The following is a 57,259-nucleotide window of genomic DNA, read 5'->3' as shown; positions in this document are numbered from 1 at the left end:
GCAGGCCACACAAAGCGCCAGTCCCGCAGCCTGGCCACGGCTTCGAGCAGCGCGAGCAGGCTGGCGGCGCTGGCGCCGACCGGCAGCAGCATCGCGCCGAACAAGGCAAGCAAGGTGTAAGCCCTGAGCGCCAGGCATGTAAGCACGAAGCCGGCGGCCAGTACCGCGCTGAGCGCCCTCTGCCGCCCGGTGCTCGACGCCACCTGCATCAATGCCTGATAGCTGTTGCCAGCGGCGGCAATCATAAGGTCGGCGACTCCGGTAGCTTGCCGCGACGCGGGGCGTCGACCGGCACGTCCTTGCTTACGATCTCCAGCGACAAATCGTCAATCCAGACTTGCCCGGTACCGGCGTTATTCACGCCAAAACTGATGGACATCGCCTCCTCCGGCACGTCCAGCGTAACGCTGCGGATTTGCCAGTCTGTGGTGCCGGCTATCGCCTGGTCGTAGCTGTTGTAGAAGGCCAGGCTGGCCGGCGTCTTGCCGTAGACCCCCATCCACAATCCCGCCCAATTGCTCACGTCCCGCGACTTGACGCGCGCCTGGAAGCGCACGCGCTGGCCCAGGTAGCGCTGGGAGGACACCGTCTGCCCCAGCGAGGCCCAGCTCTTGCCGTCACCCTGTGCGTAGCGCAGGAACTTGGAGCCCTTGCCGCTGACGGTTTCGACGTTGTCTATCCCCACCTGGTAGGAAGTCGGCGAGCCGCCGGCCAAGACCCACGGCGCCGGCAGCTTGCTGGTGGATTCTGCGGCGACCACCCACAGCGAGGTGGCGGCGAGTGCCGCGGCGATGACGTGCATTGGTTTCATCTCATGTCCTTAATCATGTCCATGACGGGATGTCATGGACACACTTTGCCCGATGGCGCGGCGGCGCGGACGGCCATGCGACCGGCGCGGCCTGCGCCGGATAAGCGCGGCCGGGCCGCGATAAACGCCCCCAGAACAGCGCCGGTTAATGCGATACCAAGATTGAGCTTATTATAATGCCCGGTGGCTGTCCAAAATAGCCGCAGTTTGATATAGTCGGCCCGCGCAGCGCTGCGGCTGCACACCATCCACCGTTTTCCCTTTATATATCCCGGACGTCTACATGAACACTCCACGCATTTTCGGCACCCCACTGTCTCCCACCGCCACCAAAGTCATGCTGCTCGGCTCCGGTGAACTCGGCAAGGAAGTCATCATCGCGCTGCAGCGCCTGGGCGTGGAAGTGATCGCCGTGGACCGCTATCCGAACGCGCCGGGCCATCAGGTCGCGCACCGCGCCCACGTCATCAACATGGCAGACGGCGCCGCGCTGGCCGCGCTGATCGAGCAGGAGAAGCCGGACCTGATCGTGCCGGAAATCGAAGCGATCGCCACCGACACACTGGCCGCGCTGGAAAAAGCCGGCAAGATCACCTGCATCCCGACCGCCCGCGCCGCCCAGCTGACCATGAACCGCGAAGGCATCCGCTGCCTGGCCGCAGAAACCCTGGGCCTGGCGACCTCGCCCTACCGCTTCGCCAGCAGCCTGGCGGAACTGGAGCAAACCACCGCCGCCATCGGCTTCCCATGTGTAATCAAGCCTGTCATGTCCTCGTCCGGCAAAGGCCAGTCCAAGATCGACAGCGCCGCCGAAGTAAAAGCCGCCTGGGACTACGCCGCCGCCGGCAGCCGTGTGGATTCCGGCCGCGTCATCGTCGAAGGCTTCATCGACTTCGACTACGAAATCACGCTGCTGACGGTGCGCTCCATCGGCGCCGACGGCAAGGTCGAGACGCAGTTCTGCGATCCTATCGGCCACGTGCAGGTACAGGGCGACTACGTCGAATCCTGGCAGCCTTGCCGCATGAACCCTCTGGCGCTGGCACGCGCCCGCGATATCGCCGAAAAAGTCACCGGCGACCTGGGTGGCCTGGGCCTGTTCGGCGTCGAGCTGTTCGTCAAGGAAGACATGGTCTGGTTCTCGGAAGTGAGTCCGCGCCCGCACGACACCGGCATGGTGACGATGGCGACGCAGGTACAGAGCGAATTCGAACTGCACGCCAAGGCCATCCTCGGCCTGCCGGTCAATGTCGCGCTGAAGGCGCCGGGCGCCTCGGCAGTCATCTACGGCCAGCACGAAGCGGCAGGTATCGCCTTCGAAGGCGTGGCCGAAGCGCTGCGCGTGCCGGGCACCGACATCCGCCTGTTCGGCAAGCCGGAATCGTTCGCGCGCCGCCGCATGGGCGTGGCGCTGGCCACCGCCGACGACGTGGAAACCGCGCGCAGCCGCGCCAAGGAAGCGGCGGCCAAAGTCAAACCTGTGCTGGGTAAGTAAAATTCTGCGCGTTCACCTGCTGATCGCAGCGGCGCTTGCGGCGTCGCTGGCGGGGCCTTCGCATGCCGAAACGGCTGCGGAGCGCCCGCTGGTGCTCGCCTTTAACAAGATACTGCCGTGGACCACCGAGAACGACGGTGTCTACGGCGGCGCTTACATGGAAGTCATGCGCGAGCTGGCGCGCCGCAGCGGCATGGCGCTGCAGATCAAGCCATGCCCGCTGCGGCGCTGCCTGTTCATGCTCGAACAGGGCGACGCCGATGTCATGATCGGCGTGCGCGATACGCCGCGCCGCAGCGCCTACCTGCAATTCCTGCAGACGCCCTACCGCGAGCATAGCGCCGACCGCGTGTTCTATGTGCGCAAAGGCAGCAATATCGTCATCAACGAGTATGCCGACCTGGCGCCGCTGCGCATCGGCGTCAAATTCGGCGCCGAGTACGTGCGCCGCTTCGAGCACGATTGCAACCTGAGGAAGGATGCGGTCAAGGACATGGAAGCCAACTTCCGCAAGCTCGCGTTTGGCCGCATCGATGCGGTACTGATCCCCGAGGACCAGGGCGAGGCCGTGGTGGCCGACCTGCACATGGAAGACCAGGTGGAAAAAGCCGCCTATCGCATGGTCGACGACGGCCCGCCGCGCGCGGTCGCGGTGTCGCGCAAAGCGGTGTCGCCGGAGCGCCTGGCCGCACTGGAATCGGCCATGCGCGACATGCAGAAAAGCGGTGCCCTCGCGGCGATCTACAAGCGCTATTACTACGACGCCTATCACATCGCCCCCGGCAGCATGCTGGTCAGGTAACGGCGCGCGCGGCGACGACCTCCACCTCCACCAGGAAATCCGGCCGGGGCAAGGCCGCCACCACCATCAGCATCGATGCCGGACGCAGTTCTCCGAGCACGCGGCTGCGCACCGCGACGCACGCCGCCAGGTCGGCCGGATTGACCAGGTAATGCGTCATCTTGACGATATCGGCCGCCGTCATGCCCGCCTTGTCCAGCGCCGTCATGATGTTCGACCACGCCAGTTCCGTTTGACCGCTTATATCATCGGGCAGCGTGCCATCCGCACGCATGCCGGGCGTTCCCGCCGTGTACAGCCAGCGCGAGCCGGCCGGCGCCTCCACCGCGTCGGCATAGCGCCCCACGTGTTCCGCGATGCCGGTAGTGTGCTGTTTGTTCATGCTTCCCTCCTCGTTGTGGACAATGGCTCGCATTGTGATGCAAGATGTAGCCCTGATAATTCAGCGCGGGATGAACTATGGACGACACTCCGGACATCGCATCGATCGCAGCCCTGCTGGCCGACCCGGCCCGCGCCACCATCGCCTGGACGCTGATCGACGGCACGCGGCGGCCGGCCGGCGAGCTGGCCTTCGCGGCCAATATCTCGGCGCAGTCGGCCAGCGCCCACCTGGCGAAGCTGGTCGACGGCGGGCTGCTGACGGCCGACGCCCAGGGCCGCCACCGCTACTTCCGCATCGCCAGCCGCGAGGCCGCGCACCTGATCGAAGGCCTGGCCTCGTTCAGCATGGCGACCCGGCCAAAGCAGCCGCCTCCGCCCGCGCTGGTGCGGGCCATGCCGCCCCAGTTCCTGCAGGCGCGCACCTGCTACGACCACCTGGCTGGCGAGATCGCCGTGCAGCTGCTGCAAACCATGCTCGATAAGGGATGGCTGGCCGGTTCAGGCCAGGATTACGAGTTGACGCCAACCGGCAGGCAGCAACTGGCCGCGTTGGGCGTATCGATGGAGTCGGCGCCGGGAAGCCGCCGCCCGTTCGCCCGCTGCTGCGTCGACCTGACGCAGCGCCGGCCGCACCTGTCCGGCGCGCTGGGCGCCGCACTGCTGGCGATGTATGTGAGCGAAGGATGGGTGCTGCGCGCGCCGCGTTCGCGCGTGGTGAGCATTACGCCCAAGGGCCACGCCGCATTCGCCAGGCTGCTGACGCCTACATCTGCCGGAACAGATCGACGTAATTACGGCTGACCACCAGCTGCTCCTCGCGGCCCTTGAGCTGCACCATCAGACGGCCACGAAAATCCTGGCGCGTGCCCGCCACGTGGTGGGCGGCGACGATGACGCTGCGGTGGATCTGCCAGAACTTCTGCTCGTCCAACTGCTCGCGCAGCTTGCTGATCGGCGTGCGGATCAGGCTCTCGCCGTCGGCCAGGAACACGCTGGTGTACTTGTCATTGCTCTGGAAGTAGATCACTTCGTCGATGGAGATCAAGCGCGTCTGGTCGCCCTGTGAGGCGCGTATCCATTGCAGGGTCGGCGCGGGAGCCGGTGCCGCCGCCGGTGCCACCACTGCCGCCGCGCCGCCCAGCTGCGCCAGCAAGGCTTGCAGCGTCGCCGCCGTGATGCCGGTCGCCGCTGGTTCCCTGGCCCGCAACGCCGCTTTCAGCTTGGCGACGGTCTTGTCCAGCCGCTCCAGGCTCGCCGGTTTCAGCAAGTAGTCGACTGCGGAATGCTCGAACGCTTCCACCGCATACTGGTCGAAGGCCGTGACGAACACGATGTGCGGCGGCGTGGCGTCCGCCACCAGGCGGGCCGCTACGTCCAGCCCCGTCAAGCCGGGCATGCGGATATCGAGGAACACCACGTCCGGCGCCTCCTCGCCGATCAGGCGCAGCGCGTCGATGCCGTTGGCGGCCTTGGCCACCACCTTCAGTTCCGGCCACGCCGTTTTCAGTTGAGCTTCAAGATAATCGCGCAGATGTTCTTCGTCGTCTGCGATCAGGGCGCGGAGTGGTTCGATGTCAGGCTCGCATTCAAAGGCAGCATGAGGCGCACCGTCATGCCGCAGGGTTGATTTTCCAGTAATTCTACCCGAGCGGCGGCGCCGTACAAACTGCGCAGGCGCTCACGCAGATTGCTCAGCCCCACTCCGCCGCCCGGCTTGGCCGACATCACGCTGCCCAGGCCCGCGCCGGTGTCGCTGATCTGCAGGCGCAGGTGCGCGCCGTCCAGCTGCGCGCTGACGACGATCTCGCCGCCTTCCACCTTGGGCTCCAGCCCGTGCGATATCGCGTTCTCCACCACCGGTTGCAGCAGCATGGGGGCGATCGCGAACTGGCGCAGCTCGTCCGGCACATCGATGCGATAGCGCAGCCGCTCGCCCATGCGTACCGCCAGCACGTCCAGATAGGCGGCGATCAGCTTGGCCTCCGAGCCCAGCGTCGCTTCCTCGCTGCGGCTGGCCGCGAGGCTGGCGCGCAGGTAATCGATGAAGCGCTCCAGCATGTGCTGGGCTTTGGCCGGCTGCGGGCCGATCAGGCTCACCACATTGGCCAGCGTGTTGTACAAGAAGTGCGGCTCGATCTGCGCCTGCAAGGCCCGCAGCCGCGCTTCCGCCAGCAGCCGCGCGGTGGAAGCGATCAGCTCCTGCTGATGCGCCTTCTCCAGCGCCGCAGCCAGCCGGCGCTCGGCGCCGCGCCGCACCAGGTACATCAACAGCGCGATCACCGTCGCCAGGATCACGGACTGCAGCACCGCGCTGCGATTGTTCAGCAATTCAAAGATGTTCTGACCGTTCAGCAGCGCCGTACCGGCACTCAGCCCAATCAGCACGCTGCCCAGCACCAGCCCAAGGTTGAACAGCAGCCGGGGCATGCCCTTGGCGCGGCTCGGCCAGCCCTGGGTCAGCGCGTTGACCGCCGCGAGGCCGCCGTGGACCAGGAAGCCGATCAGATTCGAGATGAACAGCATCGGCCACCAGTGCGCCTGCACCAGCGCCCACTGCCAATGCCCCAGCAGCGCCTGACGGTCGGACGACATCAGCATCTCCAGCACCGTCAGGACCGTACCCAGGCCGCAGTTCCACAGCAGCGTGTACAGCAGGTTGCGCTGCGCCGTCGGCTGCCAGCGGCGGAAGAACGGGATCAGGTCCATCGGATGCGCCAGCGAAGGCTCTGCGACATCCAATGAGGCCATGCTTGCCTCGCTGCGTTGATTCATCGTGTATCCCTGTTTAGTCATGCCGGCAGAAAGTTACCATGAAAGCAAAGCGGCGAAGTATAAGAAAGCCTCGCCATCGCCCTTGGACCGGCTTTGATGTTGTGTGCATCAAACACCGTCAGCACGGTCTGGGCGCGCCGCGAGTCCTGAGCCACGCCGACCAGATAGCCGTCGGTCTCGGAACGGGCGCCGCGCCGTGGCACCAGCACATGCTCCTCCACCTGCCAGCCGGCGCCGAAGCTGTAGCTGTCCGCCTTGCCGCTGTCGATGTCGATCAGGTTGACGGTGTTGAGGATGTAGTCCTTGCTGCCGGAGGCCACGCCCAGCACCGCCAGCTTGCGGTGGCGCGCCGACACCACCTGCGGCGCCACCCGTGGGAACTCACTGGCGCCGAACAGGCGCGCCTCGCGCGCCTTGCCGCTGGCATAGTCCAGCGTCACCTGCACCGTACTGGCGGATGCATGGAACGGCCGCAGCTCACCGTGCATGACCATGCCCAGTTCCGGCAGGGTGTCGCCGTCATGCATCACCACGTCCAGCCGGGTGCAGGCGCCGTCTTCGAACGCGTTCCCGAAGTGGAAGACGGAACGCGCCGGCAGTTCGAATATCTGGCGCAGCTCCAGCGTATCCTTGGAAATGACCACCGCGCGCAAGGCCCGCTTGTCGCCGGCCCAGTGCAGGTTCTCGCGATAGCTCGTGTCCACACCGGCCACCAGATCATACGGCGGGATCAGGAAGATCAGGTGGCGGCCGCTGACGACGAAATCGTGCACCATGTTCAGCTGCGGCACCTTGACGACGGCGCTGCGCTTCAATTCACCGGCGGCGCTCAGCTGATACAGCACCAGCAGGTTCGCGCCCGGCATGGTGCCGAAGTTCCAAACGCCGCCGTCGGGATCGACCTTGGGATGGGCGGAGAACGGCATGGACTTCAACTCCGGGCTCCAGGTCTTGATGCCGCGCGTTTCCAGCGTCTGCGGATCGACTTCGACCGCGGAGCCGCCCTCCCACAAGGCGTACACGCGCCCGCCGAGCGGCAGCAGGTTGGTATTGGCGGCGTTCATCGTGTCGTTGTTCTTGGGCTGCTTGCGGTCGATGTAGGTGCCGAAGGCCGGATACAGGAACTGGCCCGCCGCGCTCTCCTCGGCGAACTTCTGCGTGGCGACGAAGCGGCCACGATGACTGACCTTGCCGCCGCCGATCTGCCAGCGCTGCGCGAAGCCGTCGCCGTCGAACCAGTGGTGATAGCGCTCGCCGCCCAATTCGAATCGTCCGGGGCCGTTGCGGTAAAAGACGCCCTGTAGATCGGCCGGCATGCGGCCGTGGACCACCGCGTCGCCGGACAGCTCGCCGGTGGCGCCGGCGAAGGCCGTCAGCCTGGGCTCGCGCGCCAGCGCCTGATGGAAGCGGCGGTAGGTGTCGGCGTCGGCCAGCGCGCTGCCGGAGGTCAGGCCGAAGGCGGCCAGGCCGATGCTACGGGACAGGAATTGGCGGCGGTCGCTCATGGCAGGCCTCCGCTTAGTGCAGGTTGACGCTGGTGGCGGCGCCGGCGGCCGGCAGCGTGAAGCGCGCGGCCTCGTAGTTCGGCGGGCCGAACTTGCCCATGGCGTTGTTGCTGAAGGCGTAGTCCTCGGTCGGAATGCCGATCACGTTGCTGTCCAACTTGCCGTTGCCGTTAGCGTCGTGGAACAGCGAGTAGGCGTAGTCGCCGGGCGGCAGATCTTTGATCTCGATCGTGATGGCGCCGGCCACCGCCGGCGCGCTCGCCACGCGGAAGCTGCGCTTCTGATAGGTCTCGGCCGAGTTGTACAGCGCGACCAGCACCTGGCCGTCGGCGCTGGCGATGCCGGTGACGGTGATCTTCAGGTCGGCGGCTTGCGACGGCGCGGCGGCCAGCATGGTCATGGTGGACAGGAAGGCGGCAACGAGACTGGTGTAGCGCATGATGAACTCCGGTGAGTGAATGAGGCTCCACTCTAGCCAGCGCCCCGGAGGCGGTGAGTACGATGCGACGAAATGCGGCCGGCCGGCGCGAAATGCACGCCGCCGTCGCCAAATGCGGGGGGAATCAGGGCCGGCGGTCGGCCGGTATGTGGCGCGATATGATGTCCAGCATCTGCTCGACATCGACCGGCTTGGCGATGAAGTCGTTCATGCCGGCGGCGATGCAGCGCTCCTGCTCCGACTGCATCACGCCCGCCGTCATCGCCAGGATGGGCAGGTCCAGCTTGAGCTCCTGGCGTATCGCGCCGGTGGCCGCGAAGCCGTCCATCACCGGCATCTGCACGTCCATCAGCACGATGTCGTAGTCGGTCGGATGCTCGCGCAGCCGGTCGACCGCCAGCTGGCCGTTTTCCGCCACGTCCACGCTGGCGCCGGCGTATTCCAGCATGCCGCGCGCCACCACCTGGTTGAGCGGATGGTCTTCCACCAGCAGCAGGCGCAGGCCCTTGAGGCGCTGCTCCGACGCTTGCTCGTCGGCCGGCGCCGGCGGCGCGATGGCTTCGGCCTTCGGCAGCAGGAACGGCAGCGTGACGACAAACTCGCTGCCCTTGCCCGGCATGCTGCTGACGGCGATGCCGCCGCCCATCAGCTCCGCCAGCCGGCGGCAGATCGCCAGACCCAGGCCGGTGCCGCCGAAACGGCGCGTGGTCGAGGCGTCGGCCTGGTTGAAGGCTTCGAACAGGCGGCTCTGCTGCTCCAGGTCCATGCCGATGCCGGTGTCGCGCACCACGAAGCGCAGGCCGACGGCGTCGCCGGCGTATCCGGCCATGCCGTTGGCCGAGCGCTCCACCCGCAGCGCCACATGTCCATGCTCGGTGAACTTGATCGCATTGCCCAGTAAATTGATCAGGATCTGCTGCAGGCGCATGGCGTCGCCCACCACCGACTGCGGCACTGCGGCGTCGGCAGCCACCGTCAGCTGGATGCCGCGCGCGGCCGCATTCGGCGTCATCACCGTGCTCACCGCCTCCAGCACCTCGCCCAGCTTGAAGGTCGACGGCGCCAGCTCCATGCGCCCCGCCTCGATCTTGGAGAAGTCCAGCACATCGTTCAGGATCCCCAGCAGCACATTGCCGGAGGACCGTATCATGTCCACGTATTCCTGCTGCTGCGCGCTCAGCTCCGTGTTCCCCAGCAGGTAGGCCACGCCCAGCACCGCGTTCATCGGCGTGCGGATCTCATGGCTCATATTGGCCACGAACTCGCTCTTGGCGCGGCTGGCGGCGGCGGCGCGCTGCTCGCCGGCGGCCTGGATCAGCTCCGCGTTCTTGCGGTCGGTGATATCCATCGCCATCAGATATGTGCCCTGCACCTCGCCGTTGGCGGCGATGTCCGGCACCAGGTCCACCATGAAGTGCTGGATCTGGCCGGCGCTTTCGAACTCGCGCTCGTAGTGCAGGCGGCCGCCGTCCAGCGCCTGATCCAGGTCGCCCTGCCACGAATCGGCGGCCTGGCCGAAGATCTCGGCCACGCTCTTGCCCAGCATGCCCTGCGGATCGATGCCCCACAGCGTGCGATAGTGCTCGTTGGTGAACAGGTAGCGCTTGTCGCGGTCCAGGTAGGCGATCAGCAACGGCAGATTGTCGGCCAGGATGCGCGCCCGCTTCTCGCTTTCGTAGGTGCGCAGCTGGGCCGCCTCGCGTTCGGCCATCAGGCGGTAGAAGGCGCCGCTCAATTCGCCGATTTCATCCTTGCGGTCCAGCTGCAGCACCTGGATGCCGGCGCGGCTGTCCTTGACCTCGGCGATGTTGCGGCGCAGCCGCTGCAAGGGGCGCAGCAGCCGCGCGATGCCCAGCCAGGCCAGCACGCCGGCCAGGCAGGCGAACACCGTCGCTGCCGCCGCGGCCTCGTAGCGCATCTCGCGCAACGGCGCCAAGGCCTCGTCGCTGGGGAAGCGCGCCGCCACGATCCAGCGCGCATGCTGCAGGCGGCGATACGAGTAGATGCCTTTGACGCGGTCCTTGTTCTCGGCCTCGGTCCAGCCCTGGAAGCCGTTGAGCGCCATTTCCGTCGCGCGGTTCTTGCCGGGGCGTTCGTTAATACTGTGCAGCAGGCGCGCCTTGTTCGGATGGCTGAGCAGCACGCCTTCGGCCGTCATGATGAAAGTGAAGCCGGTGCTGCCCGGCTTGAGCGCGCTGAGCGACTCGAACGGCGCGTAGTGCAGCAGGTTGATGCCGCCGGCCAGCACCAGCGCCACGCGGCCCTCGCTGTCGAGCACCGGCGCCGTAATCAGCACCGTCGGCGCGCCGGCCAGCTTGCTGGCAAACGGCGCCGATACCACGCCGCGCCGCCGCGACAGCGTCGTGTCGAACCATTCCTGGCCGGCGGCGCGGTAGGGCTGGTCCGGCAAGGCTTCCTCCAGCGCGCCGGTCAGCAGGCCCTCGGCATCGTAAATCTCAAGGAAGGAGAACTGGCCGCGCGCCGTCGGCCGCGCCTTCAGATAGGCCCGCAGAACTGCGGGATCGCGCAGCGTGGACGCCGGCAGCGATTCGGCCAGCGCCGCCAGCATGGCCTTCTTGCCGGCCAGGTGTTCGTCGATGTGGGCGGCGGCGCCGGACAGCAAGGCGTACTGCTGGCTGCCGATGACTTCCTTCATATCGCGCTCGGCCAGCATCAGCGCAACCACCGTCACGGTGACGGTCGCGCCCAGCACCAGCAGCATGACCAGGCCGCTGAGACGGAATCTAAGGGTGGTCGGCAGATACTGTTTCAACGCCATGGGCTGCAGGCACTCACTAGAAAGATGAAATTTAAGTATTACATGCCGCAGGCGGATTGGCTACGTCCTGCTATCATAAACCCAACAAATATCACGCCACTGCGGCGCGCGCGACACCCAGCTCCGCCGCTTTTCGGGTTATAGTGATTGCCATCCAGACAACCTGGTTATCTGTTATGCGAGCAGGCTCCAAATCGGACAATCCGCCAGCACCCCACTCGGGCCCCGCGCCGCTGGCGCTGGTGCTGCTCACCGCCTGCTACTACCTGGTCGCCAACGCCAGCCTGATGCTGGCCTTCGCCCATACCAACGCCACGCCGGTGTGGCCGCCGTCCGGCATCGCCTTCGCCGCCGTTCTGCTGCTGGGTTACCGGACCTGGCCGGCCATCCTGCTTGGCGCGCTGGCCGCCAACCTGTCCACCTTCACCGCCAACGGCCTGCCGCTGAACACCGGCCTGGTGACGGCCTCGCTGCTGATCGCCGTCGGTAACACGCTGGAGGCGCTGGCCGGCGCATGGCTGATGCGGCGCTACACCGACAGCGCGCGGCCGCTCAGCCAACTGCAGGATGTCTACAAATTCGCGATGATCGCCCTGGCCATGTGCGTGCTGAGCGCCGGCATCGGCAGCACCACGCTGGTGATCGGCGGCGTGGTGCCGGTCGGCGCCTATGGCACCGTCGCGCTGACCTGGTGGGTCGGCGACATCGCCGGCGTGCTGATGGTGGCGCCGGCGATCCTGGCCTGGCGCCGTCCGCGCTGGGGACTGGCCGGCGCGCTGGAAGCCTTGCTGTCGCTGGCCGCGCTGGCCGCGCTGATCGCCTGGATCTTCGGCCGCCGCTACACCGCCGGCGATGGCCTGGGCTGGCTGCCCTACATCTTCATGCTGTGCGTGGGCTGGGCCTCGTACCGCCACGGCTTGCGCGGCGCCAGCCTGGCGTGCCTGGCGGTGGCGAGCGGCGCGGTGTGGTGCACCATCCGCGGCCTGGGGCCGTTCGCGGTGGGCACGCTGAACGACGCGCTGATCGCGCTCGACAGCTTCGTCGTGTTGTGCAGCCTGATTGGCATGGTGCTGTGCGCCGACGCCAGCGAGCGGCAGCGCATGAACAGCGCGGTGCGCGGCCACAGCGCCGCACAATGGGCCACGCTGCTGATCGGCGTCGGCCTGACGGTGGTGGTCTGGCACCTGGTGGCGCTGAGCACCGAGCGCCGCGCGCGCGAGCAGTTCGACACCGAATGCGGCGACATCGCCGAACGCATCGCCAGCCGCATGGACTTGTACGAGTCGGGCCTGCGCGGCGCGCGGGCGCTGTTCAACGCCGAGCCGCAGCCCACGCGCGCGCAGTGGCGCGACTTCGCCGACGCGCTGGACCTGCAGCACAGCTTCCCCGGCGTGCTGGGACTGGGCTACGGCGCGCTGGTGCCGGCCGCCGGCCGCGACGCGCTGACGGCGCTGGTGCGCAGCCAGGGCCATCCCGATTTCCGCGTCTGGTCGCGGCCGGGAGAGAACCTGGGCGATATGTCGACCGTGGTGCTGTACCTGGAACCGTTCCAGGGCCAGAACCTGCGCGCCTTCGGCTACGACATGATGTCCGAGCCTATCCGCCGCGCTGCGCTGATGGAGGCCGCGCGCACCGGCGAGCCGGTGTTGTCGGCCAAAGTGACACTGGTGCAGAACGGCAGCGGCGAGGGCCAGCCCGGCTTCCTGATGTACTTCCCGATCTACCGCAAGCCCGCCGCGCCGGGCGCCGTGCTGACATCCGAGCAGCGCATGGCCGCGCTGCAGGGCTACTCCTACAGCCCGATTCGGGCCAGCGACATGATGGCCGGCCTGCTGGGCCCCGCCGACCAGGCGATCCAGCTGGAGATCTTCGACGGCAAGGACGCAGCGCCCGACGCCCGCCTGTACGCCAGCAGCAGGCGCAGCGACGGCGACAGCCTGCTGTACCCCAATCCCTATCTGCGTACGGCGCCACTGGTGCTGCTGCACCACCGGTGGACGCTGCGCTTCACATCGCTGCCGGCGTTCGAGAACTCCATCGACCGCCAGAAGTCGCACATCGTGCTGCTGGCCGGCGCCATCATCAGCCTGTTGTTCTTCGGCGTGGTGCGGGCGCTGACGGCGCGCCAGGCCTATGCCTCCGCGCTGGCCGAGGAAAAGACCTCCGCGCTGCGCGAATCGGAAAGCTCGCTGATCGTCGCGCGCGACCTGGCGGAGGCGGCCAGCCGCGCCAAGTCCGAATTCGTCGCCAACATGAGCCATGAAATCCGCACCCCGCTCAACGCCGTATTGGGCATGACGCACCTGTTGAACAACACCTCGCTCTCGCCCGACCAGCAGAAGTATCTGAAGATGATACGGTCGTCCGGCAATTCGCTGCTCAGCATCCTCAACGACGTGCTGGACTTCTCCAAGATCGAGGCGGGCCGCATGGAGCTGGCGCCGGCGCCGTTCCAGCTGCAGGCCGTGCTGGAAGCCATCGCCACCATCATGACCGTCAACTCCGGCGAGAAAGACCTGGAGCTGGCCATCGGCGTCGAAGCCGACGTGCCGCAGTCGCTGCTGGGCGACGGCCACCGGCTGCAGCAAATCCTCATCAACCTGGTCGGCAACGCCATCAAGTTCACCGAGAGGGGATCGGTGTCCGTGCTGGTCGAGCGCGTCGGCGACGGCGGCGCGGCCAGCACCGCCACGCTGCGCTTCACGGTGCGCGACAGCGGCATCGGCATCCCGCCCGATCAGCTGGCGCAGTTGTTCGCGCCGTTCTCGCAGGCCGACGCCTCGATGACGCGCCGTTTCGGCGGCACCGGACTGGGACTGGTGATCTCGCGCCGCATCGCCGCGCTGATGGGCGGCGCCATCGAAGTCCAGAGCACCTCCGGCGCCGGCAGCGCCTTCACGCTGACCGTGCCGCTGCAACGCGCCGACGAGCCGCCGCCGCAAGGCGCGCAGCTGCCGTCCCAGCACCTGCTGGTGATCGACGACGACCCGGTCGGCGCCGATTATCTGTGCCGCACCATCGGCGCGCGCGGCTGGAGCAGCGACCGTGCCGGCAGCGGCGAACAGGCGCTGTCGCTGCTGCGCTCCGCCGCCCGCTACGACGCGGTGCTGGTCGACTGGGACATGCCCGGCATGAACGGCCTCGATACCATGCAGGCGATCCGCGCCGCCATGCCGGATAACTGCCCCGCCGTGATCCTGATGGTCAGCGCCTTCGGCCAGGGCAAGCTGCTGCACACCGAGGGCGCCGAGGCGGCCAATGCGGTGCTGCTCAAGCCCGTCACCATGGCCCGCCTGAACGAAACCTTGCAGCTGGCGCTGAACAAGGCGCCTGTCGTCGCCAGCGCCAGTCCGGGCGCCGAAGCGGGCGCCCCGGCCGGCGTGCGCATCGACGGCGTGCGCATCCTGCTGGTGGAGGACAACCCGATCAACCAGCTGGTCGCCCAGAGCATGTTGTCCCACGCCGGCGCCAGCATCGAATCGGTCGACAACGGCCGCGCCGCGCTCGACCTGCTGCGCACCGACGCCCACCGCTACGACCTGGTGCTGATGGACGTGCAGATGCCCGAGATGGACGGCTTCGAAGCCACCGCCCGGATACGCAGCGAACTTAAACTGGAGCTGCCGGTGCTGGCCATGACGGCCGGCGTCATGCTGTCCGAGCGTGAGCAGTGCATCGCCTCCGGCATGAACGATTTCATCGCCAAGCCTATCGATATCGAGCAGATGCTGCGCGCGATAGCCCGCAACCTGCCCGCCGCCCAGCGCGCGGATGCCGGCCGCTAGGAAGGACCTTCATGAAAACCATTCCCGGTACCGTCAGCCATTACAAAAGCAGTCCTGTCTTCACCGAACACACCGTGCCCGCCGCGCTGCAACGCAGCCACACCACCGCCGCCGGCGTGTGGGGCCGCATCACGATATTGGAAGGCAGTCTGCTGTACCGCATCACCGACCCGTCGCAACCGGCCGAAGAAGTGCTGCTCACGCCGGACCACCCCGGCGTGGTCGAGCCGCGCATCGAACACGAAGTACAGGTGGTCGGGCCGGTACGCTTCCAGGTCGACTTCCATCGCTAGCGCCGGCGCGCCGCAATGGACTGGCGTTTTCAGTCCGGATTGGTCTCTCTTGACCGGCGATTGGCCTCCTACAATGGCTTCATTCACCCACCACATTGAAGGAAGACCATCATGAACGCACGTACCGACTTCTACACCGCCTCCCCCGACGCCATGAAAGCCATGATCGCGCTGGAAGTCGCGGTCAATAAACTGGGCCTGGAGCCATCGCTGCTGGAGCTGGTCAAGCTGCGCAGCTCGCAGATCAACGGCTGCGCCTTCTGCATCGACATGCACACCACCGACGCCCGCAAGGCAGGCGAGTCGGACCGCCGCATGCACGGCGTGGCCGCCTGGCGCGAGACGCCGTTCTTCACCGAACGCGAACAGGCGGCGCTGGCCTGGACCGAGGCGCTGACCCAGCTGTCCCTCACCCACGCGCCGGACGCCGACTACGAAAGGCTGCAAGCCCACTTCTCGCCCAAGGAGCAAGTGGACCTGACACTGGTCATCAATACCATCAACTCATGGAACCGCCTGGGCGTCGGCTTCCGCAAAATTCCTGCCCTGTAAACGGCCCAAGGCCGGCGCAAATTGTGTCATGGCTGTCTTGGACAACACGCGCCGGCCGTCGCCAAATACCCTCTGTAGATCAAGCACATCCTTTAGGCAAGCTTGCCGTTTGCATCACATGATAGCGCTTCCATCTTGCAATTTGTTGCCTCTGCACAACGCAATTGTGACATTTCCGTACAAAAAGACCCACAAGTACTCCTCCCCGGGCCACACTAAATAAGGCGCACAAAACAACTTATAACGCCGCCATCAACTAACGGAGGGGTACACGATGAAACAACCCAAGCTTGCGATTACAGCCTTAGCAGTCCTCAGCGCCTTAGCCACCACTGCCCATGCGCAGGACGGCATGCCGATCACCGTCAGCGGTTTCGGCACCGGCGCCCTGACGATGTCCAACTCCGATCAGGCGGAATTCAACCGCGTCAACCAGGCATCCGGCGTGACCAAGCATGCCCGCCCTGGCGTCGATTCGAATCTCGGCATCCAGGCCACCGCCAAGTGGAGCGACACCGTCTCGTTCACCGCACAGGGTCTGGTCCGCAAGAACGGCAACAACGACCAGTTCGGCGCCGAGCTGGCATGGGCTTTCGCCAAGTTCAAGCTCAATGACGATTTCTCGCTGCGCGTGGGCCGCATCGGCCTGCCGGTGTACATGATCTCCGACGTGCGCAACGTCGGCTACGCCAACACCATGCTGCGCCCGCCCAATGAGGTGTATCGCCAGGTCACGGCCGACAACGCCGACGGCGGCGACGTCACCTACCAGCACAGCTTCGGCGACACCACCGTGACCGCGCAGGCGGCGGTCGGCCGCACCAAGGTGCGCTCGCCGGGCAATTACTACGTCGAATTCAAGCCGGTGATCTCCACCCAGCTGGTGGTCGAGAATGGCCCGTTCACCTATCGCCTGGGCCGCTCGCAGGCCACGTTCGGCCTGTTCGACAACGCCAGCCTGACTGGCCTGGTCGGCACGCTGAACAAGGTCGGCCTGACCTCGGTGGCGAATGAACTCAAGCTCACCGACATCAAGGGCACCTTCACGTCGGCCGGCATCACGATGGACTACAACAACATCATCGGCCAGGCCGAATACGCCAAGCGCAAGACCGAATCGCGCCTGGTGCAGGACACCAGCTCGTGGTACGTCATGATGGGCTACCGCTACGGCAAGTTCGTGCCGTACATCGTGCACGGCGACGTCAAACAGGACAGCATCCGCGACTTCGCGTCGATGCCGACCGCCGGCCCATTGGCCGCGCTGACCGCCGGTACCAATGCCGCCATCAAGGCCGGTCTGCAATCGACCACCGGCATCGGCGTGCGCTGGGACTTCTACAAATCGGCCGCGTTCAAGGTGCAGATGGACCGCATCAAAACGCGCGACGGCGCGGGCTACTTCCTCAATCCCAAACCGGGGTTTGCGGGCAGCACCGTGAACGTGTACGCCGCCGCCATCGATTTCGTCTTCTAAGGAGAACCATATGAAAACGACTATCGGAAAAATGCTGCTGGCAGCAGGCGTATGGCTGGCTGCGGCCCCTGTGTTCGCGGCGGAAATCGTCGTCATCGTCAGCCCGAAGAATCCGGCCACGCGCATGTTCAGCGAACAGGCGGCCCAGTTCTTCCTTGGTAAATCGACGCTGTTCACGCCGATCGAACACACCGACGGCCCGCTGCGCAACGAGTTCTATAAAAAAGTGCTGGACAAGGACTCCACGCAGGTCAAGGCCATCTGGTCCAAGCTGGTATTTACCGGCAAGGCCAGCGCACCGAAGGAGATGGGCTCCAGCGCCGAGGTGAAGAAGGCCGTGGCGGCAGATCCGCAGGCCATCGGCTACATCGAGAAATCGGCGGTGGACGACACCGTCAAGGTGATCCTCACGGTGCAGTAAGCCGCACCGCTGCAGGCAAAGGCGCCGGGTTTTCCCGGCGCTTTTTTTATGCTCAGATCTGCGCGACGCCGCCGTCGACGAACAGCTCGATGCCGTTCACGAAGCTGCTGTCGGCGGAGGCCAGGAACAGCACGCCCTTGGCGATTTCCGCCGGGTCGCCCAGGCGCCCCATCGGCACCAGGCTGGCCAGGTGGCCATACAGCCCGTCCACATGCTCGGCCGGCACCAGCCCGGCCAAACCCGGCGTGGCCACCGGGCCGGGGCTGATGACGTTGACGCGGATGCCGCGCGGCTTCAGGTCCAGCAGCCAGGAACGGGCGAAGTTGCGCACCGCCGCCTTGCTGGCGCTGTAGACGCTGAAGTTCTCCGTGCCCTGCACCGTCGTCGTCGAACCGGACAGGATCACCGACGCGCCGTCCTTCAACAGCGGCAGCGCCTTCTGCACGGTGAACACGGTGCCGCGCACGTTGGTGCCGAAGATGCGGTCGAAATGCTCTTCGGTGATCGCGCCCAGCGGCTGCATGTCGCCGCCGCCGGCGTTGGCGAACAGGATATCCAGCTGGCCGGAGCGGCGGCCGATTTCCACATACACCCGGTCCAGGTCCGCCAGGTTGGCGCTGTCCGCCCGCACACCGATGGCGCCATGGCCGATGGCGTCGACCGCCGCGTCGAGTTCCGGCTGGCGGCGGCCGGTGATGTAGACGGTGGCGCCCTGCCGCGCAAACTCCTGCGCCGTTGCCAGGCCGATGCCCGAGGTGCCGCCGGTGACGAGTGCTACTTTGCCTTGAAGTTTCATGATCTGCTCCATAAAGTGAGTTGAGTGCAGCCACTTTAAGGCCGGATCATTGTTCGATAAAGTAGCTAGAAACGAATGCTTTATTCCCCTGTGTGTATAATCAAAAACAGGAGGAATCATGGATCAGCTATTGGCAATGCGCACCTTCGCCCGCGTGGTGGAAGCGGGAACCTTTACCAAGGCGGCGGATTCGCTGCAGATGCCCAAGGCCACGGTGACGAAGCTGGTGCAGTCGCTGGAGGCGCACCTGGGCGTGCGCCTGCTGCAGCGGACCACGCGCCATGTCGCCGTCACGGAAGACGGCGCCCTGTACTACGACAAGGCCACGCGGTTCATCAAGGATCTCGGCGACATCGACAACAGCTTCGGCGCCGCCCACGGCACGCCGCGCGGCCATCTGCGCGTGGATACCGGCTCCTCGGTGGCCAGCCGCATCATCGTGCCGGCACTGCCGGAATTCCTCGAACGCTATCCCGGCATCCAGCTCGATCTGGGCGTCAGCGACCGCCATGTGGATCTCATCAGCGACAACGTCGATTGCGTGATACGCGGCGGCGTCATCACCGACCAGTCGCTGGTGGCGCGGCCGATCGGCAAGACGGCGTGGATCACCTGCGCCGCGCCGGACTATCTGGCGGCGCATGGCACGCCGCGCCATCCGTCGGAACTGGAGGGCGAACACCGCTTCATCAATTATCTGTCCGCCCGCAGCGGGCGGCCGGTGCCGGCCAGCTTCGCGCGCGCCGGCCAGAGGCTGGAGATACGGCCGCGCCACGCCATCGGCATCAACGAGAGCAACGCCCACTTCGCGGCGGCGCTGGCGGGACTGGGCGTGATCCAGACTTTCGACTATATCGCCCGCGACCACATCGCCAGCGGCGCGCTGGTGCCCATCCTGAAAAGCTGGCAGCCGGCGCCCTACCCGTTCCACGTGGTCTATCCGCCCAACCGCCACCTGAGCAACCGCGTGCGCGTGTTCATCGACTGGATCGCCGGGCGCTTTGCCGAACTGGCCTAGCCTTCGACCACGATCACGGGGCGCAGCCGCTTGCGCGAGGCGCGCGCGTGCGGCACCCAGGCGTGCGTTTGCCAGCGGCGCCACATAATCAGTCCGCGTATCCATTCATCGGCGGCGTAGGCGATCCACACGCCGGGCAAGCCCCAGCCCAGCACCACGCCCAGCAGCCAGCTGCCGCCGGCCAGCACCAGCAGCATCGACAAGGCGCCCGCCATGACGGGAAAGCGCGCGTCGCCGGCGGCGCGCAGCGCGTTGATTACCACCAGGTTGAAGGTGCGGCCCGGCTCCAGAATCACGGTGATCCACAACAGCGTAGCGCCGGCCGCGATGATCTCCTGGTCCTGCGTAAACCAGCCCAATAGCCAACGGCCCAGCAGCGCGGCGCACGCGGCGATCAGCACGCACACCACCAGCCCGCGCGCCAGCGAACGCCGCACCACGCCATGCGCCTCGCGCAGCCGCCCCGCGCCGATCAGATAACCGACCACGATTTCCACCGCCAGTCCGGTGGCGATGCTGAACATCATCACGCCGCCCATCAGCTGCAGCACATAGGCTTGCGTCGCCAGCGACCTCGCGCCCAGTTCCGCCGCCGTCGCCACGCTGACCATGAAGGCCAGGCGCCAGGCGATATTCTCGGCCGCGCCGGGCAGGCCGATGTGCAGCACCGCGCCCAGTTCGCGGCGCGGCAGGCGCCACCAGTCGTCGCGTGCCACGCGGATGTGCAGGTGCACGCGCCACATCAGCAGGTGCAGCGCCAGGCCGATCGCGCGGCTGACCGCCAGCGCCACCGCGTAACCGGGCAAGCCCATGGCGGGTATCGGGCCCCAGCCGTGCATCAGCGGTAGCGCCAGCGCCAGGTGGCTGACGTGCATGATGACCAGCACCACCAGCGTATCCCGCGTGCGCAAGTGGGCGCGCATCACGCTGGCCATCGAGGCGTTCCAGGCATCGAGCAGCATGGCCGGCGCCAGCGCCTGCAGGAACGGCGCCGCCAGCGGCAGCACTTCGGCCGGCGCGTTCAGCAGATGCAGCACGCCGTGCGCTCCCAGCAGCGCCATCAGGCCGGTGACGACGCCCAGCCACGTGCTGGCGCCGACCACCGCGCAGGCCACGCGGTCGGCCGCCGCCCGCTGGCCGCCACCCAGGTTCTGCGTCACCACCACGCTGACGCCGGCGCCGATGATGCGGAACAGGATGAACAGCGTGGCCGACACCTGGCTGGCGATGGCGAAGGCGCCGCCGGCCGCGTCGGAAATGCGCGACGCCAGCGCCGTGCCGATGACGCTCGAAGCAATCGCCAGCCCCAGCTCGACCAGCAAAGGCCAGGCGAGGTTGAACATGGGCGGCGTGCGGATCGGCGTTTTGGAGGCGGGCATGGATCAATGTTAAATATGTGTTGCAAGAATCTTAGTTTATATCAACTGGAAGCGCTTTCATGCCCTACATTGAAATTATCTATGGAGGTAGAATCGTTAGCAAAGGATACACTTCCGCTGTTCTTACATAGCCGCGACTATCATTGTGCGATTCACCATTTGCGTCGTTGCCCGTCTGCTGGTCTTGCTGCTGAGCTTACTCGGCGGGACGGCCTGCGCCCAGTCGCTGACGGTGTTGTATCCCGACATCGGCGATCCCTATCGCACGGTGTTCGCCGAAATCCTCCAGGGCATCGAGGAACAATCCAAGGCACGGCCGCGCGCGATCGCGCTGACGCCCGCCAGCGACCTGAGCGAACTGCGCAACATGCTCAAGAACGGCAAGGTGGTGATCGCCCTCGGCCGCCAGGGCTTGAAGGCGGCCGGTGCGCTGGATCCGGCGCAGGCCGTGGTGGTCGGCGGCGTCGGCCCGTCGCCGGACGCCGAGCGCCTCAGCGGCATCAGCCTGACGCCCGATCCCGCCCTGCTGTTCACCATGCTGAAAAACCTGCTGCCCGGCATACGCCGCGTGATCGTGGTCTACAACCCGGCCGTCAACGAAGCGCAGATCCGCCTGGCCCGTGAGGCCGCCCGTGGCCTCGGGCTGGAGCTGGCCGCGCTGGAAGCGTCCGACCTGGCCGGCGCCGCCCGCGCCTACGAAACCCAGCTGGCCGCCGCCGACGGCCACCGCGACGCGCTGTGGCTGCCGCAGGACAGCACCACCGTCGAGGAAACCACCATCCTGCCGCTGGTGCTGAAGGAGTCGTGGAGCCGCAATGTGCCGGTGTTCTCCAGCAGCGTGCTGCACGTCAAGAAAGGTGTGCTGTTCGGCATGTATCCCAACAATGTGCAGCTGGGCCGCGACCTCGCCGCGCTGGCGCTGGCGATGCAGAACGGCGAGCAGCCCAAGCGCGGCGTCTCGCCATTGCGGGCGGTGCGCAGCGCGCTCAATTCCCGCACCGCCAGCCACATCGGACTCAATCTTGTCTCCAGCCAACAACGGAGCTTCGACGCCGTCTTCCCCGAACCCTAGGGACCAGCCCGCCATCAGCCGATATTCTTTCCGAATTGCAAATTCTCAGCTTATACTATGAAAGCATCTTAACAACGCCATTCCTGGCGCCGCTGTAGAAGTGCAGTAAAGATAGTCTGATGAAAAACACAACAATCAATCCACGGCGTTTGAGACGCGCCGGCGCCCTGCTGCTGGCGAGCGTTGCCAGCGCGGCCCAGGCTGGCGGCGGCGTGATCCCGTCCAGCATCGCGCTGGTCAGCGCCGGCGTCGCCCATGGCGGCATGCTGGTCGAGCCCGCCTCGCCGCTGGTCTCGGCGCCGCAGTCGCCGCTTCAGTTGCCTCCTCAGTTGCCAACCCCATTGCCGGCGCCATCGCCGCTGCGCGCCGACGTGCGCCCCGTCACCCTGGCCCAGCTGGAAGACCAGTTGCGCCGCCCCGAATTGCAAGCCTCCATCGGCAAGGGCACCATCGCCGTGGTCTACCCCAACGTCGAAGAACCGTTCCGCTCCGCCTTCATCGCCATGATCCAGGGCATCGAGGAGCGCACCAAGCTCAAGGTGCGCAGCTACCCGGTCGATCCCAGGGTCGATACCGCCGAGCTGAACGCCACGCTCAAGCGCAACGGCACCAAGGTGGTGATCGCGCTGGGCCGCCAGGGCTTGAACGCCACCGCCGGGCTGGACCGCGAGATCGCCGTGCTGGCCGGCGGCGTGCTGCTGCTGTCCGATGCCGAGAACGTGATGGGCATCAGCATGACGCCCGATCCGGCCATGCTGTTCTCGCGCCTGCGCGCGCTGCTGCCGGAACTCAAGCGCGTGATCGTGGTCTACAACCCGCAGAAGTCCGAATGGCTGGTCAAACTGGCGCGCGAAGCGGCCAAGGCGCAGGGACTGGAGCTGCAAGCCCACGTGGCCGGTGACCTGGCCCGCGCCGCCCAGCTGTATCCGCAGCTGATCGCCGCCGCCGACAACCGCCACGACGCCGTCTGGCTGCCGCACGACAGCACCACCGTCGAGGAAAGCACCATCCTGCCGCTGGTGCTGCGCGAATCGTGGAACAGCGGCGTGCCGCTATTCTCCAGCAACGTGCTGCACGTGAAGAAAGGCGCGCTGTTCGCCATGGTGCCGGACAACGTCGAGCTGGGCCGCACGCTGGCAGCGTCGGCGCTGGGCGTGATCGCCGGCGACGTGCGCCGCCGCGCGCTGGTGCCGCTGCGCGAACTACAGACGGCCATCAACCTCCGCACGGCCAGCCACATCGGTCTCAACCTGGGCGCATTGCAACAGCGCAGTTTCGATTTCGTCTACCCGCAGCCCTGATGATTAACATAGTCCGCAACTTCTTACGCCGCACCGGTTTCCAGCGCCAGCTCACCGTCATCGTCTCCGGCGCGATTCTCGGGCTGGCCGTGTTTTCCGCGCTGATGAATTCGTGGGAAGCCAATGCGCGCATGCGCGACTATTTCATCGAACAGGGCCAGCGCATCGCCGACAACCTGGCGCGGCAGAGCACGCTTGCGCTGCTGTTCCACTCGTCCGAGAATGCGCGTGAAGTGGTCAACTCCACGCTGTCCTTCCCCGACGTGGCGGCGCTGCAAATCATGGACGCCAAGCGCAAGGTGCTGCTGTCCAAGGTGGTCGATGGCGCCAGGCTGGACGAAGCCAATCTGTCCAGGGCGGTGCCCGCCCACGCCGGCCTGGTCGGCGAAACCGCCGACGGCTGGCTGTTCGCCGCGCCGGTCTACGGCGGCCAGAGCGAAGCGTCGCCGTTCGAACTGCAGGAACACCAGCAACAGTTGCTGGGCTACGTCCACGTGCAGATCGCCAAGAACACGCTCAAGCAGCTGACCTGGTCGCTCTTGCTGGGCAACCTGGCGCTGACCTTGTCTTTCGCCGTGGTGCTGCTGGTGCTGGGCCGCCTGCTGACGCGCCACATGATTAATCCGCTCAACGCACTGTCGACGCTGATGCGCCGCGCCGAATCGGGCGAGTCGGGCATGCGCGCCGCGCCGGCCGGCCCACGCGACCTGATCGAGATGGCGCACGCTTTCAACCAGATGATGAACGTGCTGGAGCAGCGCGAGGCCGAACTGAAGGACTCGCGCGACGCCGCCGTCAACATGGCGCAGATGAAGGCGCAGTTCGCCGCCACCGTCAGCCACGAGGTGCGCACGCCGCTCAACGGCGTGGTCGGCATGCTCGACATGCTGAAGGAAACCCGCCTCACCCAGCGCCAGCAGGAGTTCGTCGACGTCGCCTGGAATTCCTCGCGCACGCTGATCGCGCTGATTAACAACATCCTAGATTTCTCCAAGATGGAAGCGGGCAAGCTCAAGCTGGAGGAAACCGAATTCTGCCTCGGCACCCTGCTGTCCGAAGTGACCGAACTGGTGGCCCGTCCGGCCCAGCAGAAAGGCGTGGCCCTGAACTGGACCATCGCGCCCGACGTGCCGTCCCGCATCGCCGGCGATTCGCTGCGCCTGCGCCAGATCCTCATCAACCTGATCGGCAACGCCATCAAGTTCACCGACCGTGGCGAAGTGGCGGTCGCCGTCACGCTGCTGCCGGGCGCCGATTTCGGCCTCGGCTTCGAAGTGCGCGACACCGGCATCGGCATGAGCGAAGAAGTGCGCCGCCACCTATTCGAAGCCTATGTGCAGCCCGACCCGAGCACCACGCGCCGCTACGGCGGCACCGGCCTGGGCCTGGCCATCTGCAAGCAGCTGGTCGAGCTGCTGGGCGGCCGCATCGGCGTCGACAGCGAAGCCGGCCGTGGCACCACCTTCACCTTCTCCATCCTGTGCCGTCCGGCGCAGCAACAGGTGGCGGGCCCGCCGCTGCCGATGCGCCCGCCAACCGCCGCGCCATCGGCCGCGCCGCTGCCGGTGCCGTCGCTGACCCCGGCCCTGAGCCCGGCCGCCGCCGAGCCGGAGCGCCAGTTCCGCGTGCTGGTGGCCGAAGACAACCGCACCAACCAGATGGTCGCCGCCGGCATGCTGGCGATGAACGGCTGCGTCTGCGAATTCGCGGCCGACGGCGTCGAAGCCGTGCGCGCCGCCCAGCGCGAGCGCTTCGACCTGATCCTGATGGATTGCAGCATGCCGGAGATGGACGGCTACGAAGCCACGGCCCACATCCGCCTGGCCGAGCTGGCCATGGGCCGGCGCACGCCGCTGGTGGCGATGACCGCCAACACCCAGGTCGGCGACGCCGAGAAATGCCTGGCCGCCGGCATGGACGATTACCTGGCCAAGCCGATCACGCTGGTCGAGCTGCGCCACAAGCTGGAGAAATGGCTGCCGCTCGGCACGCCCGCCCCGCAGGCCGCGCCGGCCCAGTCCTACGCCGCCGCGCCGCGCGGCGCCGGCATCCCCTGCCCGGTCGACCCGGCCGTGTTCGACAAGCTGCGCGAAGTACTGGGCGACACGCTGCCGCACGCCGTCACGCCCTACCTGGAAGACACCCCGGCCTGCCTGGACGAACTGGAACAAGCGGTGCAAGCCCGCGACATGCACACGGCCCGCGCCCGCGCCCACGCGCTCAAGGGCTCGTCCGGCAACTTCGGCGCCGAAACGCTGGCCCAGCTGGCGCAGCAGGCCGAGCACTTCGCCGCCGAAAATCAACCCGAGCAGATCGAACCGCTGCTGGCGCCGCTGCGCGCCCACTACGAAGCGCTGGCCGCCTTCCTGCACGCCGAGATCAGCGACGCCGCCCCGGTCATTCCGCAGACCGGCGACGACCGCCCGCAAGTGCTGGTGGTCGACGACGACCGCAGCACCCGCAGCACGCTGCGCCACACCTTGCAGCGCGACGGCTTCCGCGTCGAAGAAGCGGCCGACGGCGCGCAGGCGCTGGCCATGCTGGCCCGCTTCCAGCCCGACGTGATCCTGATGGACGCGATGATGCCGGTGATGGACGGCTTCACCGCCTGCGCCCGCATGCAGGAACTGCCCAACGCCGGCGCCGTGCCGGTGCTGATGATTACCGCGCTGCAGGATAATTCCTCGGTCGAGCGCGCGTTCGCCGCCGGCGCCAGCGACTACATTCCGAAACCGATCCACTACGCCGTGCTGTCGCAGCGGGTGCGCCGCATCATCGAGGCCAACCGCGCCGAGAAGCGCATCCGCCACCTGGCTTACAACGATGTGCTGACCAACCTGCCCAACCGCACGCTGTTCTTCGAGCTGCTGGCCGCCAGCATCGAGCAGGCCCGTCACGCCGGCAACGGCCAGCAGGTCGCCGTGCTGTTCATGGACCTGGACCGCTTCAAATACGTCAACGACAACCTCGGCCACGACGTCGGCGACCGCCTGCTGCAAGCCGTGGCCCAGCGCGTGCGCCACACCGTGCGCGCCGACGACGCCGTGGCCCGCCTGGGCGGCGACGAATTCACCGTCGTCCTCAACGAACTCGACAGCCCGGCCGCGGCCGCCACCGCCGCCCACAACATCGTGCGCGTGCTGTCGGCGCCCTTCCCTATCGACGGCCACGACATCTTCGTCACCGCCAGCGTCGGCATCGCCATGTACCCGCACGACGGCGGCGACGTCGCCACGCTGGTCAAGCACGCCGACAGCGCCATGTACCGCGCCAAGCGCACCAACTCCGGCTTCCAGTTCTACGAAGCGTCGATGGAGCATTCGATTTCCGAGCACGTGCGGCTGGAGAGCGACCTGCGCCGCGCCATGGAACAGCAGCACCAGCTGGAAGTCTATTACCAGCCGCAAGCCTGCCTGGCCAGCGGCAAGATCATCGGCATGGAGGCGCTGGTGCGCTGGCGCCATCCGACGCGCGGCATGATCGCGCCGGTGGACTTCATCCCGCTGGCCGAGGAAACCGGCCTGATCAACCCGCTGGGCGACTGGGTGCTGCGCACCGCCTGCGCCCAGTTGCAGCAGTTCATCTGCGCCGGCCTGCCGCCGATGCGGGTGGCGGTCAACCTGTCGGTGCGCCAGCTGCTGCAAAAGGATTTCACCGCCTCGGTCGAAGCCGTGCTGGCCGACACCGGCTTGCCGCCGGACCTGCTGGAGCTCGAGATCACCGAAAGCACGCTGATGGAAAACGCCCAGGACACGCTGGCCGCGCTGCACCGCCTGCACTCGCTGGGCGTGCGCCTGTCGATCGACGACTTCGGCACCGGCTACTCCTCGCTGTCTTACCTGAAGCGCTTCCCGGTCGACATCATCAAGATCGACCGCTCCTTCGTGCGCGACGTGCCGCAGGATGCCGACGATGCCGCCATCATCAGCGCCATCATCGCGCTGGCGCACAGCCTGCGCCTGGAGGTGGTGGCCGAGGGCGTGGAGACCGAGGCCCAGCTGCAATTTCTCAAGGCCCGCGAATGCGATCTGCTGCAAGGCTTCTACCTGAGTCCGGCCGTGCCGGCAGACCAATTCGCCGAACTGGTCCGTCGCCATATCGACACGCCTACAACAGTCGCCGCGCGAATCTGCTGATTTTTAGACATAAGCAACAACTGGCAGGCTAGAATCAAAAAAACGTAACAGGAGATAGCATTTTGAAAGCGTTGAGCGCCCACCGGCTGTACCTGACCGCGGCACTCACCCTACCGCTGGTTGCAGTCCACGGCATGGCCCATGCCGATCCCGTGACTGAGGAAGACGAACTGGCGCTGGTCTACGGCACCAGCGACAGCGTCAGCATCGCCACCGGCAATTTGCAAGCATTGCGGCGCGCACCGGCCGTGGCCTCGGTCATCACTGCGGCCGACATCGCCGCCATGGGCGCCACCGACCTCGATCAAGTGCTGGAGAGCGTGCCCGGCGTGCACGTCAACCGCACGCCGAACAGCAACTCGCCGCTGTACGTGGTGCGCGGCATCGTCAGCGCCTACACGCCGCAGATCCTGATGCTGCAAAACGGCGTGCCCATCACCACCGCCTACGTCGGCAACAAGGGCAATATCTGGGGCGGTTATCCGGTCGAGCACATCGCCCGCATCGAGATCATCCGTGGTCCCGGCTCCGCGCTGTACGGTTCCGACGCGTTCTCCGGCGTCATCAACATCATCACCAAGGGTCCGGGCGAAGCCCAGGGCACCGAGTTCGGCGCCCGCGCCGGTTCCTTCGGCAGCTACGACGGCTGGGTGCAGCACGGCGGCAAGATCGGCCCGGTCGAAGTGGCGGCCTACCTCCGGCTCGGCAAGACCGACGGCACCGACGCCATCGTCGACGCCGACGCGCAGACGCGCAACGACAAGCTGTTCAAGACCCACGCCAGCCTGGCGCCCGGCTCGCTCAACAACCAGCTCAAGGCGATCGACGCCAACCTCGACCTGATCTACGGCCAATGGCGCGGCCGCTTCGGCTACAAGAAGCGCTACGACATGGGCACCGGCGCCGGCATCGCCTCGGCGCTGGACCCGGTGGGCCGCCAGAAAGGCGAGCGCATCACCGGCAGCCTGGCCTGGGCCGACCCGCAGTTCACTCACGACTGGGGTCTGGGCGCCAGCTTCAGCGGCCAGCAGTATTCGCAGGAAGTCAGCACCATCTACCAGCTGCTGCCGCCCGGCCTGACCTTCCCGACCGGCACCTTCCCGAACGGCATGCTGGGCGCGCCTGAGACTTTCGAGCGCATCTACCGCTTGTCCGGCTTTGCCGACTACAGCGGCTTCAACAATCACCACGTACGCATCGGCGCCGGCCACGACGACATCGAGCTGTACCGCACGACCGAGCACCGCAACTTCAACTACGCGCCCAACGGCACGCCTATCCCGCTGCCATCGGTGATCGACACTATCGGCACCACGCCGTTCATGCTGCCGCAGCGGCGCAAGGTCGATTACCTGTACTTGCAGGACGAGTGGAATTTCGCCAAGGACTGGAACCTGACGGCCGGCGTGCGCCACGACCATTACTCGGACTTCGGCGGCACCACCAATCCGCGCCTGGCGCTGGTGTGGGACGCCAGCTTCGACCTGACCGCCAAGCTGCTGTACGGCCGCGCCTTCCGCGCGCCGGCCTTCCTGGAAAGCTACGGCATCAGCAACCCGGTCGCGCTCGGCAATCCGAACCTGAAGCCGGAACGCAACGCCACCACCGAACTGTCGTTCGCCTGGCAAGCCCGCACCGACGCCACCGTCAACCTGACCTTCTATCGCTACGATATGAAGAACATCATCCGCACCGTGGCCAACGTCATCCCCGGCACCGGCGCCACCTACGCCAACACCGGCGACCAGAAGGGGCGCGGCGTCGAACTCGAATCGAACTGGACGGTGACACGCGACCTGCGCCTGTCCGGCAACTACGCCTGGCAGCGCTCGACCGACCAGACCACGCATACGGATGCAGGTTACGCGCCGCGCCATCATGCATTCGGCCGCGCCGACTGGGCTTTCGCCAGCGGCTACCAGGCAGGTTCGCAGTTGAACTGGGTGGCCGGCCGCCAGCGCGCTTTCGGCGATGCGCGTCCGGTGACAGCCGACTACACCACGGTCGACTTCACGCTGGCGACCCGCAACGGCCGCAACCAGTGGAACTTCGCCCTGGCGCTGCGCAACGCGTTCAATGCCGACGTGCGCGAGCCGAGTCCGGCACCGGGCCTGACCTTGCCGCACGACCTGCCGATGGCGCCGCGCGCGATCTCGCTGCAGGCTTCGTACAAGATGTAAGCGGCCGTCGCTACGCTGCCAGCATGGCGGCGTAGCGACGCGCAAAAGTGTGTACATCGCCGGGCCAGCGCGCCGACAGGTAATTCCCATCTTGCACCACCCAGGCTGCGCGGTCGTCGCCGGCGCGGTCGCGCACCAGGCCGCCGGTCTTGCGGAAATAGTCCGGCGTGCCGGCCGGCACATCGATAAAGTCATCAGGCGAGGCCAGCGCCCGCTTGACCTCCTGCTCCACGCTCCAATAGCCTGCGGGTTCGCCTTTGCTTTCGCCGTAGGTGCGGTAGTAGCCAGGATCCCAGAAGCGGGCCAGGAAGCGCGTCAAATCCCAGGCGCTGCGTTCCAGCTTCCACGTCAGCGCCGTGGTCTTGCGGCCGTACAGCACCGAGCGCTGCGTGCGCGGCGAGATCGAACGGGCCGCCAGCAGCACGCCGTGGCACACCGCCGCCACCGGCTTGCCGCTGTCGAAAAACTCCGCCACCACGGCTTGCAGCACTGAGTCTTCCAGATAGGGGCGCATGCCCTTGGCGTGGCCGCCCGGCAGCAGCAAGGCATCGTACTGCGCGGCGCGCAGGTCTTCAAAGCGGCGCGGTTGCAGGAAGGCTGGATCCTGCTCCAGCGCGGCGTAGGCCTGGCGGCCGTGATGGTCGGCGCGCAGCATCAGGCCGAACAGGCGCAGCTTGCGCAAGCCGGGCAGCCAGCCCCACGGGTCCAGGCCTTCGCCGCTGAGCATCAAGGGGTCGGCATGGCCGCGCGTGCCGTCGACGGTGGCGAACTCGATGTGGTGGCCGGCATCGCGCAGGATGCGCCAGCTCAGCGCCACCTCGGTCGGATCGAAGTCGTGCAGCGGTATCGGGATCAGGATGCGGCGGCTGTGGCTCATGGCGTGGACGCGGAATGGTCGGGCGTTCATTCTACATGCCGCGCACCCCGATCATCATGCTGCGCGGCGCAAGCTGCCTGCGTTCGATGCCAGCGCGGGCAACGACGTGCGCGCTGCGGCAACCGGGAACTGGTGCACGCTGTGCTTGTCGCCTTCGATCTTGAACGAGCCCACCAGTTGCGCCAGTTCGCGCGCCTGGTCCTGCATCGCATCGGCCGCCGCAGCGGCTTCCTCCACCAGCGCGGCGTTCTGCTGCGTGACGTCGTCCATATCGCCGATGGCGGCGTTGACTTGCTCGATGCCATGCTCCTGCTCCGCGCTGGCGGCGCTGATGGCCGACATGATGCCCGTCACCTTCTCCACGCTCAGCACGATCTCTTCCATCGTCGCACCGGCCGCCTGCGCCAGCTCGCTACCGCTGGCGATGCGCTCGGCCGATTCATTAATCAACTGCTTGATCTCCTTGGCCGCGCTGGCCGAGCGCTGCGCCAGGTTGCGCACCTCGGACGCCACCACCGCAAACCCGCGCCCCTGCTCGCCGGCCCGCGCCGCTTCCACGGCGGCATTCAACGCCAGGATATTGGTCTGGAAAGCGATGCTGTCGATCACGCTGGTGATGTCGACGATCTTGTGCGCATAGTCGTTGATGCTGGCCATGGTCTGCACCACCTCCGACACCACCTTGCCGCCCTTGCCCGCCACCGCCGACGCCGACTCGGCCAAACGATTCGCCTGCCGCGCATTGCCGCTGTTCTGCTTGACGGCCGAAGTCAGCTCCACCATCGCCGACGCCGTCTCTTCCAGCGCGCCGGCCTGATGCTCGGTGCGGCGCGACAAATCCATATTGCCGTTGGCGATCTCACGCGACGCGGCATCGATGGCCACCGCGCCATCGCGCACGCGGCCCACGGTATCGGCCAGACGTGCCGTCATGTGGCTGAGCGCATCGAACAGCTGGCCGATCTCATCGCTGCGGCCATGACGGATCGCCCCATGCAGCTCGCCCGCCGCCACCTGCTCAGCCAGCGCCACCGCCCGCGTCAGCGGACGCACGATGCTGCGGGTCAGCGCCAGCGCCAGTGCGGCACCCAGCACCAGCGTCACCACGCCGAAGCCGACCAGCAGCGCGCGGCTGCCCTGGAACTGGCTGGCGGACTGCTCGGCCAGTTGCCGCGCCTGCTGCGTCTGGTAGGCCAGCAGCTTGCCCAACGCGCCCGTGTAGGCCTGGAACACCGCCACCATCTTGGTGTCCAGCAGATCGCTGACTTCCTGCGTGCGGCCGCTGTCCTTCAGCTTGAACAGCTCGGCGCGCAAGCCCAGATAAGCGCCCTTCTTTGCGGCCACCGCGCGCAGCAGTTCCGCTTCCGCGCCCTGCGCCGGCATCGCCGCCAGCTTGGTTTCCATCGCCGTGGCCAGCTTGTCGCCGGCGGTCAGCTGGGCCTGGAAGATGTCGCCCACTTCCAGGCTGTCGCTGCGGGCGATCGAGGTGGCGCGCAGGCCGTTCAGCTCCGTCATGCCCAGCAACTCCGAGGTCAGCTGCTGCTTGGCCAGCTTCTCGCTGACCAGGTTGGAGGCCGTATCGTTGGCCGTTTGCAGGCGCCACAGCGCCACCGCCGACATACATGCCATTAAAAACAACAGTGCGGCGAACGATGCCATCACGCGGACACCGGTATTCAATTGAGGAATTTTCATAACGTTTCTATAAGAGAAGTGCGGTTCGTACAAGATAAACCCGACTATACGCAGCAAATATGACCGCCTTATTACCGTACGGCAACTTCTACTTATATGTTTATTACGAAACAATAGATATTTTTCAAGAGAAACTTTATGAGGGATTCGTATATACTGCTTTGACACACTCGCTTCCTCTGAAAATCGTGAGCCAACTCCTCTCCGCCGACGCCGATCTGCTGCAATCCGAACAAGACGCCCTGCTCGCGCTGAGCAAGCTGTTGCACATCTGGTACAGCGAAGCGGGCTTGCACGGCATGCTGCGCTCGCTCGACGCCACTCTCGCGCAATGCCACGCCATCCGCGACGAGTTCGCCGCAGAGAGCGCCGAGACGCGCCTGGAAGCCGAACGCGGCGCCATCAGCCAGCACCTGCGCTTCATGCTGTCCTTATGCGCAGACTGATAACATTCTTTTCTTTTGGTTAAGATGTAATAGGCCGGTAACAATTTCCCACTAGCATTACCGGCACTGTAGTCAACCAAAGGTAACTGGCCGTGGAGTTCAATGCCTCTCGTTTGCACCTGCCCCGTTTTCGTCTGTCCGTCGCCGCCGACCTGTGCGTAGAGACGGTCTCGGTGGTATCCGACACCAGCAACTTCAGCGTACTGGAACTGTTCACCGAACGCCGCGACCTGATGAGCTTGCCGGTGATCGAAAGCGAACGCCCTATTGGCCTCATCAGCCGCAACATCTTCATGTCGCAGATGTCCAAGCCCTTCTACCATGAGCTGTACGGCAAGAAGAGCTGCATCGCCTTCATGGACAAGGAACCGCTGATCGTCGATGCCGCCATGAGCATCGAAGAGCTGACCTTCCGCGCCGTCGAATCGGGCGAGAAGGCGCTGGCCGACGGCTTCATCGTCACCCGCGACGGCGGCCTGGCCGGCGTCGGCTTCGGCCTGCAGCTGATGAACGTGGTGGCCAATATGCAGGCCGAGAAAAACCGCCAGATCATGCACAGCATCGACTACGCCAGCGTGATCCAGCGCTCGCTGCTGCGCCCCTCCGACCTGGCGCTGGCCGAGACGCTGCGCGACGCCCACCTCGAATGGCAGCCGCGCGACGTGGTCGGCGGCGACTTCTATCACTTCGCGCGCTACCCCGACGGCTGGTTCGCCGCCATCGCCGACTGCACCGGCCACGGCGTGCCGGGCGCCTTCATGACGCTGATCTCCTCATCGACGCTGGCGCAGGCCTTGCAGCAACTGGGTCCGCGCGATCCGGCCGCGCTGATCGCCGAAGTCAATCGCGGCGTCAAGAGCATGCTGGGCCAGGTCGACGAGCGCCACAGCCAGCACGGCGCGGCCGCCTCCAACGACGGCATGGACGCCGCCTTCCTGTGGTTCGACAACGCCAGCCGCCAGCTGCACTTCGCCGGCGCCAAGCTGCCGCTGTTCCAGCTCGACCCGGACCAGCAGGCGGTGCAGACGGTGGACGGCGACCGCATGGGCGTGGGCTATGTCGACACGCCGCTGGACTACGCCTGGACCAACAAGACCATCACCATCCCCGAACGCAGCCTGCTGTTCCTGACCACCGACGGCTTGATCGACCAGATCGGCGGCGCCAGGGAAATCGCCTACGGCAAGCGCCGCATGCGCGACGTGATGCTGGCCCAGCGCGGCGCCGGCGCGCGCGACGTCAGCGACGCCATGCTGGCCGACTACCAGGCCTGGCAAGGCGAACAGCCGCGCCGCGACGACCTGACCTTTTTCTGTTTCCGCCCATAGGAGCGCCGATTTTGCTGTACGAAGAATTCAACGATTTCTGGGACGTGGCCCGCAAGCGCCACATCATCTTTTTCTACGTGGGCTATTTCTCGCAGCACGTGGTGGCCGCCATTTCCGAGACCATCAAGGCGCGGCTGGACACCGCCGGCGCCGCCGGGCCGACGCGCCGCCGCATCTTCTCGTCCTTCGTCGAAATGTCGCAGAACATCATGCACTACTCGTCGGACACGCTGACCCCGCACGAACAAAGCGACAACCAGATGCGCCGCGGCTCCTTCTGCATCGGCATGAAGGACGACAGCTTCTTCCTGCTGTGCGCCAACCCGGTCGACAGCACCAACGTGGAGCGCATCCGCAGCCGCCTGGAGCCGCTGCACACGATGACCATGGAAGAGATCAAGTCCGCCTACAAGAAAGCGCTGCGCGACGAAACGCCGGCCGACAGCAAGGGCGCGGGCCTGGGCTTCCTGACCATGGCGCGCGACGCCAGCGAGCCGCTGGAGTTCGAGTTCGTGCAGGAAGCGCACGATCCGGACACCACGGTGTTCTGCATCAAAGCGATCATTTAAAAAAATCAGTACTGGAACAGTTATGGAACCACTCTTTATCAGCGCCTCGCCCACCTCGCCGGAAATCGACTTCCGCTTCGACCAGGACACCCTGTCGATCAAGGGCGAGTCCTATCCCGAAAACGCGGCCGCCTTCTACGGCCCGCTGATCGCCCGCGTGCAGGCCTACCTGGACGGCTGCAATGACGCCAGCATCACCGTCAACGTCTCGCTGGCCTACTTCAACAGCTCCAGCACCAAGATGCTGTTCTCCTTCTTCGACGCGCTGAACAAGGCCGCCGTGGCCGGCAACCAGGTGCGCCTGAACTGGTACCACGACGAGGACGACGACACCATCCTCGAATTCGGCCAGGAGCTGCAGGACGATTTCGACGCGCTGGACTTCCACGACCACCCAGTGAGCAACTGATGATGACCATCCCGGGCCGCGAAGAGGCCGACCTGTTTGCGCTGGAAAGCGCGGCGCTGGCCAACGCCAGGGCGGCCCACGCCGACCCGCGCGCCGACGCCCGCGCGGCGCTGGCCGAGATGATCGTCCACTACGAGCGCCTGATGCGCGAAAGCCGCCGCCTGATACGCCGCAGCGACCGCGCCGAACTCGATATGAACCAGATGAACCGCCAGCTGCACGAACTGGCGCTGCAGCTAGAGTACCGCGCCACCCACGATCCGCTGACCGGCGCGCTCAATCGCGCCGCCGTCATCGAGCATGCCTCCGGTTGCCTGGAGCGCGGCGACATGGCGCTGATCGTGCTCGATATCGACCACTTCAAATGGGTCAACGACGACTTCGGCCACCCGGCCGGCGACGCCGTCATCAAGACCGTGGTGCTGTGCCTCCAGGCCCTGCTGGGCCCCGAGGTGGCGATAGGCCGCGTCGGCGGCGAGGAGTTCTCGGTGGTGTGGCCGACCAGCTCCGTGGAGGAAGCGCAGCGCGTGGCGGCCAGCATCTGCGACGCCATCGCCGACCAGGTGTTCGCCGCGCCGATCGACCGCCAGATCACGGCCAGCGTGGGCATCAGCTGGAACCGCGCCGGCACCAGCTTCGAAACCGCCTACAGCCACGCCGACGAGGCGCTGTACGCCGCCAAGCGCGCCGGCCGCAATTGCGTCAAGCTGCATTCGACGCTGCCGCCGCTGCCCACAGCCGCTACGCCGCCAGCCGCCGAAGACGTATCGGCTCCCTGCCACTGACGCTACGGCCGCTCAGGCCACTGGCGTCAGCAGCGGCCTGCCGCCGAAATGGGCGAGCAGGTTGTCCACGACAAGTTGCCCCATCGCTTGGCGGGTTTCCACCGTCAGGCTGCCGACGTGCGGCGTCAGCACCACGTTGTCCAGCTCACGCAGCGCCGCCGGCACATGCGGCTCGTGGTCGAACACGTCCAGCGCCGCCTTGCCCAGCACACCGTCGCGCAAGGCCGCGATCAACGCATCCTGATCCACCAGCGAACCGCGCGCCACGTTGACCAGCGTCCCCTGAGGCCCCAGCGCCGCCATCACCTCCGCATTCACCGCGTGGCGCGTGGCCTCGCCACCCGGGGCGCACAGCACCAGATAGTCGCTGGCCTGCGCCAGTTCCAGCAGCGAGGCGCAGCGCCCGGCCGCCACGCCATCCACCGCGCGCGGCTGGTAGTACAGCATAGCCATGCCGAAGGCCGCCGCCCGCGCCGCCACCGCCTGGCCGATGCGGCCGAAACCGAATATCCCGCACACCTTGCCGCGCAAGGCCCGCGTCGGCGCCAGCGGCAGGCCGTGTTCCCATGCGCCGCTGCGCACCAGGCGGTCCAGCGACGGCAGCCCGCGCGCAGACGACAACAACAGCGTCAGCGCCAGATCCGCCACATCCCCGGTCAGCACACCGGGAGTGTTGGTAACAAAAATGCCACGCGCACGCGTCGTTTCCAGCGCCACCGCGTCGGTGCCGATGCCGTTGACGGCGACGATTTCCAGCTTCGGCAACTGCTCCAGCAGCGCCGGGCCGATGCCGATCGACCCCGTCGTCAAAACTCCTTTTATGCCCGGCGCCACAGCGGCCAGCCAGTCCGGCTGGGCCTCGCAGGGCTGTCGCCAAAGGTGGTGGCAGTGAAACGCCTGTTCCAGCTGCGCCATCACATCCGCCGACGGGCTGGCCGCCAGCACCAGTATTTCCGTTTTCATATCGCTATCCTTATGCATGTGGCGATTGTACAAGCAGACCCAGATTCCCGTTGCTTTGCATGGACTTTCTGTCGGCATTTCCGTATGCTGGACCTACCATCCTGGAGCGCGCCCCGATTTGAACGTCCCCGCCCCCACTCCGCAAACTTGCTTCGCCTTCCGCCGCTGGTTATCCGCGGCGTTGGCGGCATGCGCGATGCTGTGCGGCGCGGCGGCCGCAGGGCCGGAGCGCTGGGACAAGCTGGCCACGCCGCTGTTCGAGCATCTCGGCCTGGAACAAGGGCTCCCGCACCCGGTCGGCATGGCGTTGGCGCAGGACGGCGACGGCTACATCTGGGTCGGCACCCAGACCGGCCTGGCGCGCTGGGACGGCTACCATATGCGCAGCTTCCACCACGACGCCACCACCCCCGCCTCGCTGCCCGGCGATTTTATCCAGGTGCTGCACGTCGATACGCGCGGACGCCTGTGGGTGGGCACGGCGGCAGCCGGCATCGCCATGTTCGACAAACGCAGCGAACAATTCACGCGCCTCAACGATGAACTGAGCAAGGGCCAGGTCAGCGCCATCGCCAGCGACGCCAAGGGCAACCTGTGGATAGGCACGCCGACCGGCCTGAAATACTACGACACCGTGCAAGGCACGCTGCGCCGCTACACCCACGAAACCCACCCCGGGCTGCCGGACAACCAGGTGCGCGCACTGCTGGTGGACCACGCTGGCACGCTGTGGATAGGTACGGGTACCGGCCTGTCGCGCCTGCGCGAAGGCGGCACCATCACGCCGTTCGCCATCTCCGACGACGGCCAGTTCGGCTGGAGCGACACCGTCATGGCGCTGGGCGAGAACAGCTTGGGCCAGATCGCCTTCGGCACGCTCAAGAGCGGCATCGGCGTGGTCGAAGCCCTGGCCGACCGTGGCCGCATCCTGCAGATCAAGGGCGTCAACGGACTCCAGGCCAATATGGTGCTGGCGGTGATCGAGTCCACGCCCGGCACCTGGTGGGCCAGCACCTACGGCGGCGGCGTGGTCGAGTACCACAGCGGCAGCAACGAGGGCCACCGCATACAGCACCAGGCGGCCGTGCCGTTCAGCCTCAGTAACGACCGCGCCGCCGCCCTGCTGCGCGACCGCAGCGGCATGATCTGGGTGACGACCGAGCGCGGCGTCGATTTCTACGATCCGCACAACGAGAGCGTCGATTCGGTGTTCGGCGCGCAAGGCGCGCAGGAAGCCTCCGTCACCGCGCTGATGACGGATCATCGGGGCCAGGTGTGGATCGCGCTGGCCGACCAGGGGATCGACATCGTGCACCCCAACGGCGACCGCTCCGCCGTGCTGCGGCCCGACCCGGCCCACCCGGACAGCGCGCTGCCCAACCGGGTGGTGCTCGCGCTGGCCGAGGCCAGTCCCGGCGAGGCCTGGGTCGGCACCCAGCTGGGCCTCTACCGCACCAGCGCCCAGGGACGCAGCGTGCGCCGCGTGCCGCTGCCGCAGGCCAGCGCCTATCCGCGCATCGGCACCATCCTGGCGCGCAAAGGTGAACTATGGCTGGGCAGTTTCGACGGCCTGCTGCGCTACGACCCGCAGGCGAACACCGTCCGCCGCTATGTGCAGGGCACGGCCGATGCCGGCGGCCTGACCGACAACCGCATCCACGCGGTCGTCCCCGACGGCGACGGCGCGCTATGGATCGCCACCCGCAATGGCTTGAACTGGCTGGATCCGGAAACCGGCAAGGTGGAACATATCCGCGCCAACCCCTCGCTGTCGACGGCGCTGTCGGAGGCGATCATCAGCTCACTGGTGATCGACACGCGCGGCCGGCTGTGGGTAGGCACCTATGGCGGCGGCATCTGCGTCATGACCGGCCGCGATGCGAAAGGCAAGCCGGAGTTCGAACGGGTCGGTTCCGTCGCCGGCCTGGCGACCGGCACCATCATGTCGCTGCAGGCCGATCCCGTCGGCCGCATCTGGGCCGCCACCGCCGACAGCATCGCCGTGATCGACGCCGCCACGCTCAAGGCGCGCGCGCTGACCCGCGCCGACGGCCTGGCCTTCCGCACCTTCTTCATCGGCTCCAGCACCGTGACGGCGGAGCACGACCTGGTGTTCGGCGCCACCTCCGGCATGGCGGTGGTGTATCCGGGCCGCTTGAACGACTGGGGCTACCGCCCGCCGCTGGTCATCAGCGCGGTGCGCCTGGACCAGCAAGCGGTCACGCCCGCCCAACTGGCCGGCGACAACGGCCAGACGCTGACGCTCAAGCCCGAGAACCAGGGCTTCGAAGTGGAGCTGGCCGCGCTGGACTTCTCGGCGCCGCAGCGCAACCGCTACGCGCATCTGCTGGAAGGCTTCGACCAGCGCTGGGTGGAGGCCGACGCCAGCCGCCGCATCGCCGCCTACAACCATCTGCCGCCCGGCAGCTACCGCCTGCGCCTGCGCGGCAGCAACCGCGACGGCCTGTGGAACGCCGACGAGCTGCAACTGCGGGTGGTGGTGCTGCCGGCCTGGCACCAGACCTGGTGGGCGTGGCTGGGCTACTTCCTGGCCGCCTGCCTGCTGACGTGGGGCCTGGTGCGCTGGCGCGTGCGGCAGCTGCACCACAAGGGCGAGACGCTGCAGGCACTGGTGTATTCGCGCACGCAGCACCTGGAAAAACTCAACGCCATCGTCAAGTCGATCAACGAGCAGCTCGATTTCGACGCGCTGCTGCACACCATCCTGCATGAATCGACGGTCATCAAGGGCATCGATTCGGCGGTGGCGCTGGTGCGCGAGGCCGGCACCGAAACGCTGTCGCTGCGCGCGGCCTGGGGCCGCATCGACACGGCGGCCGACGCCTACACCATCGACCTGCGCCAGGCCGAACTGCGCTACGCGCCGGCCGACTGCATGATCGCGCCCGACATCTTCGAAGTCCACCACCACAATGCGCTGCCCGGCGACGTTTGCGCGCTGCTGGCGGTGCGGGTGGTGATCGACGGCCAGGTCGAAGGCTATCTGATCTTCGAGAACTACCAGTACCAGGCGAGCTTCGCGCCCACCGATCTCGATCTGCTCAAGGCGCTGAAGGAACCCTTCGTCTCGGCCTACCAGAAGGCGCGCGCGCTGCGGCTGCTGGAACAGGCGCGCGCCAACGCCGAAGCGGCCACCCGCGCCAAGAGCGACTTCCTGGCCAATATCAGCCACGAAATCCGCACGCCGATGAACGCCATCCTCGGCTTCGCCGGCCTGGGCACCCACCTGGACCTGCAACCGCAGCCGCTGGACTACTTCCGCAAGATCGGCCGCGCGGGCCAGAGCCTGCTGGAGATCATCAACGACGTGCTGGACTTCTCCAAGATCGAATCGGGCAAGCTGGAACTGGAGGCGCTGCCCTTCGACCTGCCGGACACCCTGAGCCAGCTGGCCGACCTGTTCTCCTGGCGCGCCGCCGAGCGCGGGCTGGAGCTGGTGATCTGGGCCGCGCCGGACGTGCCGTCCAACCTGCTGGGCGATCCGCTGCGCCTGAGCCAGATCCTGGTCAACCTGGTCGGCAACGCGCTCAAGTTCACCGCGCGCGGCCACATCGAACTGCGCGTCGAGCGCGACCTCCATGCCGCCGTGCCTGCCGACGGCTACATCGCGCTGCGCTTCGTCGTCGAAGACAGCGGCCTGGGGATCAGCGAAGAGCAGCAGGTACGCCTGTTCCAGGCCTTCGCCCAGGCCGACGCCAGCACCACGCGCCTGTACGGCGGCACCGGCCTGGGACTGGCGATCTCGCAGCAGCTGGTGCGCAAGATGGGCGGCGTGATCCGCGTCGACAGCGAGCCTGGCGTCGGCAGCGCCTTCAGCTTCAGCATCGTCATGCAGCCGGCTGCCGACCAGACCCCGCGCGCGGCGCCGCTGCCGCCGTCGGTGCCGGGCAAGCGCGTGCTGGTGGTGGACGACAGCGAAGCGGTGCGCCACATGCTGAAGATCCAGCTGGCGAGCCTGGGCCTGAAGACGCGCGCCGTGGCCTCGGGCGCGGCGGCGGTGGCGGCGATGCAACAGGAAGACTACGACATCCTGATGATGGACGCCGACATGCCCGACCTGGACGGCATCGAAACCCTGCAACGCATCGCCAGCGACGCCGAACTGGCGTCTGTGCCGGCGGTGCTGATGACCACCGCCTATGCGCGCGAGCATAGCCGCCAGACGGGCGAGCAAAGCCGCCTGATGCCCTTCCTCGACAAGCCGGCCAATCCCTACCTGCTGCGCAGCGTGGTGCTGGCGGCGCTCGGCCTGGAAAGCAGCCAGCCTGCGGTCAGGCTGGTGGCCTCGCCGTCGGTGGCGGTGCAGCGCATACGCGGCGCCCATGTGCTGGTGGTCGACGACAACAGCATCAACCAGCAGGTCGCCAGCGAAATCCTGCAACGGGCCGGCGTGCGCGTGGACCTGGCCGGCAGCGGCGAGGAAGCGGCGCGCATGACCGCCGCCGGCCGCTACGACGCGGTGCTGATGGACATCCAGATGCCGGACATGGACGGCTACCAGGCCACGGCCCTGATACGCGCCGACCCTGACAGCGCCAGGCTGCCGATCATCGCCATGACCGCGCACGCGGTGGCCGGCTACCGCGAGCGCTGCCTGGCGATGGACATGAACGACTACGTCACCAAGCCCATCGACCCCGACACCCTTTACGCCGTGCTGGCGACGTGGGTCGAGCCGGGACCGGGACAGCCGGAAGACGCCGGCGCGCAGGCTGGCGGTGCGCCGGCGATGGGCTACGCGAGCACCAACGCCTTCTCCGCCGTGGCCCGGCGCGGCATCGACATGCCGGCGGCCATGGAGCGTCTGGGCGGCCACAGCCGCCTGCTGTCGCAGCTGCTGGCGCTGTTCGCCAAGGACTTCGATACGAGTTTGCAGCAGATTCAGCAAGCCATCGACGCCGGCGACTTCCCGCAAGCGGCCGAGCTGGTGCACAAGATACGCGGCGCCGCCGGCAACATCTCGGCAACGGAACTGTACGCATCGGCAACCGCGCTGGAGGAACACCTGCGCGAACACCCTGCCGCGCCGGGCGATGTGCTGCAGGCGTTTGTACTATCGTTCAGCGTGGTGATGGAGAGCGCCCGCCAGGATGCGGCCGAACGCGAGGCCGAGACCCTGGCCTGATTTTGATGCCGTTCAGCAACAGGTGCAAGATGCTATCTACACGGCTTACCTTGAGATAGTGGCCGCTTTAGCCTACGATGAAGTTGCGTTTCGAAACGCGAAATTTCCATCCCCCCACACTAAAGGTAAAGACATGGCCACGCATTCCCCACAAGATCTCGATCTGCTGCTGTCCAAACTGTCCGGCGACGACACGTTCCGTGCAAGCTTCCTGAACGACCCACAACTGGCGCTGGGCACCCTGGGCATCAAGCTCGCCGCCGACAAGATCCCAGCCCTGCGCTGCCTGCCAGCGAAGGAAGTATTCATCGCCAGCCGCCACGCCATCAAAGGCAAGCTGGAAAACGCCGCCGGTGCGATTCCATTCTTCCTGTCCGGCCAGCGTTAAGGCTCGTAGCGCATCTCCACCGTATCCTGCGCGCCGGAAGCCTTTCCGCAGCCGCATACGGCGATCACCATGTCTTTCAATGGGTCGAGCCCAAATACCCGCTCGATATCGATCTCGTTCACCGCCGCCGTCACAAAGGCCGGCATCCCCGCTTCAGTCGCCAGCAGATAAAAAGTCTGCGACAGGTGGCCCGCGTCGAGCAGCAAGGCGCGATAGGCCTTGGCGTGATTGCGGTACTTCCAGAAGTTGCGCTCCACCCGCGCCGCCAGCACCACCATCATCGGCGCATCGACAAACCAATCCTGATCGGCCACCATCCGCATCGCCAGTTCCGCCGTTTGCGTGGTGTCCATCGCCGCCAGCGGCTCCAGCACGTGGCGTACCGGATGATAGTGGTACAGGCCCGGCGCGACGCCTTCGACGCGCTGCGCCAGCACATAGGCTTCCACCGGATGCAGGCCGCCCGCCGAGGGGCTGAGCTTCTTCAGCACGAAGGCGCCGGGCGCCATTTCGCGTTCGCCCTGCGCGCCAAAAGCCCGCTGCAACAGGCGCGCAGCAGTGGCCAGCGGCAGCACGGCGGCGCCGTCGAAATTGCGGCCGGTGTAGCGTTGGAACAGCGTGTCGTCGAGGCGCGCGCGTTCGGGAGCCGGCAGCGCCACCGCGTCGCCGGGCGCGGCGCGTTCGATGGCCGGGCCGGGCGGCGTGCCGTAAGAGACCACCAGTTCTTCGAAGCTGGGGAACTGCATGCCCTTGTCGACCCGCATATCTCCCCAGCGGCTGAACATGTGCGCGGTGGCCGACAGCGGCCGCCAGTTCTGCGAGCGCAGCACCTCGTCGCGTACGCGGAAGTGTGCGTTGTGATCGTCGTCGTCGCCGATCAGCAGGCCGGTTTGCAGCAGGCGGGCTATAGCCGCCGCGCCGAATTTCTGTTCGCAGTCGTCGCGTTCCTGCCACAGCGTCAGGCCGATGCCGCCCAGCGCCGCCATCTCTTCCAGCGTGACTTCGACCTCCTCGCCCAGATGCGCGGCCAGCGCCATCCAGCGGATGTTCGCGCCCAGCGCGGCATCGCCGGCGAAGAGCGCGGCCCAGTCGATATCGAGGTCTTCCCGGGGTTCCAGGAACAAAACGGCACAACGTCTGATCAGCATGGTGGCCCCACTTGAAAGGTTAGCCTTGCAAACTCCAGCGACACAGCGCGGTGTATGGCAGGTTCTGGCCGATATGGCTGTGAACCAGCACCAGTTCGCGCACCGTCCATTCGACGGGGCCGGCGGCCTGCGGCGGGGCCGTCACGTCATCGTACAGCAGTGTGAGATGCGGTGTATAGTTCGGCGGATTACCGGGCAGGCCGGCCTTGAGCAAGGCCATCGCGAGACTTTTATACAGGGAGCCAAGCCCGCTCACGCCGTCGCCGCCGGTCAGCACGAACGGCCGGTTGCGCGAACGGTTGATGAAGGTCTGCGCCGTATCGAAGCTGACGGCGAAAGGCGCCGTTGCATCCGCCACCAAAGCGGCGGCCTTGCCTGCGCGCGCCACCAGGCTGTCCGGCATGCCGGGAAAATCGCCCAGGTTGCACAGCGTCGCGTGCAGGCGGGCGTCGGCGATGGCGCGGCCGCGCATGCCATGCGCGGCCTTGAGCTCAGCGGTCAGCGTGTTGATGCGGGCGATGGCGCCGGCATCCGGCAGTACCGCGAAGAAGATGCGGTCCGTCAGTTCGGGTTCGGGCTCAAAGCCCGGCAGTAAGGTCTGTTGTGTCATGCCGCCAGTTTAGCGCTTGACAGCTACGATTACAACTGTAATCATGCGCAACGATTACACATGTAAATGGAAGAACGATGAAACCCATCCCGCAGATCAGCGAAGCCGAATCGGTCGTCATGGAAGCGCTGTGGACGCACAGCCCGCGCAGCGCGGAGGAAGTGGCCGCAGCGATCGGCGACGAGCGCGCATGGCAGGAGTCCACCGTCAAGACGCTGCTCAACCGGCTGCTGCGCAAGAACGCCGTCAAGGTACTGAAGGACGGACGGCGCTATCTGTACTCGGCCGCGATCACGCGCGAGCAGTGGCTGCACAGCGAAAGCAAGGGCTTCCTGGACCGGCTGTTCGACGGCCGCGTCGCGCCGCTGGTGGCGCACTTCAGCCGCCACCGCAAACTGAGCAAGGCGGATCTGGAAGAACTCAAGCGTTTGATCGGAGAGCTCGACGATGGCAAGTGAGTTGTGGACCGCCCTGCCCGCGCTGCTGTCGCCGGTCCTGCCGCCGCTGCTGCGCGCGAGTTGTGCGCTGAGCCTCGCCGCCATCGCGGTCATGGCGCTGCGCCTGCCGCTGCGACGCTGCTTTGGCGCCGGCGTCGCCTACGCCGCGTGGCTGGCCGTGCCCTTGTGCGCGCTGGCCGCCCTGCTGCCGGCGGCGCCCACCGGCAGCCTGCTGGTGCTGCCCGCCGCCGCCATGCAGCCGCTGACGACCGGCATCGCCAGCCTGGCATCGCCGTCCGCATCGCCGGGACAGGCATACCTCATCGTGCTGGCATGGATGGCCGGCGTGCTGCTGGCCGCCGCCCTGCAGATCAGCCGGCAACGCGCCTACGTCCGCAGCATGGGCGCTGCGGCGCGGCGCGGCGGCATCGCCTATGCCGAATCGCCACATGCCGGCCCCGCGCTGGTGGGCCTGTGGCGGCCACTCATCATCGTGCCGTCCGACTTCGACCGGCGCTACACAGCAAAAGAACGGCAGCTGATCCTGGCGCACGAACGCACCCACGCCCGTCGCCACGACCCGCTGGCCAACGCAGCCTGCGCCGCATTGCGCTGTCTGAACTGGTTCAATCCCCTGCTCCACATTGCCGAGCGCCTGATGCGCGCGGACCAGGAACTGGCTTGCGACGCCGAAGTCGTGCGCCGCCATCCCAACTCGCGCCGCAGCTACGCCGACGCCATGCTGAAAACGCAGTTATCCGCGAACGATGCACCGTTCGCATGTCAATGGCAGTCCAACCATCCACTGAAGGAAAGAGTCATGAACCTGAACCGCACCACGCCACAAGCACTGCGCATCGCCGGCAGCACCCTGATCGCCGCCGCCATGACAACCGGCAGCTGGGCCGCATGGGCAGCGCAAAACAGCGCCCCCGAAGGCCAGCTGTACGATATCGCCATGCAGATGAAGGTCAACGGCGACACCATCTCGCCGCACCTGCACACCCGCAGCGGCACTCCGGCAGCGATGCGCGTCGGCGAAGGCGCCCAGCAATGGCGGGCGGAGTTCACGCTGAAACCGGTCGACGGCGGCCAGGTCTACATCGCCAGCAATGTATCGCGCGGCGGCAAGCCGGTCGGCAAACCCGGCGTGCTGGTGGCGCTTGGCCAGCCCGCCACCGTCAAGTTCAACCAGGACGACAGCGCCGGCATGGAGATGCAACTGACAGTGACGGAAATCACCAAGCAGGGTGCAAAATAAACAAATGTGGTCAAACAGCAATGTTTACGATAGGATATTATTCCCTGGCCATGGGGCCATCTGTTCAAGGAATACTATGAAATCGAAAATGATCATTGCAGGTTTGATCGCCGCAGTTTGTGCAGCCAGCGCGTTCGCCGGTCCAGCACCGTACATGTGGTACAAAAGCAAGCTGAACGGCTCGCTGACCTGCTCTAACGCCTACATTGGCGCCGGCTGGGAACCACAGCCGCAGCTGGGCACGTTCAAAAACGCGGCCTGCCGCTAAAAAAAATGGGGGCCAACCTGGCCCCCGTTCTTTTTACTTGCCGGCTTGCTTGCGGCGGCGCCGCGTTGCCGCCAGCAGGCCGATACCGCCGACCATCATCGCCCATTGCCCAGGCTCCGGCACTGCGGAAACATTCACCGTAAACGAGCCCGAGTAGTCGGCGAGGTGGTTTGGCGTGTTGTCGTAGAAGCCGACCAAGTCCGGCACCGCGTTCGGGACCGCTGGATTGGCGTAGTCAAACAAAGTGAAATTGCTCAGCGTCAGCGTGGTATTGCCCACGCTGAAGGACAGCGAATTAGCGGCCTGCACATCGCCGCCGTTGATGCCCAGGCTGTTGTTGCCATATGCCGCCACCGTTGGATGAACCGCATTGAACGGCACGTAAGCCGAAACGCCAGGCGTGTTGTTGGAGCCGTTGAAGAACAGGTTCAGGCCGGCCGACGACGTAGGCCAGTTGAAACCGCCGCCATCGGCGCGGAAATAGAAGGTGTAAGTGCCGGGGGTGGACAGATTCTGGTTCAGCGAGGTGGCCGGGCCGTTGCCGCCGTTGATGAACGAGCTGGCGTCGTTCGGCGTGGTCAGCAGGTACAGATTGGCCGCGGCGTCGCTGCCGCTGGTATCCCAGCCGTTGCCTACGTAAACGCCGGCGGAGTTGATGTCGTACACCGACGCGCCGGTCAGCGACAGGGTGTCAGCCGAAGCCGTGTTCATCAACGTTCCACATACCGCTGCCGCGGCGACCATGGGCACCAGGCGGGCAACCGCAAATACTGTCTTCAAAATGAGCTCCTGTTGAATTTGGCGGGATAGCAGGCCTGCAGGGCCTGTTGCTAAAAATAGAATACCACAAACAGTGCAAATATGACAAGTAGCCGGCCGCGCTATTTCACCCGCTGCTTCTCCAGCTTGCGCGCCAGCGTGCGGCGGTGCATGCCCAGCCGCCGCGCCGCTTCGGAGATGTTGAAGTCGGTCTCCGCCAGCACCGCGTGGATGTGCTCCCACTCCAGCGTCTTGACCGACGTGGCGCGGTTGGTCAGTTCCAGCTCCGCCGCGCCGGCCACGTGTTCGAAGGCCGCTTCGATGTCGTCGGTGTTGGACGGCTTGGCCAGGTACTGGCAGGCGCCCAGCTTGATCGCCTCCACCGCCGTGTTGATGCTGGCGAAGCCGGTCAGCACCACGATCAGCATGTCGGCATCGTGCTGGTGCAGCATCTGCACGCAGGCCAGTCCTGACGAATTGCCCTTCAATTTGAGATCCACCACCGCATAGCCGGGCGAGTGATCGACCAGCAGCGCGCTGGCCTCGTCCACGTTCTCCGCCAGCAGCACCTTGTAGCCGCGCCGTTCGAAGGAGCGCCCCAGAGTGCGGGCGAAGGCGGCGTCGTCCTCGACCAGCAACAGTACGCGTTCTTCTTCAGTAGTCATATTGATTCGATTCCGGTTTGATTTCGATCTCGGCCAGCGGCAGCGTCAGGCGCACCAGCGCCCCGCCCTGCGGCCGGTTCGAGGCCGTGACCGCGCCGCCCAGCGTGCGCGCCACGTTCACCACCAGGAACAGGCCCAGGCCTCCGCCCGGCCGCCCCTTGCTTGAGTTGTACGGCTTGCCCAGCTGCGCCAGGATGTCGGGCGCGAAGCCGGCGCCGGCGTCCATCACCTGCAGCACCAGCAGCTCCTCTTCAACGCTGGCTTCCATGCGCAGCCATTGCGGCGACGCCTCCAGCGCGTTGTCGAGCACGTTGCAGATCATTTGCTTGAGCGTGGAGTCGGACACCACCGGGTGGTCCGGCGCGATGCGGTTGTCGAATTCGAACGCCACCACCGGCCGGCCGATGCGCCATTCCGCCACCAGCTCCGCCAGGAAGGTGTTGATGGTGGTGGCCGCCGACGATTCGCCGCGCGTCTCGCCGGCCGACAGCAGGATGCCGCTGACGATGGACTTGCAGCGTTTGAGCTGGGTCTGCATCTCGCCGATCTCTTCCAGCAGCTCGGCGTTGGCCTTGAACTCGGGCATGTGCTTCCAGTCGCCCAGGATGACGGCCAGCGTGGCCAGCGGCGTGCCCAGCTCGTGCGCCGCGCCCGAGGCCAGCAGGCCCATGCGGATGATATGGTCTTCTTCGGCGGCGCGCTGGCGCAGGTCGGCCAGCTTGGTGGCCGTCACCCGCATATTGCGCATGATGCGCGTGATGAAGATGACCAGCAGCGCCGCATCCAGCACGAAGCAGATCAGCATGCCCTGCACATACAGGCTGAAGATGCCGCGTGCATGATCGAGCGGCAGCGCCAGCGGTTCGGAGAACAGCGCCAGCCCGGCGATGCAGGTGCCGGTGACGCCGACGATGGTCCAGGTCGACCACGACTCCAGCAGCACCGCGCCCAGGATCACATGCAGCAGGTACAGGAACACAAAGGGATTGGTGGCGCCGCCGCTCAGGTAGAGCTGCGCCGTCAGGCTGGCGATATCGACCGTCAGCGCCAGCAGCAGCTCGCTGTTGGACACCACCTGGTTTTCCTGCCAGCGCAGGGTGCTGGCGATGTTGAAGGCGATCAGGCAGGCCAGCACGTTCAGCATGGCCGGCATCGGCAGCTGCACGTCGAACACCATGGTGGCGGCGAAGATGGTGGTGATCTGGCCGACCACGGCGATCCAGCGCAGCTGGATCAGCTGCTGCATGTTCTTGTGTCCGGCCGCGTGGGTGATGGTGTTGGCCGACGCCTTCACCGCCGCCAGCGGTTCGATCACGGGTGCGTTGGGACGGCCCCGGTCGTATGGATTATCGTTTTTCCTGGCCATTTATGCGCTAGTTGGTGGTTTGCGTCCCTCGCGGACGACCCATGCGGCGCCGCCGGCAACCATCAGCGCCAGCGCGAACCAGGTGACAGCATAAACCAAATGGCTGTTGGCAAAGGAAACCACCGTCAGGCCGCCGATCGGTGCGCCTTCGGCAACCGGCCCGGCAGCGGCGTCGGCATCGACGAAGTACGGCGCCACGGCCGGCAAGCCGCGCATGCGGGCGATGGCCTGCACGTCGCGCGTGTACCAGTAGTTGCGGTCCGGTTCGTTCTGACGCAGACGGCCGGATGCTTCGCTCAGCCGCAGCAAGCCAGTAATGCTGACCGGCGCATTGCCCGCAGCACGGGCAGCGCCGCAGGCATCGGCCGCAGCGGCGGCCGGCGCGGGCTGCGGAGCCCAGCCGCCGGAACCGGCGCGGATGAAGCCGCGGTTGATCATGACGATGCCGCCGTCGGCCGTGCACAGCGGCGTCAGCACCCAGTAGCCTATGCCCCGGTCCAGCGAGGCCAGCACTTGCGTGTCCGAGCCCTGCAGGTAGACGCCGCTGAGCCGCACGCGGCGGTAGTCGTCGGCCTCGGCGTTCAGCTGCGGCCACTGCGCGATGGCGGGCGCCGCCACCGGCGCCGCGTGCACGCGCTGCTCGACGCGCTCGATCAGGGCCAGCTTCCATTGCAGGCGGAATATTTGCCACGTCCCCAAAGCAAAAAACCCTGCGAACATCAACCCGGCCGCAATGGCCAGGCTGACGCGCAGGGCGCGGGAACGTTGGCGCGATGCGCCCGTCGTCATTGCATGTCGCGCATATTGTGCACGTCCGTACCCATGGACGGCATCATGTTGACGTTCATGTGGTACATGACCCAGATCGAACCGGCCAGGACGATGACCAGCAGCACCAGCGTGAACATGGTCGCCAGCAGCGACCAGCCGCCTTCGATCTTGCCGTTCATGTGCAGGAAGTACACCATGTGCACCACTACCTGCACCGCCGCGAAGGCCAGGATCACCGCAGCGGTGGTGCTGGACTTGTCGAAGGCCTTGGTCATGACCAGGTAGAACGGAATCGCGGTCAGGATCACCGACAGGATGAAGCCGATCGCGTAGTCCTTCAGGCTGCCGTGGGCGCCTGCTTCATGGCCGTGGCCGTGGTCGTCATGACCGTGACCGTGGTGGTCGTGATTGTGTGCGCTCATGGCAGGACTCCCATCAGGTAGACAAAGGTAAATACGCCGATCCAGATCACGTCCAGGAAGTGCCAGAACATCGACAGGCACATCAAGCGACGGTTGTTCTCAGGCGTCAGGCCGTGTTTGGCCAGCTGGAATACCAGCGTAATCAGCCAGATCGAACCGAAGGTCACGTGCAGACCGTGGGTGCCGACCAGCGCGAAGAACGAGGTCAGGAACGCGCTGCGCTGCGGACCGGCGCCTTCGTGGATCAGGTGAACGAATTCGTCCAGTTCCAGGTACAGGAACGCCAGACCGAACAGGCCGGTGATCAGCAGCCAGACGATGGTGGCCTTCAGGTTTTTACGCTGCGAGGCGATCATCGCGAAGCCGTAGGTGATCGACGACATCAGCAGGAAGCCGGTGTTGATCGCCACGGTCGGCAGGTCGAACAGCTCGGCGCCGGTCGGGCCGCCCGCGTAGTTGCGGCCCAGCACGGCGTACGCCGCGAACAGGCCGGCGAACAACAGGCAGTCGCTCATCAGGTAGAGCCAGAAGCCCAGCAGCGTGCCGTTCTCCGGGTGGTGGTCGCGCACGTAGTAGCGTGCGCTTGGGTCGGCGCTCACGGCGCCGTTAGCGATAGTTTCAGACATGGCTTTCCAGCAAACGAGTATGCGCTTCTTCGGTGCGGATGACTTCTTCCGCAGGGATGTAGTAATCGCGCTTGTAGTTAAAGGTGTGCGTGATGATGGCGGCCATCATGGCGACGAACGCCAGTGCTGCCGGGATCCACATCTGCCAGACCATGGCGAAGCCCAGGCCGAACGCCAGTGCCGAGATGATGAAGCCGGCAGCGGTGTTCTTAGGCATGTGGATGGCCACGAAGCCTTTGGTCGGACGCTGGTAGTTGTTGGCCTTCATGTCGGCCCAGCTGTCGCTCTCGTGCACCACAGGCGTGAAGGCGAAGTTGTAGTCTGGCGGTGGCGACGAGGTCGCCCACTCCAGCGTACGGCCGCCCCATGGGTCGCCGGTGACGTCGCGCAGTTTCTCGCGGTTCTTCCAGCTGACATAGAACTGCACCATCATGGCGCCGATACCGGCGGCGATGATCAGCGCGCCGATGGCGGCGATCACGAACCATTTTTGCAGCGAAGGATCTTCGAAGTGGTTCATGCGGCGGGTAACGCCCATGAAGCCCATCACGTACAGCGGCGTGAAGGCAACCCAGAAGCCCACCAGCCAGCACCAGAACGATACCTTGCCCCAGAACTCGTCCAGCTTGAAGCCGAAGGCTTTAGGGAACCAGTAGTTCAAGCCGGCGAAGCAACCGAACACCACGCCGCCGATGATGACGTTGTGGAAGTGGGCGATCAGGAACAGCGAGTTGTGCAGCACGAAGTCGGCAGGTGGCACGGCCAGCATCACGCCGGTCATGCCGCCGATGGTGAAGGTCAGCATGAAGCCGACGGTCCACAGCATCGGCACGTCGAAACGCACGCGGCCTTTGTACATGGTGAACAGCCAGTTGAAGATCTTGGCCCCGGTCGGGATCGAGATAATCATCGTGGTGATGCCGAAGAACGAGTTCACCGACGCGCCGGAGCCCATCGTGAAGAAGTGGTGCAGCCATACCAGGTAGGACAGGATGGTAATCACGACGGTCGCATACACCATCGAGGTGTAGCCGAACAGGCGCTTGGCCGAGAACGTCGACACGATTTCCGAGAACACGCCGAACACCGGCAGCACCAGGATGTAGACCTCAGGGTGGCCCCAGATCCAGATCAGGTTGACGTACAACATCGGGTTGCCGCCGAGGTCGTTGGTGAAGAAGTTGGTGCCGATCATGCGGTCCAGCGACAGCATGGCCAGGGTGATGGTCAGGATCGGGAAGGTCGCGACGATCAGTGCATTGGTGCACAGTGCGGTCCAGGTGAAGACCGGCATTTTCATCAGGCTCATGCCTGGCGCGCGCATCTTGACGATGGTGGCGATCAGGTTGACTCCCGACAGTGTCGTCCCCACCCCGGCCACCTGTAGCGACCAGATGTAGTAATCGACCCCGACATCAGGCGACGCGGCGATGCCCGACAGCGGCGGGAAGGCCAGCCAGCCGGTGCGGCCGAATTCGCCGATGAACAGCGAAACCATGGTCAGCATGGCGCCGAAGGTGGTCATCCAGAACGAGAAGTTGTTCAGGAACGGGAACGAAACGTCGCGCGCGCCGATCTGCAGCGGCACCACGTAGTTCATCAGGCCCGTTACCAGCGGCATCGCCACGAAGAAGATCATGATCGTGCCGTGGGCCGTAAAGATCTGGTCGTAGTGGTGCGGCGGCAGCATGCCGGCGTTGTCGCCGAAGGCGATCGCTTGTTGGGCGCGCATCATCAGCGCGTCGGCGAAGCCGCGCAGCAGCATGATAATCGCCAGCACCATGTACATGATGCCGATTTTCTTGTGGTCGATGGAAGTGATCCAGTCGCGCCACAGCGGGCCCCACAGGCGGAATTTGAACATCGCGGCCAGGAAGGCCAGGCCGCCGATCGCCACCATGGCGAAGGTGCCGATCAGGATGGGCTCGTGGTATGGAATTGCTTCCAGCGACAGCCGCCCAAAGATCAGTTTGGTCAGGTTGAGATCAGACATGGTCATTCTTTACGGATGGGTTGAGCCGTGGCGGTGGCGACCTTAGGTGGTTCGCACACATCTTTCGGCAAATCTTTCGCGGCAGCGGCAGCCTGCATGCGCATGGCGTCCTGCTCCATCTGGGCATTCATGCAGACCGAACCTTCGGCCACGCAACGGTTCAGCACCAGGTCGTACAGGCCTTTATCGACGCTGCCGAAACGCATGATCGGATGCTTGATGGTCGGCTTGTCCAGGTCCAGGTAGCCGGCGCGGGTCAGCGTGCCGCCGCCTGCGCGGGTTTTCGCGACCCAGGCGTCGAAGTCGGCCTGGCTCACGCCGTGGTACTTGAACTTCATGTCCGAGAAACCGGCGCCGCTGTAGTTCGACGAGAAGCCGTCGTACACGCCCACCTTGTTCATCACCGCGTTCAGCTGGGTCTCCATGCTGGGCATGGTGTAGACCATACCGGCCAGCGCAGGGATGTAGAACGCATTCATCACGCTCGACGAAGTCATGTGGAAACGTACCGGCACGTCGATCGGCGTCACCAGCTCGTTGACGGTGGCGATGCCTTGTTCCGGGTAGATGAACATCCACTTCCAGTCCATGGCCACGACCTGCACTTCCAGCGGCTTGACGCCGACGGCGACCGGACGATTTTCATCGATGCGGCTCAGCGGACGGTATGGGTCCAGCAAGTGGGTGTAGATCCAGGTGATCAGACCGAGCACGATGATGATCAGCAGCGGAGCGCCCCAGATCAGCAGTTCGAGTTTGGTGGAGTGATCCCAGTTCGGCTTGTATTCGGCGGAAGTATTTGACTTCCTATAGCGCCAAGCGAACAGACAGATCAGGAACATGACGGGTACGATAATCAACAGCATCAGCAGAGTTGACACAACAACAAGGTGTGCCTGCTGGGCGGCGATATCACCGGACGGATTCAACACGACCGTGTTGCAGCCTGCTAGCCACAACAGCGGTGCGAGGAACAGTCCACGACGCGCGAGAGGAGGAATCATGAGGTAATCTACGTTACAGTATGTGGATGATGTGTTACTGTACCAATCACGGAATGTTCTTGCCATTGGACACTTTGTCCCAGGTGCCAGGACATGATCGTGATAAAAATATCAACGCACAGAGACAGAGATTATGGCCACTACGACTACACCAAATGGCGTGCAGGTTGGCGCCCAAGAACCATCTCAGGCCGGTAACGATGCACGCAACATCAACACCCGGGACGACGATCACATATCTCCCGGCGAAATAGCGGTCGGCGTCGTCATCGGGCGCGCTTCCGAATATTTCGACTTCTTTGTCTACGCGATTGCTTCAGTGCTCGTATTCCCTTCGCTGCTGTTCCCGTTCGACGGGCGGCTGGAAGGGACGCTCTATGCGTTCACCATCTTTTCTTTTGCCTTTATTGCAAGGCCTATCGGTACCGTCATCTCGATGGCGATTCAGCGCCGCTACGGGCGTGAGGCCAAGCTGACCGGGGCGCTGCTGCTGTTGGGTTCGACCACCGCCGGCATTGCCTTCCTGCCATCCTACGCCGATAGCGGTTTCTATGCCATCTTGATCTTGTCGGTGTTGCGCATCGGCCAAGGCCTGGCGCTGGGCGGCTCGTGGGACGGCCTGCCGTCGCTGCTGGCGCTGAACGCGCCGGAGAACAAGCGCGGCTGGTATGCGATGCTGGGCCAGCTCGGCGCGCCGACCGGCTTCTTCATCGCCGCCGGCCTGTTCTGGTACCTGATCGGCAACCTGACCGACCTCGACTTCATGGACTGGGGCTGGCGCTATCCGTTCTACGTGGCCTTCGCCATCAACGTGGTGGCACTGTTCGCCCGCCTGCGCCTGACCTCGACCAGCGAATACGCCAAGCTGCTGGAAGAGCGCGAGCTGCAGCCGACCAGCGTGATGGAAATGGCCAGCTCGCAGGGCCGCAACCTGATCATCGGCGCCCTCGCCGCGCTGGCTAGCTATGCGCTGTTCCACCTGGTGACGGTGTTCCCGCTGTCGTGGATCACGATTTACTCGCCGCGTTCGGTGTCCGGCTTCCTCGGCACGCAGATGATAGGCGTGGTGCTGATGGCCGTGGGCGTGGTGGCTTCCGGCGTCATCGCCGACCGCATCGGCCGCCGCCGCACGCTGGGCACGCTGGCCATTTTGATCGCGGTGTTCAGCGGCTTCGTGCCGATGCTGCTCAACGGCGGCGAAGGCGCGCAGGATGCGTTCATCATGCTGGGCTTCGCTCTGCTGGGCCTGTCGTACGGCCAGGCAGCCGGCGCTGTGACCGCCAACTTCCCGGCGCAGTACCGCTACACGGGTGCGGCGTTCACGTCGGATCTGGCGTGGCTGGTTGGTGCAGGTTTCGCACCGCTGGTGGCGCTGGGCGTGTCGTCGCAGTTCGGCCTGGCGTATGTGGGGCTGTACCTGCTGTCTGGCGCGGTCTGCTCGCTGGCAGCGCTGAGCCTGAACCGCCGTCTCGACATCCGCAACTGATCGGTCCCGCCTGACCAAGCCCGGCTGCGCTGCCAGCCGGGCTTTTCCTCCTGTGGCAAAATAAGCAAACTTTCCCCACACGGAGTATTCAATGAAGGTATGCATAGTCGGCGCCGGCGCCATAGGCGGTTTTATCGGCGCGCGTCTCGCTGCGGCCCAGGCCTGCGATCTGAGCGCCTACGCGCGCGGCGACACCCTCGTCGCCCTGCGCCAGCACGGCTGGCGTCTGCAACAAGCCGACACCCTGATCCAGGCCCCTGCCCGCGCCAGCGACAACGCGGCCGAGCTCGGCCCGCAGGACGTGGTCATCATCGCCGTCAAAGGCCAGGCGCTGGCGGGCGTGGCGCAGCAGATCGCCCCGCTGCTCACACCGGACACCCTCATCCTGCCGGCCATGAACGGCGTGCCCTGGTGGTTTGGACAGGGCGTAGCGGCCATCGGCGACGAGCCTCTGGCCAGCGTCGACCCGGGCGGCACCATCGCCGCCGCGCTGCCCTATCGCCAGGTGCTGGGCTGCGTGGTCCACGCCAGCACCTCCACACCGTCGCCGGGACTGGTCAGCCACAAGATGGGCAATGGCTTAATCATCGGCGAACCGGCCGGCGGCGACTCCGAACGCGCCCAGCAACTGGGCGCCCTGCTGCGCGCCGGCGGCTTCGACGTCAAGGTGGCGGCCGATGTCCGCTACGACATTTGGTATAAATTATGGGGAAATATGACCTTGAATCCGGTGTCGGCCATCACTGGCGCGACGGCGGACCGCATTCTGGACGATCAACTGGTGGCGGATTTCTGCCGCGCCGCCATGCGTGAAGCCGCAGTGATCGGCGAGCGCATCGGCTGCCACATCGCAGAAACGCCCGAGCAACGCCATCTGGTGACGCGCAAGCTGGGCGCATTTAAAAGCTCCATGCTGCAAGACGCCGAGGCCGGCCGCATGCTGGAGCTGGATGCCCTGGTGGCGGCCGTGCGCGAGATCGGCCAGCGCCTGCAACTGGCCACCCCGCACATCGACGCCCTGCTGGGCCTGACCCGGCTGTTCGGCCGCGTGCACGGCCTGTATCCGGAAGCCCAGCAATAAGCTAAGAGGTCAGCGCTCGTCGCGGTTGCCCCGTTCATCGCGGGTGCCCGACTGGCGCTGGGCAGGATCGCTGTTTTCCTTGTTCTTCGTATCGCGGCTGGTATCCACGCTCTGCTGCTGGCTGCCGCCACGGCTGCCGCTTTGCTGCGAGCCCGGCGTGCCCGATTGTTTGCCGGTATCTTGCGGTTTTTGATTCTGAGCCATGATCATCTCCTGTGAGTGTATGAATATGAATGCCCGGCATCGCCGGTAACGCATCATCATCCACCCGACCAGAACACGGTATAGGCGCGCCACTCCGGGCCGTGTAAGACAAGACTGAGTTCCTGAAGAACATAGAGCGTGGCGCAAATACCTCGACTCAGAACTTCGCAGCTTCGCGCTTCTTCTTGGCTTCAGCCTCCACTGCCGTTTGGGAATTGAACTTTTGCATGAGGTCATTTCTAATGTAGCGAACCTCCATTACAAAGCCGAGGTGAGGAGCATCCAGTTCTATTACGGAGTCTTGGGTTTTGAAACGGGCGAATTGGTTGCCGACGAATGGCCTCTGTTGAGACGAAACTTTGTACTTTCCAGAAATTGCCTGGAAAACGGAATCAAATCTTCCCTTATCCATGCCGAGGATGATACCAGCGAGTTTCTTTTGGTCGTCGAAGATATATAAGACCTCATTCAGCCCCTCGATTTCGTAGGAAGAGCCGTCAGTCTTCAGCATTGCTCCGCCGGTAAATTTATTGGCCCCGGCATCCAGAACCTTTGTTTGCTTCACAAGGGAGGACCTGACCTGGTCGCTGGAGGAAACGCCGATCTCAAAACCAAGCGCTTGAGTACCCGCATGAGCACTGATGCTGGCTATCAGGGCGAAGGCAACAAGAGCGGACTGAATGAAGTGTTTCATAATTTCTCCTGTAATGAGTTGAAAAGAGAGGTCGCCTCAGGCACCTGGCGGAACCGAATTCTCTTCAGATGACCAGGTAACGGCAGAGATCTTCCACCCGGCCTCCGTTCGCACCAACTGCCAGCTCTCCTTACCCCAGGCACTCTTATAAGTTCCGATCATAAAAGTGTAATCAAACCAGACATGTGCAATCTCGCCGTCCGTATCGATGCGGACATTGGAGAAAGTCTCAGACTGCGGCGCTTTGTTTTTCGCGATACTCTCAATGAACTTCCGAGGACTGCCGCCTGCCTGAACCCTGGTAGCTGCTGGCTCCTTCGTGTCCTTGATGCTGGCGTTATACCGTTCAACACTGGCATCGGTGTACGTAGCCGTCCACGTAACATCCTCCCGCAAGAACAGCCCCATGAAACCAACAGTATCCTTATTCTTGATTGCCTCCTGAAACTGCCCAATAATTT

Annotated in this window: 51 protein-coding genes (2 of these 51 running past the window's edge); 25 read left to right on the top strand and 26 right to left on the bottom strand. The window is 65.6% G+C overall.

Annotated features, from left to right (window positions below):
• Together GEV02_RS01795 and GEV02_RS01790 are read right to left on the bottom strand one after the other, a co-directional pair.
• A protein-coding gene (locus GEV02_RS01795; RefSeq protein WP_152836228.1) for a sensor histidine kinase crosses the window boundary here: on the bottom strand, positions 1–245 show its 5' end (the start). It extends 790 nt beyond the left edge of the window; only the first 245 of its 1,035 coding nucleotides appear in the window; the start codon lies at positions 243–245; the stop codon falls past the left edge of the window.
• Positions 242–811 carry a transcriptional regulator gene (locus GEV02_RS01790; protein ID WP_152836227.1) on the bottom strand — a complete coding sequence of 190 codons (570 nt, stop codon included), beginning with the start codon at positions 809–811 and terminating at the stop codon, positions 242–244. Before GEV02_RS01790 ends, GEV02_RS01795 begins: the two co-directional genes overlap by 4 nt.
• A gap of 283 nt (positions 812–1,094) precedes the next feature.
• Here GEV02_RS01790 and purT point away from each other — a divergent pair, with 283 nt between their 5' ends.
• Entirely contained in the window at positions 1,095–2,306 is a 1,212-nt protein-coding gene (gene purT, locus GEV02_RS01785) for a formate-dependent phosphoribosylglycinamide formyltransferase (RefSeq protein WP_152836226.1), read from the top strand.
• Between the two features lie 91 nt (positions 2,307–2,397).
• A complete protein-coding gene (locus GEV02_RS01780) occupies positions 2,398–3,108 on the top strand; it encodes a substrate-binding periplasmic protein (protein WP_152836225.1) in 711 nt (236 codons plus the stop codon).
• Here GEV02_RS01780 and GEV02_RS01775 read toward each other — a convergent pair.
• A complete protein-coding gene (locus GEV02_RS01775) occupies positions 3,101–3,490 on the bottom strand; it encodes a RidA family protein (protein WP_152836224.1) in 390 nt (129 codons plus the stop codon). The genes GEV02_RS01780 and GEV02_RS01775 overlap by 8 nt on opposite strands.
• Before the next feature lie 77 nt (positions 3,491–3,567).
• Between GEV02_RS01775 and GEV02_RS01770 the strand changes: the two genes are divergently transcribed.
• Positions 3,568–4,293: an ArsR/SmtB family transcription factor gene (locus GEV02_RS01770; RefSeq protein ID WP_152836223.1), complete on the top strand. Its 726-nt coding sequence runs from the start codon at positions 3,568–3,570 to the stop codon at positions 4,291–4,293.
• Here GEV02_RS01770 and GEV02_RS01765 read toward each other — a convergent pair.
• The 5 genes from GEV02_RS01765 to GEV02_RS01745 all read right to left on the bottom strand — a co-directional run bounded on the left by GEV02_RS01765 (position 4,256) and on the right by GEV02_RS01745 (position 10,987).
• On the bottom strand, positions 4,256–5,023 hold the full coding sequence (locus GEV02_RS01765; protein ID WP_235922658.1) for a LytR/AlgR family response regulator transcription factor: 768 nt from the start codon (positions 5,021–5,023) through the stop codon (positions 4,256–4,258). The two genes, GEV02_RS01770 and GEV02_RS01765, sit on opposite strands and share 38 nt — an antisense overlap.
• A gap of 20 nt (positions 5,024–5,043) precedes the next feature.
• The gene (locus GEV02_RS01760) at positions 5,044–6,264 is read right to left on the bottom strand and encodes a sensor histidine kinase (protein ID WP_152836221.1); all 1,221 of its coding nucleotides are present in this window, start codon (positions 6,262–6,264) and stop codon (positions 5,044–5,046) included.
• A 17-nt stretch (positions 6,265–6,281) separates the two neighbouring features.
• Positions 6,282–7,769 (bottom strand): carotenoid oxygenase family protein, encoded by a 1,488-nt coding sequence (locus tag GEV02_RS01755; RefSeq protein ID WP_152836220.1) that lies wholly within the window; start codon positions 7,767–7,769, stop codon positions 6,282–6,284.
• Positions 7,770–7,782: 13 nt separating this feature from the next.
• Positions 7,783–8,208 (bottom strand): DUF2141 domain-containing protein, encoded by a 426-nt coding sequence (locus GEV02_RS01750; protein WP_152836219.1) that lies wholly within the window; start codon positions 8,206–8,208, stop codon positions 7,783–7,785.
• Between the two features lie 124 nt (positions 8,209–8,332).
• The gene (locus GEV02_RS01745; RefSeq protein WP_152836218.1) at positions 8,333–10,987 is read right to left on the bottom strand and encodes an ATP-binding protein; all 2,655 of its coding nucleotides are present in this window, start codon (positions 10,985–10,987) and stop codon (positions 8,333–8,335) included.
• A gap of 176 nt (positions 10,988–11,163) precedes the next feature.
• Between GEV02_RS01745 and GEV02_RS01740 the strand changes: the two genes are divergently transcribed.
• The 5 genes from GEV02_RS01740 to GEV02_RS01720 all read left to right on the top strand — a co-directional run bounded on the left by GEV02_RS01740 (position 11,164) and on the right by GEV02_RS01720 (position 17,515).
• Entirely contained in the window at positions 11,164–14,772 is a 3,609-nt protein-coding gene (locus GEV02_RS01740) for a CHASE domain-containing protein (RefSeq protein ID WP_152836217.1), read from the top strand.
• A gap of 11 nt (positions 14,773–14,783) precedes the next feature.
• Entirely contained in the window at positions 14,784–15,065 is a 282-nt protein-coding gene (locus tag GEV02_RS01735; protein WP_152836216.1) for a DUF1971 domain-containing protein, read from the top strand.
• Between the two features lie 111 nt (positions 15,066–15,176).
• Positions 15,177–15,617: a carboxymuconolactone decarboxylase family protein gene (locus GEV02_RS01730; protein WP_152836215.1), complete on the top strand. Its 441-nt coding sequence runs from the start codon at positions 15,177–15,179 to the stop codon at positions 15,615–15,617.
• Positions 15,618–15,891: 274 nt separating this feature from the next.
• On the top strand, positions 15,892–17,094 hold the full coding sequence (locus tag GEV02_RS01725; RefSeq protein ID WP_152836214.1) for a hypothetical protein: 1,203 nt from the start codon (positions 15,892–15,894) through the stop codon (positions 17,092–17,094).
• 10 nt (positions 17,095–17,104) lie between these two features.
• A complete protein-coding gene (locus GEV02_RS01720) occupies positions 17,105–17,515 on the top strand; it encodes a type 2 periplasmic-binding domain-containing protein (RefSeq protein ID WP_152836213.1) in 411 nt (136 codons plus the stop codon).
• A gap of 52 nt (positions 17,516–17,567) precedes the next feature.
• Here GEV02_RS01720 and GEV02_RS01715 read toward each other — a convergent pair whose 3' ends face one another.
• Positions 17,568–18,311 carry an SDR family oxidoreductase gene (locus GEV02_RS01715; protein ID WP_152836212.1) on the bottom strand — a complete coding sequence of 248 codons (744 nt, stop codon included), beginning with the start codon at positions 18,309–18,311 and terminating at the stop codon, positions 17,568–17,570.
• A gap of 118 nt (positions 18,312–18,429) precedes the next feature.
• Here GEV02_RS01715 and GEV02_RS01710 point away from each other — a divergent pair, with 118 nt between their 5' ends.
• Positions 18,430–19,329, top strand: coding sequence for a LysR family transcriptional regulator (locus GEV02_RS01710; protein WP_152836211.1), 900 nt, complete (start codon positions 18,430–18,432; stop codon positions 19,327–19,329).
• On the opposite strand, the gene GEV02_RS01705 is transcribed toward GEV02_RS01710, so the two are convergent.
• Positions 19,326–20,708, bottom strand: coding sequence for an MATE family efflux transporter (locus GEV02_RS01705; protein WP_152836210.1), 1,383 nt, complete (start codon positions 20,706–20,708; stop codon positions 19,326–19,328). The two genes, GEV02_RS01710 and GEV02_RS01705, sit on opposite strands and share 4 nt — an antisense overlap.
• Before the next feature lie 145 nt (positions 20,709–20,853).
• Between GEV02_RS01705 and GEV02_RS01700 the strand changes: the two genes are divergently transcribed.
• The 4 genes from GEV02_RS01700 to GEV02_RS01685 all read left to right on the top strand — a co-directional run bounded on the left by GEV02_RS01700 (position 20,854) and on the right by GEV02_RS01685 (position 29,397).
• Complete coding sequence (locus GEV02_RS01700) at positions 20,854–21,780, top strand: ABC transporter substrate-binding protein (RefSeq protein WP_328595688.1); 927 nt, start codon at positions 20,854–20,856, stop codon at positions 21,778–21,780.
• A 119-nt stretch (positions 21,781–21,899) separates the two neighbouring features.
• Positions 21,900–23,081: an ABC transporter substrate-binding protein gene (locus GEV02_RS01695; RefSeq protein WP_152836209.1), complete on the top strand. Its 1,182-nt coding sequence runs from the start codon at positions 21,900–21,902 to the stop codon at positions 23,079–23,081.
• Positions 23,081–27,217 (top strand): EAL domain-containing protein, encoded by a 4,137-nt coding sequence (locus tag GEV02_RS01690; protein WP_152836208.1) that lies wholly within the window; start codon positions 23,081–23,083, stop codon positions 27,215–27,217. Before GEV02_RS01695 ends, GEV02_RS01690 begins: the two co-directional genes overlap by 1 nt.
• Before the next feature lie 62 nt (positions 27,218–27,279).
• The gene (locus GEV02_RS01685) at positions 27,280–29,397 is read left to right on the top strand and encodes a TonB-dependent receptor plug domain-containing protein (protein WP_152836207.1); all 2,118 of its coding nucleotides are present in this window, start codon (positions 27,280–27,282) and stop codon (positions 29,395–29,397) included.
• A 10-nt stretch (positions 29,398–29,407) separates the two neighbouring features.
• On the opposite strand, the gene GEV02_RS01680 is transcribed toward GEV02_RS01685, so the two are convergent.
• Together GEV02_RS01680 and GEV02_RS01675 are read right to left on the bottom strand one after the other, a co-directional pair.
• Positions 29,408–30,304, bottom strand: a complete 897-nt coding sequence (locus GEV02_RS01680; RefSeq protein WP_235922584.1) for a type 1 glutamine amidotransferase domain-containing protein — start codon at positions 30,302–30,304, stop codon at positions 29,408–29,410.
• 24 nt (positions 30,305–30,328) lie between these two features.
• A complete protein-coding gene (locus GEV02_RS01675) occupies positions 30,329–31,969 on the bottom strand; it encodes a methyl-accepting chemotaxis protein (protein WP_152836206.1) in 1,641 nt (546 codons plus the stop codon).
• Positions 31,970–32,157: 188 nt separating this feature from the next.
• On the opposite strand from GEV02_RS01675, the gene GEV02_RS01670 reads away from it, so the two are divergent.
• The 5 genes from GEV02_RS01670 (at position 32,158) to GEV02_RS01650 (ending at position 35,506) form a co-directional block, all read left to right on the top strand.
• The gene (locus GEV02_RS01670) at positions 32,158–32,415 is read left to right on the top strand and encodes a hypothetical protein (protein WP_152836205.1); all 258 of its coding nucleotides are present in this window, start codon (positions 32,158–32,160) and stop codon (positions 32,413–32,415) included.
• Between the two features lie 113 nt (positions 32,416–32,528).
• The gene (locus tag GEV02_RS01665; RefSeq protein ID WP_152836204.1) at positions 32,529–33,743 is read left to right on the top strand and encodes a SpoIIE family protein phosphatase; all 1,215 of its coding nucleotides are present in this window, start codon (positions 32,529–32,531) and stop codon (positions 33,741–33,743) included.
• A gap of 11 nt (positions 33,744–33,754) precedes the next feature.
• Positions 33,755–34,312 (top strand): SiaB family protein kinase, encoded by a 558-nt coding sequence (locus GEV02_RS01660; RefSeq protein WP_008448921.1) that lies wholly within the window; start codon positions 33,755–33,757, stop codon positions 34,310–34,312.
• A gap of 22 nt (positions 34,313–34,334) precedes the next feature.
• On the top strand, positions 34,335–34,721 hold the full coding sequence (locus tag GEV02_RS01655) for a DUF1987 domain-containing protein (protein WP_152836203.1): 387 nt from the start codon (positions 34,335–34,337) through the stop codon (positions 34,719–34,721).
• Positions 34,721–35,506: a GGDEF domain-containing protein gene (locus GEV02_RS01650; protein ID WP_152836202.1), complete on the top strand. Its 786-nt coding sequence runs from the start codon at positions 34,721–34,723 to the stop codon at positions 35,504–35,506. The genes GEV02_RS01655 and GEV02_RS01650 overlap by 1 nt, the downstream gene beginning before the upstream one ends.
• 12 nt (positions 35,507–35,518) lie before the next feature.
• On the opposite strand, the gene GEV02_RS01645 is transcribed toward GEV02_RS01650, so the two are convergent.
• A complete protein-coding gene (locus tag GEV02_RS01645) occupies positions 35,519–36,469 on the bottom strand; it encodes a 2-hydroxyacid dehydrogenase (RefSeq protein WP_152836201.1) in 951 nt (316 codons plus the stop codon).
• 118 nt (positions 36,470–36,587) lie between these two features.
• Here GEV02_RS01645 and GEV02_RS01640 point away from each other — a divergent pair, with 118 nt between their 5' ends.
• Both GEV02_RS01640 and GEV02_RS01635 read left to right on the top strand, forming a co-directional pair.
• Positions 36,588–41,615, top strand: a complete 5,028-nt coding sequence (locus GEV02_RS01640) for a hybrid sensor histidine kinase/response regulator (protein WP_235922582.1) — start codon at positions 36,588–36,590, stop codon at positions 41,613–41,615.
• Positions 41,616–41,748: 133 nt separating this feature from the next.
• Positions 41,749–42,003, top strand: a complete 255-nt coding sequence (locus tag GEV02_RS01635; RefSeq protein ID WP_008448927.1) for an NHLP-related RiPP peptide — start codon at positions 41,749–41,751, stop codon at positions 42,001–42,003.
• Here the strand turns inward: GEV02_RS01635 and GEV02_RS01630 are convergent.
• Positions 42,000–43,151 (bottom strand): putative peptide maturation dehydrogenase, encoded by a 1,152-nt coding sequence (locus GEV02_RS01630; protein WP_152836200.1) that lies wholly within the window; start codon positions 43,149–43,151, stop codon positions 42,000–42,002. The genes GEV02_RS01635 and GEV02_RS01630 overlap by 4 nt on opposite strands.
• A 19-nt stretch (positions 43,152–43,170) precedes the next feature.
• Positions 43,171–43,761 (bottom strand): 2'-5' RNA ligase family protein, encoded by a 591-nt coding sequence (locus tag GEV02_RS01625; RefSeq protein WP_152836199.1) that lies wholly within the window; start codon positions 43,759–43,761, stop codon positions 43,171–43,173.
• Positions 43,762–43,838: 77 nt separating this feature from the next.
• Here GEV02_RS01625 and GEV02_RS01620 point away from each other — a divergent pair, with 77 nt between their 5' ends.
• The 3 genes from GEV02_RS01620 to GEV02_RS01610 all read left to right on the top strand — a co-directional run bounded on the left by GEV02_RS01620 (position 43,839) and on the right by GEV02_RS01610 (position 45,727).
• A complete protein-coding gene (locus GEV02_RS01620) occupies positions 43,839–44,219 on the top strand; it encodes a BlaI/MecI/CopY family transcriptional regulator (RefSeq protein ID WP_152836198.1) in 381 nt (126 codons plus the stop codon).
• Positions 44,209–45,459 (top strand): M56 family metallopeptidase, encoded by a 1,251-nt coding sequence (locus tag GEV02_RS01615; protein WP_152836197.1) that lies wholly within the window; start codon positions 44,209–44,211, stop codon positions 45,457–45,459. Before GEV02_RS01620 ends, GEV02_RS01615 begins: the two co-directional genes overlap by 11 nt.
• A gap of 76 nt (positions 45,460–45,535) precedes the next feature.
• Positions 45,536–45,727, top strand: a complete 192-nt coding sequence (locus GEV02_RS01610; protein ID WP_152836196.1) for a hypothetical protein — start codon at positions 45,536–45,538, stop codon at positions 45,725–45,727.
• A gap of 33 nt (positions 45,728–45,760) precedes the next feature.
• Here GEV02_RS01610 and GEV02_RS01605 read toward each other — a convergent pair whose 3' ends face one another.
• From GEV02_RS01605 to cyoA, 8 genes are all read right to left on the bottom strand, one after another.
• Positions 45,761–46,438, bottom strand: coding sequence for a PEP-CTERM sorting domain-containing protein (locus GEV02_RS01605; protein WP_174998923.1), 678 nt, complete (start codon positions 46,436–46,438; stop codon positions 45,761–45,763).
• A gap of 170 nt (positions 46,439–46,608) precedes the next feature.
• Positions 46,609–47,151 carry a response regulator transcription factor gene (locus GEV02_RS01600; RefSeq protein WP_008448936.1) on the bottom strand — a complete coding sequence of 181 codons (543 nt, stop codon included), beginning with the start codon at positions 47,149–47,151 and terminating at the stop codon, positions 46,609–46,611.
• Entirely contained in the window at positions 47,141–48,517 is a 1,377-nt protein-coding gene (locus tag GEV02_RS01595) for an ATP-binding protein (protein ID WP_152836194.1), read from the bottom strand. The genes GEV02_RS01600 and GEV02_RS01595 overlap by 11 nt, the downstream gene beginning before the upstream one ends.
• The gene (locus GEV02_RS01590; protein WP_152836193.1) at positions 48,518–49,306 is read right to left on the bottom strand and encodes an SURF1 family protein; all 789 of its coding nucleotides are present in this window, start codon (positions 49,304–49,306) and stop codon (positions 48,518–48,520) included.
• Positions 49,303–49,710, bottom strand: coding sequence for a cytochrome o ubiquinol oxidase subunit IV (gene cyoD, locus GEV02_RS01585; RefSeq protein WP_008448942.1), 408 nt, complete (start codon positions 49,708–49,710; stop codon positions 49,303–49,305). Before cyoD ends, GEV02_RS01590 begins: the two co-directional genes overlap by 4 nt.
• Positions 49,707–50,336, bottom strand: a complete 630-nt coding sequence (gene cyoC / locus GEV02_RS01580; protein ID WP_152836192.1) for a cytochrome o ubiquinol oxidase subunit III — start codon at positions 50,334–50,336, stop codon at positions 49,707–49,709. Before cyoC ends, cyoD begins: the two co-directional genes overlap by 4 nt.
• The gene (gene cyoB / locus GEV02_RS01575; protein ID WP_152836191.1) at positions 50,329–52,329 is read right to left on the bottom strand and encodes a cytochrome o ubiquinol oxidase subunit I; all 2,001 of its coding nucleotides are present in this window, start codon (positions 52,327–52,329) and stop codon (positions 50,329–50,331) included. Before cyoB ends, cyoC begins: the two co-directional genes overlap by 8 nt.
• Positions 52,330–52,331: 2 nt before the next feature.
• A complete protein-coding gene (gene cyoA, locus GEV02_RS01570; RefSeq protein WP_152836190.1) occupies positions 52,332–53,333 on the bottom strand; it encodes a ubiquinol oxidase subunit II in 1,002 nt (333 codons plus the stop codon).
• Positions 53,334–53,466: 133 nt separating this feature from the next.
• Between cyoA and GEV02_RS01565 the strand changes: the two genes are divergently transcribed.
• Positions 53,467–54,819: an MFS transporter gene (locus GEV02_RS01565; protein WP_152836189.1), complete on the top strand. Its 1,353-nt coding sequence runs from the start codon at positions 53,467–53,469 to the stop codon at positions 54,817–54,819.
• 91 nt (positions 54,820–54,910) lie between these two features.
• Positions 54,911–55,900: a 2-dehydropantoate 2-reductase gene (locus GEV02_RS01560; RefSeq protein WP_152836188.1), complete on the top strand. Its 990-nt coding sequence runs from the start codon at positions 54,911–54,913 to the stop codon at positions 55,898–55,900.
• A 9-nt stretch (positions 55,901–55,909) separates the two neighbouring features.
• Here the strand turns inward: GEV02_RS01560 and GEV02_RS01555 are convergent, their stop codons facing one another.
• The 3 genes from GEV02_RS01555 to GEV02_RS01545 form a co-directional block, all read right to left on the bottom strand.
• Complete coding sequence (locus tag GEV02_RS01555; RefSeq protein ID WP_235922580.1) at positions 55,910–56,104, bottom strand: hypothetical protein; 195 nt, start codon at positions 56,102–56,104, stop codon at positions 55,910–55,912.
• 157 nt (positions 56,105–56,261) lie between these two features.
• Positions 56,262–56,798 (bottom strand): hypothetical protein, encoded by a 537-nt coding sequence (locus GEV02_RS01550; protein ID WP_152836186.1) that lies wholly within the window; start codon positions 56,796–56,798, stop codon positions 56,262–56,264.
• A gap of 36 nt (positions 56,799–56,834) precedes the next feature.
• Positions 56,835–57,259, bottom strand: the 3' portion of a protein-coding gene (locus GEV02_RS01545; protein WP_152836185.1) for a Cif family virulence factor. It continues 109 nt past the right edge of the window; 425 of the gene's 534 nt are visible here — the last part of the coding sequence; its start codon lies off the right edge, out of view; it ends in the stop codon at positions 56,835–56,837.

Source organism: Rugamonas aquatica (genome assembly GCF_009380215.1).
Taxonomy (GTDB): domain Bacteria; phylum Pseudomonadota; class Gammaproteobacteria; order Burkholderiales; family Burkholderiaceae_D; genus Rugamonas; species Rugamonas aquatica_B.
Note: the sequence above shows the minus strand (reverse complement) of the source record. Positions and strands in the feature narration are given on the sequence as shown.

Coding starts and splice junctions, on each gene's coding strand:
- GEV02_RS01595 (WP_152836194.1), bottom strand. CDS start 48,517: ATGGCCAGGAAAAACGATAATCCATACGACCGGGGCCGTCCCAACGCA.
- GEV02_RS01755 (WP_152836220.1), bottom strand. CDS start 7,769: ATGAGCGACCGCCGCCAATTCCTGTCCCGTAGCATCGGCCTGGCCGCC.
- cyoC (WP_152836192.1), bottom strand. CDS start 50,336: ATGTCTGAAACTATCGCTAACGGCGCCGTGAGCGCCGACCCAAGCGCA.
- GEV02_RS01675 (WP_152836206.1), bottom strand. CDS start 31,969: ATGAAAATTCCTCAATTGAATACCGGTGTCCGCGTGATGGCATCGTTC.
- purT (WP_152836226.1), top strand. CDS start 1,095: ATGAACACTCCACGCATTTTCGGCACCCCACTGTCTCCCACCGCCACC.
- GEV02_RS01630 (WP_152836200.1), bottom strand. CDS start 43,151: ATGCTGATCAGACGTTGTGCCGTTTTGTTCCTGGAACCCCGGGAAGAC.
- GEV02_RS01625 (WP_152836199.1), bottom strand. CDS start 43,761: ATGACACAACAGACCTTACTGCCGGGCTTTGAGCCCGAACCCGAACTG.
- cyoA (WP_152836190.1), bottom strand. CDS start 53,333: ATGATTCCTCCTCTCGCGCGTCGTGGACTGTTCCTCGCACCGCTGTTG.
- GEV02_RS01610 (WP_152836196.1), top strand. CDS start 45,536: ATGAAATCGAAAATGATCATTGCAGGTTTGATCGCCGCAGTTTGTGCA.
- GEV02_RS01725 (WP_152836214.1), top strand. CDS start 15,892: ATGAAACAACCCAAGCTTGCGATTACAGCCTTAGCAGTCCTCAGCGCC.
- GEV02_RS01615 (WP_152836197.1), top strand. CDS start 44,209: ATGGCAAGTGAGTTGTGGACCGCCCTGCCCGCGCTGCTGTCGCCGGTC.
- GEV02_RS01730 (WP_152836215.1), top strand. CDS start 15,177: ATGAACGCACGTACCGACTTCTACACCGCCTCCCCCGACGCCATGAAA.
- GEV02_RS01620 (WP_152836198.1), top strand. CDS start 43,839: ATGAAACCCATCCCGCAGATCAGCGAAGCCGAATCGGTCGTCATGGAA.
- GEV02_RS01590 (WP_152836193.1), bottom strand. CDS start 49,306: ATGACGACGGGCGCATCGCGCCAACGTTCCCGCGCCCTGCGCGTCAGC.
- GEV02_RS01760 (WP_152836221.1), bottom strand. CDS start 6,264: ATGAATCAACGCAGCGAGGCAAGCATGGCCTCATTGGATGTCGCAGAG.
- GEV02_RS01735 (WP_152836216.1), top strand. CDS start 14,784: ATGAAAACCATTCCCGGTACCGTCAGCCATTACAAAAGCAGTCCTGTC.
- GEV02_RS01645 (WP_152836201.1), bottom strand. CDS start 36,469: ATGAAAACGGAAATACTGGTGCTGGCGGCCAGCCCGTCGGCGGATGTG.
- GEV02_RS01750 (WP_152836219.1), bottom strand. CDS start 8,208: ATGCGCTACACCAGTCTCGTTGCCGCCTTCCTGTCCACCATGACCATG.
- GEV02_RS01635 (WP_008448927.1), top strand. CDS start 41,749: ATGGCCACGCATTCCCCACAAGATCTCGATCTGCTGCTGTCCAAACTG.
- GEV02_RS01680 (WP_235922584.1), bottom strand. CDS start 30,304: ATGAACGCCCGACCATTCCGCGTCCACGCCATGAGCCACAGCCGCCGC.
- GEV02_RS01775 (WP_152836224.1), bottom strand. CDS start 3,490: ATGAACAAACAGCACACTACCGGCATCGCGGAACACGTGGGGCGCTAT.
- GEV02_RS01770 (WP_152836223.1), top strand. CDS start 3,568: ATGGACGACACTCCGGACATCGCATCGATCGCAGCCCTGCTGGCCGAC.
- GEV02_RS01745 (WP_152836218.1), bottom strand. CDS start 10,987: ATGGCGTTGAAACAGTATCTGCCGACCACCCTTAGATTCCGTCTCAGC.
- GEV02_RS01560 (WP_152836188.1), top strand. CDS start 54,911: ATGAAGGTATGCATAGTCGGCGCCGGCGCCATAGGCGGTTTTATCGGC.
- cyoB (WP_152836191.1), bottom strand. CDS start 52,329: ATGTCTGATCTCAACCTGACCAAACTGATCTTTGGGCGGCTGTCGCTG.
- GEV02_RS01710 (WP_152836211.1), top strand. CDS start 18,430: ATGGATCAGCTATTGGCAATGCGCACCTTCGCCCGCGTGGTGGAAGCG.
- GEV02_RS01790 (WP_152836227.1), bottom strand. CDS start 811: ATGAAACCAATGCACGTCATCGCCGCGGCACTCGCCGCCACCTCGCTG.
- cyoD (WP_008448942.1), bottom strand. CDS start 49,710: ATGAGCGCACACAATCACGACCACCACGGTCACGGTCATGACGACCAC.
- GEV02_RS01565 (WP_152836189.1), top strand. CDS start 53,467: ATGGCCACTACGACTACACCAAATGGCGTGCAGGTTGGCGCCCAAGAA.
- GEV02_RS01655 (WP_152836203.1), top strand. CDS start 34,335: ATGGAACCACTCTTTATCAGCGCCTCGCCCACCTCGCCGGAAATCGAC.
- GEV02_RS01650 (WP_152836202.1), top strand. CDS start 34,721: ATGATGACCATCCCGGGCCGCGAAGAGGCCGACCTGTTTGCGCTGGAA.
- GEV02_RS01555 (WP_235922580.1), bottom strand. CDS start 56,104: ATGGCTCAGAATCAAAAACCGCAAGATACCGGCAAACAATCGGGCACG.
- GEV02_RS01715 (WP_152836212.1), bottom strand. CDS start 18,311: ATGAAACTTCAAGGCAAAGTAGCACTCGTCACCGGCGGCACCTCGGGC.
- GEV02_RS01740 (WP_152836217.1), top strand. CDS start 11,164: ATGCGAGCAGGCTCCAAATCGGACAATCCGCCAGCACCCCACTCGGGC.
- GEV02_RS01605 (WP_174998923.1), bottom strand. CDS start 46,438: ATGAACACGGCTTCGGCTGACACCCTGTCGCTGACCGGCGCGTCGGTG.
- GEV02_RS01550 (WP_152836186.1), bottom strand. CDS start 56,798: ATGAAACACTTCATTCAGTCCGCTCTTGTTGCCTTCGCCCTGATAGCC.
- GEV02_RS01695 (WP_152836209.1), top strand. CDS start 21,900: ATGAAAAACACAACAATCAATCCACGGCGTTTGAGACGCGCCGGCGCC.
- GEV02_RS01690 (WP_152836208.1), top strand. CDS start 23,081: ATGATTAACATAGTCCGCAACTTCTTACGCCGCACCGGTTTCCAGCGC.
- GEV02_RS01720 (WP_152836213.1), top strand. CDS start 17,105: ATGAAAACGACTATCGGAAAAATGCTGCTGGCAGCAGGCGTATGGCTG.
- GEV02_RS01600 (WP_008448936.1), bottom strand. CDS start 47,151: ATGACTACTGAAGAAGAACGCGTACTGTTGCTGGTCGAGGACGACGCC.
- GEV02_RS01705 (WP_152836210.1), bottom strand. CDS start 20,708: ATGCCCGCCTCCAAAACGCCGATCCGCACGCCGCCCATGTTCAACCTC.